Source organism: Azotobacter chroococcum, assembly GCF_004339665.1.
GTDB lineage: Bacteria > Pseudomonadota > Gammaproteobacteria > Pseudomonadales > Pseudomonadaceae > Azotobacter > Azotobacter chroococcum.
Genome location: NZ_SMMU01000024.1, coordinates 1 through 55,953 on the forward strand (window position 1 = coordinate 1; position 55,953 = coordinate 55,953).

A 55,953-nucleotide genomic window follows, 5' to 3' on the forward strand; every position below is an offset into this window, starting at 1 on the left:
ACACGTTATGAGAAGAAGGCCAGCCATTTCAAGGGAATGCTGGCCTTTGCGGCTGCTCTGCTATGGCTACGCTGATACGTCAACAGAACCTAGCAAGATCGTGAAGGTTCTCAACCGGCGTCCCCAGGCCTGCTGTGTTTCAGCCGTCGATGAAGCAGGCAATGGCGAGTCACAGGCTTACGGTCTGAAGGTATATACGTGTATGTATGTCTGTTTTTCGAAACTAACGGCTAGAGTTAACAAGGATTGGTGCTCGGGCATTCGGGGGCCAATCGGCAGTGACTGATGAACAAAACGTCAGGTTGATAAAGTTCGCAATCTTCTCAGCCGTTGAAGTTGTGCCTTCTACATTCTTCCGAAGCACGATGAGGCCATCATGGAAAGCTTGCAACCGCGTGACTATATCGCACGCATACGGCGTAAATTGCAGCAGGTGGGTCCCATGCATACCCTCCACCTGCTGCTGGTGAGAACCATCAACCGGCTGGCCCTGTTCAAGATCCTGCGCGGCATCCTGCTGCTCAAGGTCGATCCGGCGTTTCTCGACTGTCCGGCCGGTTACACGCCGGGCTTTCTCGACGAGAAGCAGCTGCGCCACTTCGCCCGCGATCCGCAGAATGAGCTCGACGACAGCTTTCTCAATGAAGCCCTGGCCAAGGGCGATCGCTGCTATGCGATTCTCGATGGCGAAAATCTGGCCGCCTACGGCTGGTACTCGCGCCAGCCGACCCGTATCAACCCGCCGGACATGCTGCTCGATTTCGATCCGGACTATGTCTACATGTACAAGGGGCTGACCAACCCCCTGTATCGCGGCCAGCGCTTGCACGCCATCGGCATGAACCGGGCGTTGCAGAGCTATATGGAGGAGGGCGTACGGGGGATCATCTCGTATGTCGAGTCGACCAACTTCGACTCGCTCAAGTCCTGCTTCCGCCTGGGCTACCAGGCGTTCGGCTCGATCTACCTGTTGCGCCTCTTCGGCCGCAGCCTGCGCCTGTACAGCCCGGCCTGCCGCCACTACCGGTTCGCCCTGCGCGAGGAGGCGCCGATGGGCGGCGAGGTCGGCGCCAGCAAGGCCTGAACGGGGTGCCCGGGCACCGGTGGGCAAGGCTTCGCCGCTGCCCACCCTGCGCAAAGCCGTCCGGATGGCTTCAGTCGGTCTTTTCCGCCAGCGCATCGCGCAGCAGCTCGGCCAGATGCCGCGGCCGCTGGTCGCCATGGGCGCGCATCTGGTGGCGGCAGGAGAAGCCGTTGGCCACCACCCGTGCTGCGGGTTTTTCCCGCAGGGCCGGCATCAGCGCCTGTTCGGCCATCTTTGCCGACATCTCGGCGTGTTCAGCCTCGATGCCGAAGGTGCCGGCCATGCCGCAGCAGCCGGATTCGATCAGGCTGAACTCGTGGTCGGGGATCAGCTTGAGCACCCGGCGCATGGACTTCATGGCGCCGACCGCCTTCTGGTGGCAGTGGCCGTGCACCAGGGTTTCGCTGCCGGCCAGGGCCTTGAGCGGCAGGTCGAGGCGCTTGGCGGTAGCTTCGCGGGCGAGGAATTCCTCGAACAGCAGGCAGTGCTTGGCCACCTGTTCCACGGCTGCGCCGAGGCCCAGCGCCTGGGCGTCGTCGCGCAGGCCGAGCACGCAGGAGGCTTCCAGGCCGACGACGGTGCGTCCGGCCTGCACGTGGGGCAGCAGCGCCTGGACCAGGCGGCGGGCCTCGGTGCGTGCCTCGTCGATCATGCCCTGGGCCAGGTAGGTGCGGCCGCAGCACAGGGCGCGCGCCGGCTCGCTGTCGCTGCCCTCCGACTCGGCGATCAGTACCCGGTAGCCGCCGGCCTCGAGCACGGCGAGCGCCGCCTCGGCGATGCCCGGCTCGAAGTGGCGGGTGAAGGTGTCGACCAGCAGCACCACCTCGGGCAGGCCCGCGGTGGGCGTGGCGTTGGCCGGCGCGGTGGCGAAGGGCTTGGCGGCCGGCTCCGGCAGGGCGCGGTTGGCGGCCAGGCCGAACAGGCGCTCGGACAGCCGTGCCAGCAGCGGGCTGGCGTTGCGCCAGTGCACCAGGGGTTTCAGCCAGGGCGCGCGGTGCAGCCAGCGCGGGGTGTGACCGAACAGCCGGCTGCGCCAGCCGAGGCCCTGGCGGGCGGCGCGCTGGGCGAGGTATTCGGCCTTGATCAGCGGCATGTCGACGTTGGCCTCGCACTCGCGCTTGCAGCCCTTGCAGGCCACGCAGAGGTCCATGGCCTCGGCCAGGGCCGGATCGGCCAGCGCCTGTTCGGCCAGCTCGCTGTTCAGCGCCGCCTTGAGCAGGCGCACCCGGCCGCCGGTGGAGAGGTGCTCGTTGCCGCTGACGCGGAAACTCGGGCACATCACCTGCTTGCCCTCGGCCTCGCACTGGCGGCTGTTGATGCACACCGCCACCGCCTTGGCGAAGTCGCCGCCGTGCCTGGGAATGTCGGCATAGGCGTCGCCCATGCCCGCGTCCTTGTAGGCGGACCAGTCGAGGAAGGTCTTCATCGGGCGCGCTCCCCCCGGCAAGTGGCAGGGAACGGGAGGCGAAGGGGCAAGCAAGAGCGGCGAATGATCATGGTTCGGGCGGCTACGGGCTGGATACGGATGGATGCCATGCTAAGCAAGTGCCGGTGCGGATGCCAGCACGGGCGTGCCGCAGCGGCCGGACGGGCGCGATTCAGCGCCGGGCGGGCAGGTAGTCCGGGCGGCCCAGGCCACGCGGGTCGCTGGCCGCCTCGACTGTGCCGCTGCGCTTGTCCCAGTGCAGCACCTGCTGGTTGCCATAGGGTTCGCGCACCTTCAACTGGTGGCCGCGGCGCTGCAATTCATGGATTTGCGCGGCGTCGAAGGCCTCCGGCTCGTGCTCGATGACATCCGGCAGGTACTGGTGGTGATAGCGTGGCACTGCCGGCCAGCGCCGGACCGGCTGGCCGTCGAGGTAGTCCAGCACGGCCAGCAGGACCATGCCGGGGATGCGGCTGCCGCCGGGGGTGCCGAAGGCGGCGAGGTCGTCGGCGCTTTCGATAAAGCTGGGGCTCATGCTCGACAGCGGGCGCTTGCCGGCGGCGACGGCGTTGGCCGGGCTGGCGGCGAGCCGGTAGGCGTTGCTGCCCTGCAGGTCGGCGGCGAAGTCGTCCATCTCGTCGTTGAGCAGCACCCCGGTGCCCGGCACGGCGAAGGCGGCGCCGAACGGCAGGTTGATCGACAGGGTGGCGGCCACCGCGTTGCCCTCGGCATCCAGCACGGCGAAGTGGCTGGTGTGCTCGCCCTCGCGCCAGGCCGGCGCCGGCTTCAGGCTGGCACTGGGGGTGGCCCGCTGCGGGTCGATGCCGGCGGCCAGTTCGCGCAGGTAGGCGGGGGCGAGCAGGCGCTCGACGGGGTTGGCGACGAAGTCCGGGTCGCCGAGCAGGCCGCGGTCGCGGAAGGCGCGGCGCGAGGCTTCCACCACATAGTGGGCGCGCTGCACGCGGTCGGTCGCCCGCCAGGGCAGCCGTTCGAGCATGCCGAGGCTCTGCGCCAGGGCGATGCCGCCGGCCGAGGGCGGCGGCGCGCCGATCAGCTCGCGGCCTTCGGCGAGGGCGAAGCGCAGCGGCTCGCGCTCGACCACCCGGTAGCGGGCCAGGTCCTCGGCGCTCCAGATGCCGCCGGCAGCGCGCACCCCGGTGACCAGGCGCTCGGCGACGGGGCCGGCATAGAAACCGTCATGGCCGCGTTCGGCGAGTCGTTCGAGGGTCTCGGCCAGCTCCGGCTGGCGCACGCGATGGCCTTCGGCGGGGATCTCGCCGTCGGCGAGGAACAGCCGGGCGCTCTCCGGGTCGTCGCGCAGGGCGCTCAGGCGGAACTCGGCGCGCTGCCGGTAGAGGCGGTCGACAGGAAAACCCCCGCGGGCCTGGCGGATCGCCGGCGCCAGGCTGTCTCTCAGGGGCAGGCGGCCGTGGCGGGTGGCCAGCTCGACCAGCGCCGCCGGCAGGCCGGGGATCGCCGCGGCTAGGGCGCCGTCGCGGGACAGCTCGGGCCGGGCGCGGCCGTCGCGCACGTAGAGCTCGGCATGGGCGGCGAGGGGCGCGCGCTCGCGGGCGTCGAGGAAGCGGTAGCGGGCCCGGGCGTCGCCCTGGTCCTCGCGCAGCAGGAAGAAGCCGCCGCCGCCGAGGCCGGAGCCGTAGGGCTCGATCACCGCCAGGCTGGCGGCGACCGCCACGGCGGCGTCGAAGGCGTTGCCGCCCTGTTCGAGAACCGACCGGCCGGCGGCACTGGCTTCGGGATGGGGCGTGGCGAGGGCGGCGCGGACAGGGGCCTGCGCCTCGGCGGTGGCCGCGAGGGCCAGCAGTGCCAGGCCGGCGAGGAGCCGGCCGAGGCGGAGGGGAAAGGCAGGCGTTCCGTCGCCGGGCACCGGTCAGGCCTTGCCGGTGATGATCAAGTACTTCTGCATCAGCTCGTCGCGGCTCTCGACGTGGTTCTCGTCCTTCGGGATGCAGTCCACCGGACAGACCTGCTGGCACTGGGGTTCGTCATAGTGGCCGACGCATTCGGTGCACAGGTTGGGGTCGATCACGTAGATCTCTTCCCCCTGGGAGATGGCGCCGTTCGGGCACTCGGGTTCGCAGACGTCGCAGTTGATGCAATCGTCGGTGATCTTCAGGGACATTCTGGACTCCTGCCGCGGACGGGCCGCGACACTGGGGACAACGACAGGGGGCGAATTGTGCCGTATCGGCGTGCGCAGTGCACGTCCCGCCGGGCAGCCGGCCAGGGCAATCGCGCTGCAACCCTGCCGCCCTGCAGGGCGGCGCCATGCTCAGGCTGCGCGGCGATCTCGCCTGGCCGGCGCCGGGAGCCTGCAGGGCGGCGCCGAACCTGATACGGCTGGGCGGTGCTGAACGGGCTTTGCCGTTGCGTTTATTCACATTGGCGGGACCTGGCAAGCCTCTTGATGAGGATCGCCATGCGACTTTTGGTCGCCTCCGCAATCGCTTGTTTTTATTGATTTTTTATTTTTGCTCGAAAAACGAGCAAGCGTCCTGCGCGACGCCACCCGTGGGCTTCGGGGACGTCTTTCCGGAAATCATCAACAAAGTTATCCACAGCGGGTGTGGGTAACCCGTTCGGCCAGCAGCAGGTGGTTGCGCGGGGTCAGCTGGGGGGCGCAGAAGCGGCCCAGGCGGACCTGGTAGCCCTGTTCCTCCAGGTACAGCGCGCGGTCGAGCAGCAGCCAGAGTTCCAGCGGGCGGCGGAACAGGGCGCGCGGCAGTTCGAGGTTGCGCACCTCGGCCAGGCGCTGCCAGCCGCGGGCTTCCAGGGCCTGCCAGTCGCGCGGGGCGGGGGCGGGAAGGTCCTTGAGGGCGGCGAGCTCGCGGCAGTAGTCGGCGAAGTCCTTCTGCAGCCAGGCGAGGGGCAGCGAGGGGGTCGGCAGGTAGGCGTCGACGCCGCGCAGTTCCCGCTGCAGCAGGTCGAAGGCCAGGCGGCGGGCCATCGACTGGTCGCGCTGGCGACGCACCCGGGCGCTGGCGGTGACGGTTTCGCTGAGCGGCAGGCGCAGGTCGTCGCGGGACAGCTGCAGCGGCGAGGCGCGGGCGGCGGCGGACAGCGGCCGGTAGTCCTCGCTGTCGATGCGGTTGTAGCAGCAGGGCGCCACCGCCAGTTGCCGGCAGCCGGCGGCGCTGGCCAGCTGCAGCAGGCGCACGTGCAGTTCGCCGCAGGCATGCAGCGCCAGCGGGGTGTGGCGGGCGTCGAGCTGGTCGGCGACGTCGGCGGCGAGCACGTCCTGCAGGCGGTGTTCGGCCGCCAGTTGCAGGCGGTCGCTGAGCGCCTGGCCGGCCGCGACCAGTTCGGCGTCGTATTCCAGGCAGGTCAGGGGCGTGCCGTCGTGGGCCAGGGCGCGGCCGAGGTGGCCCTTGCCGGCGCACCAGTCGAGCCAGTGGGCAGGCGGGGTAGCGAACTGCAGGCGGCTGGCGAAGTGGCGGATCTGCTGCCATTTGCGTCCCGGCACGTCGACCGCGAAGCGCTCCGGGGCTGCGTCCCGGGCCACGGCGGGCAGCGCGCCGGTCTCGCTCAGGACGAGCGAGGCGGCGGCCAGTGCGTCGAAGGGCGCGGGGGCGGCAAGGTGTTCGGGGTGGTTGTGGGCGGCCTCGGCGTCTTCCAGGGAACGTCGGCGCAGCCAGGCGGCCAGTTCGGCGTGCCGTGCTTCCCAGGGCAACTGCAGGAAGTTGAATGGCCGCGGCCGCCAGAGGTCTTGGTGGGCGAGCAGGAAGTCGTCGAGGGCGCGGAAGCGTTCGAGCAGTCGCGGGCCGCTGAGAGGTGGGGCGTCTGGCATGGTTCGTGAGTGATTCGGCCGGAGCGGGCGATTATAGCGGGGGGCTTTCAGGGGGCGGCACGGGCGGGTACAAATACCCAAGTACCTTCGTCGGGATGCCGGTGCGGGGTTCGGAGCGCCTGCTAGAATCCGGCCGGTTTCCTCGGCAAACGAGTAGGACGCGGAGTCATGCACTTTTTTGGCTCACGTGAGGTACCTTTTTGTCATTCGCAGACCCAAAACGGGGCGCAAAGTCCCCATGCGCTGACACAAAGATGTAGGTATGAGAGTTGCTAACATCTTTTCCATCTGTCATCGCTCTGGCCACGCAGGAGGCCCGCCTTGTCGATTCATGTCGCTTTGCACCACGTCACCCACTATCGCTACGACCGGCTGGTCACCGTGGGGCCGCAGATCGTCCGTCTGCGGCCGGCGCCCCATAGCCGCACCCGCGTCCTCTCGTATGCGCTGAAGGTGGCGCCGGGCGAGCATTTCATCAACTGGCAGCAGGACCCGCAGGGCAACTACCTGGCGCGTCTGGTGTTTCCGGAGAAGACCCGCGAACTGAAGGTCGAGGTCGATCTGGTCGCCGAGATGGCGGTGTTCAACCCCTTCGACTTCTTCCTCGAGCCCTACGCCGAGAGCATTCCCTTCGACTACACCGAGGGCGAGCAGCGCGAGCTGGCGCCCTATCGGGTGAAGCTGCCGGCGACGCCGCTGTTCGCCCGCTACCTGGCCGGCATCGACCTGACGCCGACCCGCAGCGTGGACTTCCTGGTCGCCTTGAACCAGCGCGTGGCGCGCGACGTGCGCTACCTGATCCGCATGGAGCCGGGGGTGCAGACGCCCGAGGAGACCCTCGAGAAGGCCTCCGGCTCCTGTCGCGACTCGGCCTGGCTGCTGGTGCAGCTGCTGCGCCACCTGGGCCTGGCGGCGCGCTTCGTCTCCGGCTACCTGATCCAGCTCAAGCCCGACGTGAAGTCGCTCGACGGCCCCAGCGGCACCGAGGTGGACTTCACCGACCTGCACGCCTGGTGCGAGGTGTACCTGCCGGGCGCCGGCTGGATCGGCCTCGACCCGACCTCCGGGCTGTTCGCCGGCGAGGGCCACATCCCGCTGGCGTGCAGCCCCGAGCCGTCCTCGGCGGCGCCGATCAGCGGCCTGGTCGACGAGTGCGAGTGCGAGTTCTCCCACGAGATGCGCGTCGAGCGCATCTGGGAAGCGCCGCGGGTCACCAAGCCCTACAGCGAGGAGCAGTGGCGGGCGGTCCTCGCGCTCGGCCGCCAGGTCGATGCCGACCTGGCGCGCGGCGACGTGCGCCTGACCATGGGCGGCGAGCCAACCTTCGTGGCCCTCGACTACCCGGACGATCCCGAGTGGAACACCGAGGCCATGGGGCCGAACAAGCGCCGTCTGGCCGCCGAGCTGTTCCACCGCCTGCGCCACCACTATGCGCCGCAGGGCCTGGCGCATTTCGGCCAGGGCAAGTGGTATCCGGGCGAGCAGCTGCCGCGCTGGTCGCTCAACTGCTTCTGGCGCAAGGACGGCGAGCCGGTCTGGCAGGACCCGGCGCTGTATGCCGACGAGAGCCGCCACTACGGGGCCGACGCGCAGCTGAGCGCGCGCTTCCTCGACACCCTCTGCGGCTTCCTCGGGGTGACCGGCGAGCACTTCTTCCCGGCCTACGAGGACTGGATGTACTACCTGTGGCGCGAGCGCCAGCTGCCGGAGAACGTCACCCCGGAAGACGCGCGGCTGGCCGATCCGCTGGAGCGCGAGCGCCTGCGTCGGGTCTTCGAGCAGGGGCTGAACCATGCGGTCGGGCACGTCCTGCCGCTGATGCGCAGCCTCGACGGCAGCCAGTGGCTGACCGGCTCCTGGTTCCTGCGCGACGAATACTGCCGGCTGATCCCCGGCGACTCGCCGCTGGGTTGGCGCCTGCCGCTGGACTCGCTGCCCTGGGCCCGCGACATGGACCAGCCCTACGTGCATGCGCCGGACCCCAACCAGCCGTTCCCGCCGCTGCCGAGCCGCCAGCGCATCCTCCAGCAGCTGCGCAGCGTGCCGGCCGGCCAGCCGGGCGTGGCGCGTGCCGGCGCGGCTCTCGGCGCTGCCGGGCACGGCGCGGTCGGCCCGGCTGAGGGCGTGCGCCAAGCGGCGCCGGCGCCCTTCGAGTCGGCCCAAGGCATCGTGCGCACCGCGCTCTGCGTCGAGCCGCGCGATGGTCGCCTGTACCTCTTCATGCCGCCGCTGGAGCGGCTGGAGGACTACCTGGAACTGGTCGCGGCGATCGAGACGACCGCCCGCGAACTGGACTGCCCGGTGCTGCTGGAAGGCTACGAGCCGCCGGCCGATCCGCGCATGCGGCATTTCCGCGTCACCCCGGACCCGGGCGTGATCGAGGTGAACATTCATCCGGCGGAGAACTGGGACGAGGTGGTCGAACGCACCGAGTTCCTCTACGAGGCGGCCCGCCAGACGCGGCTGTCCAGCGAGAAGTTCATGATCGACGGCCGCCACGTCGGCACCGGCGGCGGCAACCACTTCGTCCTCGGCGGCGCGACCCCGGCCGACTCGCCGTTCCTGCGCCGTCCCGACCTCCTGCGCAGCCTGATCAGCTACTGGCACAACCACCCGTCGCTGTCCTACCTGTTCTCCGGCCTGTTCATCGGCCCGACCTCGCAGGCGCCGAGGGTGGACGAGGCGCGCAACGACGCGCTCTACGAGCTGGAGATCGCCTTCCAGCAGATGCCCGAGCCGGGCGCCGCCTGCCCGCCGTGGCTGGTCGACCGCCTGCTGCGCAACCTGCTGGTGGACGTCAGCGGCAACACCCACCGCGCCGAGTTCTGCATCGACAAGCTGTACTCGCCGGACAGCGCCAGCGGGCGCCTCGGCCTGCTCGAGTTCCGCGGCTTCGAGATGCCGCCGCACGCCCAGATGAGCCTGGCCCAGCAGCTGCTGCTGCGCTCCTTGATCGCGCGCTTCTGGGACGAGCCGTACCAGCCGCAGCGCCTGGTGCGCTGGGGCACCGAGCTGCACGACCGCTTCCTGCTGCCGCACTTCGTCGCCCAGGACTTCCACGACGTGCTCTACGAGATGGACCGGTACGGCTATTCGCTGCGTCCGGAGTGGTTCGCCCCGCACTTCGAGTTCCGCTTCCCGAAACTCGGCGACTTCGCCGTGCAGGGCATGGCGCTGGAAGTGCGCCAGGCGCTGGAGCCCTGGCACGTGATGGGCGAGGAGGGCGCCACCGGCGGCACCGCGCGCTACGTCGACTCCTCCCTGGAGCGTCTGCAGGTGAGCGTCAGCGGCATGCCCCAGGACCGCTACGTGCTGACCTGCAACGGCCAGCCGGTGCCGCTGCGCCCGACCGGCACGGTTGGCGAGTTCGTCGGCGGCGTGCGCTATCGCGCTTGGCAGCCGGCCTCCAGCCTGCACCCGACCATCGGCGTGCATGCGCCGCTGGTGTTCGACCTGGTGGACACCTGGATGCAGCGTTCCCTGGGCGGTTGCCAGTACCATGTCAGCCATCCGGGCGGGCTCAGCTACGAGACCCTGCCGGTCAACGCCTACGAGGCGGAAAGCCGCCGTCTGTCGCGCTTCTTCCGTATCGGCCACACACCGGGCAAACTGGTGCCTGTCGCGCCGGTCGAAAACAGGGAGATGCCGATGACCCTGGACCTGCGCCGCCGCTGAGTGTCCTTTCGCCCCGGCGGAGCGGCCCGGAGGGACTGATCCGCACGGATCTCCTCCCCGGGCTGCCCCCGGGGAGGGGAGCGCAAGGCGCAATCTCCCTGATTTCGAGTCACCCATGTCCGATCTGTTTGCCGACCATCCGCGCGACGCCGCGACCTACCATGAACTCTTCGACGCCAGCGGCAAGGTCCGCCCGCACTGGCGGCCGATGTTCGATTTCCTGCGGCGTTTCACGCCGGCACAGCTGCGCCAGCGCCAGGCCCTGCTGACCCGGCAGATCCAGGAAAACGGGGTGACCTACAACGTCTATGCCGATCCCGACGGCGCCGACCGCCCCTGGGAGCTGGACCTGCTGCCCAACATCATTCCCGCCGAGGAGTGGCAGCAGCTCGCCGAGGGCGTGGCGCAGCGCGCGACCCTGCTGAACGCGGTGCTGGCCGATGTCTATGGCCCGCAGCGGCTGCTCGCCGAGGGGCTGCTGCCCACCGACCTGGTGTTCGGCCACAGCAACTTCCTCTGGCCCTGCCGGGGCATCGAGCCGCCGGGCGGCACCTGGCTGCACGTCTACGCGGTGGACCTGGCGCGGGCGCCGGACGGCCGCTGGTGGGTCACCGCCGACCGCACCCAGGCGCCCTCCGGCGCCGGCTACGCGCTGGAGAACCGCCAGTTCGTCTCGCGCGCCTTCCCCGACCTGTACCGCGACCTGCGCGTGCAGTACGTGGCCGGCTACTTCCACACCCTGCGCGAGACCCTGGCGCGCGAGGCGCCGAGCGACGGCGAGACGCCGCTGGTGGTGCTGCTGACCCCCGGGCGCTTCAACGAAACCTACTTCGAGCATCTCTACCTGGCCCGCCAGCTGGGTTATCCGCTGGTCGAGGGCAGCGACCTGACGGTGCGCGACGCCACCGTCTACCTGAAGACCCTGGGCGGCCTGAAGCGGGTCCATGCCCTGCTGCGCCGCCTCGACGACGATTACTGCGATCCGCTGGAGCTGCGTACCGACTCCGCCCTCGGCGTGCCCGGCCTGCTCGATGCGGTCCGCGAGGGCCGCGTGCTGGTGGCCAACGCCCTCGGCAGCGGCGTGCTGGAGTCGCCGGGGCTGCCGGGCTTTTTGCCGGCGATCAGCCGCAAGCTGTTCGGCGAGGAGCTGCTGCTGCCGTCGATCGCCAGCTGGTGGTGCGGCGAACCGCCGGTGCTGCAGGAGGTGCTGAAGAAGCTGCCGCAGCTGATGATCCGCTCGGCCTATCCGGCGCGCCACTTCGACCCGCTGTTCGGCCCCGACCTGGATGCGAAGCAGCGCGCGGCCCTGGCCGAGCGCCTGCGCCAGCGCCCCTACGCCTATGTCGGCCTGGAGCGTCCGCAGCTGTCGCGGGCGCCGATGTGGGAGGGCGAGCGCGGCAAGCTGGAGGCGCGGCCGATCGGCATGCGGGTGTTCGCCGTGGCCAGCGCCGACGGCTACCGGGTGATGCCCGGCGGCCTGACCCGGGTCGCCGGCCATGCCAACGCCGAGATGCTGTCGATGCAGCGTGGCGGGGCGAGCAAGGACACCTGGGTGCTCGGCGGGCGCCACGCGGCCAGCGAGCCCTGGCAGTGGGTGCGTCCGCTGGGCGTGGCCGACATCGTGCGCAGCGACCCCTACCTGCCGTCGCGGGTGGTCGAGAACCTCTACTGGTTCGGCCGCTACAGCGAGCGCTGCGAGGAGGGCGCGCGCCTGCTGCGCATCATGCTGGCCGGCTACGTCGACAACGGCAACGACCCGCAGGCCCAGCAGGCCGCGCTGGCGGTGGCCGAGGGCCTCGGCCTGCTGCCGGCGCCGTCCTGCGACTGCGACCTGGAAGGCCGGCTGCGTCGCGCCGTGCTGGGCAAGGACTGGCCGTCCAGCCTGCGCAACAACCTGCAGTACCTGCACATGGCCGCGGCCAGCGTGCGCGGCAAGCTGTCCCAGCAGAACTGGCAGGCCCTGCTGGAGCTGCAGCGCGCGGCGCACTGCCTGGAGAACGAGGAGGCCGACCTCGGCGAGCTGCTGGACTTCCTCGACAGCCAGCTGGTGTCCATGGCGGCCCTCTCCGGCTTCGTGCTCGACGACATGACCCGCGACCACGGCTGGCTGTTCCTGCTGATCGGCTGCCGCATCGAGCGCCTGCAGTTCCTCGCCGAGAGCATCGCCGGCTTCCTGCGTGGCCGCGCCGTGCACGACCAGTCGGCACTGACCTGGCTGCTCGAGCTGGGCAACAGCAGCATCACCTACCGCACTCGCTACCTGGCCACGGCGCAGCTGATCCCGGTGCTCGACCTGCTCCTGCTCGACGAGCAGAATCCCCATGCGGTGCTCTACCAGCTGCATGTGCTGCGCAGCTCGCTGCGCCGCCTCGGCGAGAGCTTCGAGATGGCGCCGGGGCCGGACCTGCAGGCCATGCACGACCGCCTGGCCGCCTTCGACCTCGGGCGGCTGGAATACAATCCCTTCGCCTATCCCGACAACCCCGCCGCGCCGAACGAACTGGCCGACCTGCTCTGCGAGGTCGCCGCGGAGACGGGACGGCTTTCCGACCACCTCGGCCTGCGCTTCTTCGTTCATGTCGACGCCAGCCAACGGACCCAGTCGCGATGACCTCTGCCCATTACCGCATCGTCCACGCCACCTGCTACCGCTATTCGGCGCCGGTGTCCCTGGCCAAGCAGCTGGCCCACCTGTGGCCGCGCGACTGCCCCTGGCAGCGCTGCCGCAGCCGCGAGCTGCACGTCGGCCCGCCGCCGACCTGGCGAATCGACGACCTCGATGCCTTCGGCAACCCGCTGACCCGGCTGGCCTTCGAGTGCCCCCACCATGAGCTGGAAGTGCGCGCCCGGCTGCAGGTGGAGGTGCTGCCGCGCCCGGCCTTCGATCTGGCCGACTCGCCGGCCTGGGAGCAGGTCTGCCTGGGCCTGGCCTACAGCGGCCGGCCACTGGACGCCGAGCAGCTGGAGGCGGCACGCTTTCGCTTCGACTCGCCCTACGTGCTCCTCGAGCAGAGCTTCGCCGCCTACGCCGACGACTGCTTCGTCGCCGGACGGCCGCTGCTGCTGGCGGTGCAGGCGCTGATGGAGAAGATCTTCCGCGAGTTCACCTTTGATGCCGCCGCCACCCAGGTGGCCACGCCGCTGGAGCAGGTGCTCGAGGAGCGTCGCGGGGTCTGCCAGGACTTCGCCCACCTGATGCTCGCCTGCCTGCGCTCCCGGGGCCTAGCGGCGCGCTACGTCAGCGGCTACCTGCTGACCCAGCCGCCGCCCGGCCAGCCCCGGCTGATCGGCGCCGACGCCTCCCACGCCTGGATCTCGGTCTACTGCCCGCGGCAGGGCTGGGTCGACTTCGATCCGACCAACAACATGCGTCCGGCCCTCGAGCACATCACCCTGGCCTGGGGTCGCGACTTCGCCGATGTCTCGCCGCTGCGCGGGGTGATCCTCGGCGGCGGCAGCCACGACCCGGAAGTGAGCGTCACCGTCATGCCCCTGGCCGAGGCCGAGCGGCACGCGCTTTAGCTTTTCCTTGCGGGCCGTCCGGCCCCCGAACAGGAGTTCGTCATGAAATCCCCGCTATCCTTGTGTATCACCGCCTGCCTGGCGGCCTTCGCGCTGCCGGCGCAGGCCCTGGAAATCCTCCCCGGCCTCTGGGAGTTCGAGTCCAAGGGCGTGGTGGCGGGCGGCATGCCGCTGCCCGACATGCAGGAAATCCGTGCGCAGATGCAGAAGCTGCCGCCCGAGCGGCGCCAGGCGATGGAGGACATGCTCACCCGGCAGGGCGTCGAGATGGGCGACAAGGGCGTGCGCGCCTGCCTGAGCGAGGAGCAGGTCAAGTCCCAGGCGCTGCCGTTCCAGGACGACCGCCCCGGCTGCAACCAGGAAGTGACCGAGCGCAGCGACCAGCTCTGGAAGTTCCGCTTCCACTGCCCGGACTCCCAGGGCGAGGGCGAGACCCGCTTCGCCAGCGACCGCGAATTCACCACCGTGGTGAACATCGTCACCGCCGGCAAGAGCGGCGTCACCCACATGGAATCCCATGCCCGCTGGGTAGGCAGCGACTGCGGCGGGCTCAAGCCCGGCCAGGGGGCTCGCTAGCCCCACCCCCGACAACCACGAGGAGGCAGGTGTAATGGATGCTCTGCCGACCACAACGACCGCCGCGGTCCTCGACCGCGACGGCCTGCAGGCCCTGATCGAGGCCCTCGCCGCCCGCGGCTTCCGGGTGCTCGGGCCGCTCGTGCGCGACGAGGCGATCGTCTACGACGAGATCGCCGGGGTGGCCGACCTGCCGGCCGGCTGGACCGATCGCCAGGGCCCCGGGCAGTACCGCCTGGAGCGGCGCGACGACCAGGCGCTGTTCGGCTTCGCCGCTGCGCCGCAATCCTGGAAGCGCTTCCTGCATCCGCCGGTCGAAACCCTCTGGCGGGTGCGGCAGGGAGAGGGCGGGCTGCTCTTCAGCACCGCCGCCGAGGCGACGCCCAGATACGCCTTTCTCGGCGTGCGCGCCTGCGACCTCCATGCCATCGCCATCCAGGACCGGGTGCTCTGCGAGGGCGACTATCGCGATGACGCCTACGCGCGCCGCCGGCGCGGCGCCTTCATCGTCGCGCTGAACTGCTCAGAGGCCGGCGACACCTGCTTCTGCGTGTCCATGGGCAGCGGGCCGAAGGCCGCGGGCGCCTTCGACCTGGCGCTGACCGAGCTGCTTGACGAGCGCCGCCACGAGTTCCTGGTCGAGGTCGGCAGCGCGGCGGGCGGCGAGGTACTGGCCAGCCTGCCGCAGCGAGCGGCGCTGGATGCCGACCGGGCGGCCGCCGCGGCGGTCGTCGAACGTACCGCCGGGCGCATGGGCCGTCAGCTGGACACCGCCGGCCTGCAGGCGCTGCTGCAGGACAACCCGGAGCATCCGCGCTGGGACGAGGTCGCCGAGCGCTGCCTGAGCTGCGCCAACTGCACCATGGTCTGCCCGACCTGTTTCTGCACCACGGTGGAGGATCACAGCGACCTGGCGGGCGGCTCCGCCGAGCGGGTACGCCTGTGGGATTCCTGCTTCACCCTGGACTTTTCCTATATCCACGGCGGCAGCGTGCGGCAGACCGACAAGGGCCGCTACCGCCAGTGGATGACCCACAAGCTGTCCACCTGGTTCGACCAGTTCGGCAGCTCCGGCTGCGTCGGCTGCGGGCGCTGCATCACCTGGTGCCCGGTGGGCATTGACATCACCGAGGAGGCGGCGGCCATCCGCGCCACGCCGCACGTCCAGGGAGGCTCCCATGGAGAGTCTTGAGGAGATTCTCGGCCGGCATCCCTTCTTCGCCGGCTTCGAGGCCGAGCACGGCCGGCTGGTCGCCGGCTGCGCGCGCAACGTGCGCTTCGCCGCCGGGCAGTACCTGTTCCGCGAGGGCGATCCGGCCGACGAGTTCTTCCTGATCCGCCACGGCCGGGTGGCCCTGGAGCTGGTCGAGCCGGGGCGGCCGCCGGTGGTCTTCGCCACCCTCGGCGAGGGCGAGATCGTCGGCGCCTCCTGGCTGCTGCCGCCGTACCGCTGGCGCCTCGCCGCCCGCGCCACGGAGCTGACCCGAGCAATCGGCATCGACGCCGCCTGCCTGCGCGGCAAGTGCGAGGCGGACCACCACTTGGGCTACGCGATGATGAAGCGTTTCCTGCCGATCCTGGTGGAGCGGCTGCAGGCTACCCGCCTGCAGCTGCTCGATGTCTATGGAAAGCGCTGAGATGACCGCGCCCGATCCTTTCCTGCCGCAGCCCTGGCGGGTCGAGCGGCGCCGCCGCGAGCTGATCGGCGCCGTGACCCTGGAGCTCGCCCCGCTGGCCGGTGCGCGGCCGGACTTCGCGCCCGGCCAGTTCAACATGCTCTACGTGTTCGGCGTCGGCGAGGTGGCCATCAGCCTGAGCGGCGATGCCGAGCGCGGCACGACCTTCGTGCACACGCTGCGCAACGTCGGCGCGGTCAGTGGCGCGCTGACCGCTCTGCAGGTCGGCGCGAGCGTCGGCGTGCGCGGGCCTTTCGGCCGTGGCTGGCCGCTGGCCGAGGCCGAGGGCGCGGACGTGCTGCTGGTCGCCGGCGGGCTGGGCCTCGCGCCGCTGCGCCCGGCGCTCTACGCGATCCTCGCCCGGCGCGAGCGCTACGGCCGGGTGGTGATCATGGTCGGCAGCCGCAGTCCCGAGGACATCCTCTACCGCCGCGAGCTGGAGCACTGGCGCCGGCGTCCCGACCTCGAGGTGCTGCTCACCGTCGACCATGCCGACGCCGACTGGCGCGGCCATGTCGGCGTGGTGCCGGCGCTGATCCCGCATGCCGGGCTGGACCCCGCGGAGACGCTGGCGCTGGTCTGCGGGCCGGAGGTGATGATGCGCTTCACCGCCAACGCCCTGCTCGCCGCCGGCATCCGGCCCGAGCGCATCCACCTGTCGATGGAGCGCAACATGAAGTGCGCCGTCGGCCAGTGCGGGCACTGCCAGTTCGGGCCGTTCTTCGTCTGCAAGGACGGGCCGGTGCTGCGCTACGACCGCATCGGCACCATCCTCGCCGTGCCGGAGATCTGAGATGGATTCACGCCCGCGCCTGGCGGTCTGGAAGTTCGCCTCCTGCGACGGCTGCCAGCTGTCGTTGCTCGACTGCGAGGACGAGCTGCTGTCGCTCGCCGAGGCCGTAGAGATCGCCTACTTCGCCGAGGCCTCCAGCGCCATGGAGGGCGGCCCCTACGACCTCTCGCTGGTGGAGGGCTCGATCACCACGGCCCACGACGCCGAACGCATCCGCGAGGTGCGCCGGCAGTCGAAGTTCCTCGTCACCATCGGCGCCTGCGCCACCGCCGGGGGCATCCAGGCGTTGCGCAACTTCGCCGACGTCAACGAGTACATTTCCGTCGTGTACGCCTCGCCGCAGTACATCGAGACCCTGGCCACCTCGACGCCGATCGCCGCCCACGTGCCGGTGGACTTCGAGCTGCGCGGCTGCCCGATCAACAAGGTGCAGCTGCTCGAGGTGATCTCGGCCTTCCTCGCCGGGCGCAAGCCATCGATCCCCACCTACAGCGTGTGCATCGAGTGCAAGCGGCGCGGCAACCTCTGCGTGATGGTGCAGGGCACGCCCTGCCTGGGGCCGGTGACCCAGGCCGGCTGCGGCGCGCTCTGTCCGGGCTGCCGGCGCGGCTGCTACGGCTGCTACGGGCCGATGGAGACCCCGGACACCGCCATGCTGGCGCGCCAGTGGAGTGCCATGGGCGTCGCGCCGCGGGACATCCGCCGCGCCTTCCACACCTTCAACGCCTGGGCGCCGGCGTTCCGCGAGGAGGGCGAGGCCCATGACGACTGACAGGACGACCAGGCGGATCACCGTCGACTACCTGGCCCGCGTCGAGGGCGAGGGCTCGCTCGACCTGCACATCGAGGGCGACCGGGTCACCGCGGCGCGGCTCGGCATCTTCGAGCCGCCGCGCTTCTTCGAGGCCTTCCTGCGCGGCCGCGGTTTCGCCGAGACGCCGGACATCGTCGCGCGGATCTGCGGCATCTGCCCGGTGGCCTACCAGATGAGCGCGGTGCACGCCTTGGAGAACGCCTTCGGCGTGCGCGTCGAAGGGCCGCTGCGGGCGCTGCGCCGGCTGCTCTACTGCGGCGAGTGGATCGAAAGCCATGCGCTGCATGTGGTCATGCTGCACGCCCCGGACTTTCTCGGCTATCCGGACGCGATCCGCATGGCCGCCGAGCACGGCGAGCGGGTGCGCGGCGCTCTGGCGCTGAAGAAGGCCGGCAATTCGATCATCCGCCTGCTCGGCGGGCGCGAGATCCACCCGGTCAACGTCCGCGTCGGCGGCTTCTACCGGGTGCCGAGCCGTGCCGAACTGATGCCGCTGGCCGAGCAGCTGGGCCGCGCCCGCGAGAGCGCCGTCGAGCTGGTGCGCTGGGTGGCGGGCTTCGCCTTCCCGCGGATCGAGCGCGACTACGAGTTCGTCGCCCTGCGCCATCCGCACGAGTATCCGCTCAACGAGGGCCGGCTGGTGTCCAGCCGCGGCCTGGACATCGACATCGCCGACTACGAGAGCGAGTTCGAGGAGTGCCAGGTGCCGCATTCGACGGCGCTGCATTCGCTGCTCAAGCGGCGCGGCGCCTACCTGGTCGGGCCGCTGGCGCGCTACGCGCTGAACTTCGACCGGCTGCCCGAGGGGATACAGGCTCTGGCCCGCGAGGTCGGCCTCGGCCCGGTGTGCCGCAATCCCTTCCAGAGCATCGTGGTGCGCGCCCTGGAAGTCCTCTACGCCTGCGAGGAGGCGCTCGCCATCATCGCCGCCTACCAGCCGCCGGCCGTCGCCGCCGTGCCGGTGGAGCCGCGCGCCGCCACCGGCTTCGGCTGCACCGAGGCGCCGCGCGGCACCCTCTGGCATCGCTACGAGGTGGCTGCCGACGGCGCCCTCGCGGACGCGCGCATCGTCCCGCCCACCTCCCAGAACCAGCCGAGCATCGAGGCGGACCTGGAGGCGGTCGCCACGCCGATCCTCGACCAGCCCGAGGCGTTCATCCGCCAGCGCTGCGAGCTCGCCATCCGCAACTACGACCCCTGCATCTCCTGCTCGACCCACTTCCTCCGGCTGGCATTGCACCGGACATGAAGCGGCTGCTGGTGCTCGCCCTCGGCAACCCGGATCGCGGCGACGACGGCCTCGGCCCGGCGGTCGCCGCCCGGCTGCGGGGCCGGCTGCCCGCCGGTGTCGCGCTGCGGCTGTGCGCCGGCGATGTGCTGGAGCTGATCGAGGAGTGGGCCGGCGTCGATGTCCTGCTCTGCGTGGATGCCTCGGCGGCGCAGGGCGAGCCGGGGCGCATCCGCCGCCTCGATCTGGCCGCGGACGGGCTGGTGCCGGAGCCGGCGCTGGCGTCCTCTCACGGCTTCGGCCTGGCCGAGGCGCTGGGGCTGGCTCGCGCCCTCGGGCTGGCACCACCGCGGATCGTCGTGCATGCCGTGGAGGGCTGCCACTTCGCTGCCGGGGCGCCGCTGAGCGCCGAGGTCGCCGCCGCCGTGGACGAGGTCGCCGAGCGCATGCTCGCCGAAGTCGCCGGCTTCCGACGGCCGGCAGGGGACGCTGCCGCGCCCTGAACCAGCCGTCTTTGTCCGCCTGGCGACAGGCCTTCTCCCACTTTTGTCGGGGCGGTCATGGCATTTGCCATGCCCATTCTTGACGAAGTTTTCACTGCGCGTGCGGCATAGTCCATGCCAGGTCGGGGCAAACCCGGCAACCGCATGCTGCAATCGAGGCACCTCATGGCAACGACGAAAACTGCACCCGCCGGGCGTAGCGCTATCGACTGGGCCGGACTGGGCTGGATGTTCCTGTTCTTCTGGTATTTCTCCGGCGTGACCCAGGCCCTGCTCTGGGCCTCGGGCACCACCGGCTCCACCGGTTCCCGCCAGGTCCTGCTGGCCAGCGCCCTGTGGCTGGTGCCGCTGCTGCTGTTCCCCGGCCGCACCCGGCTGCTCGCCGGAGCGATCGGCGCCGTGCTCTGGCTGTGTTCCCTGAGCGGCTTCGCCTACTTCCTAGTGTACGGCCAGGAGTTCTCGCAGAGCGTCATCTTCATCATGTTCGAATCGAACGTGAACGAGGCGACCGAGTACCTGGGCCATTACTTCGCCTGGTGGATCGTGCTGGCCCTGATCGCCTACGGCCTCGGCGGCTGGCTGCTGTGGCGCAAGGTGCGCCCGGTGTATCTGCCGCGCCGCGCCGCGCTGGTCGCCAGCCTGCTGCTGTTCACCGCCTCGGTCGGCTATCAGGGCGTGCGCCAGTTCTTCAAGCACGAGGAGCCCCTGGCCGCCCTGGAGGATTTCGAGAAGCGCATCGAGGCGGCCTCGCCCTGGCAACTGGTGGTCGGCTACCGTCAGTACCTCCGGCAACTGGCGAACATGGAGAGCCTGCTGGCCAGCCGCGAGCAGATCCCGCCGCTGAAGAATCTTGTCGACGCCCATGCCGGACAGCCCTCGACCCTGGTGCTGGTGATCGGCGAGTCGACCAACCGCCAGCGCCTGAGCCTCTACGGCTATCCGCGGCAGACCACCCCCAACCTCGACAGGCTGCGCGGCGAGCTGCAGGTGTTCGACAACGTGGTCACCCCGCGCCCCTACACCATCGAGGCGCTGCAGCAGGTGCTGACCTTCGCCGACCAGGAGAACCCGGATCTGTACCTGACCACGCCGTCGCTGGTCAGCGTGATGAAGCAGGCCGGCTACAAGACCTACTGGATCACCAACCAGCAGACCATCACCAAGCGCAACACCATGCTCACCACCTTCTCCAAGCAGGCGGACGAGCAGTTCTACCTGAACAACAACCGCGACCAGAACGCCCGCCAGTACGACGGCACCGTGCTCGAGCCGTTCGCCCGGGTGCTGGCCGACGACGCGCCGCGCAAGTTCGTGGTGGTGCACCTGCTGGGCACCCACATGCGCTACCAGTACCGCTACCCGGAGGAGTTCGAGCGCTTCACCGACCGCAGCGGCGTGCCGGACAGCGTCACCGACGACCAGTTGCCGACCTACAACAGCTACGACAACGCCGTGCTGTACAACGACCACGTGGTGTCCTCGCTGATCGAGCGCTTCCGCGCCACCGACCCCAACGGTTTCCTACTCTACCTGGCCGACCACGGCGAGGCGGTGTTCGACGCGCCCGATCCGCAGGTGCTGGGCCGCAACGAGGCCGCGCCGACCGGTCCGATGTACACCGTGCCCTTCATCCTGTGGAACTCGCCGAAGTGGCAGGCGCAGCAGGCGCGGGACTTCAGCGCCAGCCTGCACCGTCCCTACAGCAGCTCGCACTTCATCCACACCTGGGCGGACCTGGCCGGCCTGCGCTTCGACGCGTTCGACCCGAGCAAGAGCCTGGTGAGCGCCGCGTTCAGGAAGCGCCCCCTGCTGATCGGCGATCCGGAGCAGCCGAAGAACCTGATCGACTTCAGCCTGATCAAGCCGAAGAAGCCCGTCGATCCGAGCAGCGAGTTCGTCCAGCAGGAGCGCGAGGCCAAGGAGCGGCCGCTGTAGGTCTCGCGTCCGCCCGTCTCCGGCCGGAGGCGGGCGTCGTCCCCGGGGCTGTGGCCCCGATGGCTTGCGCTTTCCTTCCGTTCCAGCCGGGCTCGCCCGGCTTTTTCGTCTCTTGGCGGCGTGCTTTTTTCAGGGGCAGGCCATCCGGTTTCGCACCGACTGGCCTGTGCGTCGTCTGCAGGATGGCGGGGGCGATCGCGAGGAAAGGCGAGGCGGCCGGGGCCGCCTCGGAAGGCGGGGTTCAGACCAGCAGCAGCGCGCCGCTGGCGGCGATGAGCGCGCCGGCGCCGCGGGTCAGCAGGGGCAGGCGGCGCTGCACGGCCGCAGCGAGCAGGCCGCCGCCCAGGTGCAGGGCCAGGCTGGCGGCGAGGAAGCCGCCGGCGAAGGCGGCCAGGCTGCCGCTGGCTTCGGCGCCGTGGGCGTGGCCGTGGAACAGGGCGAAGACGCCGGCCAGGGCCAGCGAGACGGCAGCCGGCAGGCGCGCGGCGCAGGTGATCAGCAGGCCGAGCAGCAGCACCGAGAGGGCGATGCCGGTTTCCACCTGCGGCAGGCCGATGCCGTTGGCGCCGAGCAGGAAGCCGCCGAGCAGGGCGGCGAGGAAGGCCGCCGGCATGGCGAATTTCAGAGCGCGCGGCTGCAGCGCGGCCCAGATGCCGATGGCCAGCATCGCCAGCAGGTGGTCGGCGCCGCCGAAGGGGTGCAGCAGGCCGGCGATCAGGCCGTTGCCGTCATGCCCGGGATGGGCGAAGGCGGCGCCGGGCAGCAGGGGCAGGGCGAGCAGGGGCAGCAGGTGGCGTGTGTTCATGTCGGGGGTTCCTGAGGCGGGTTTCCCGGCGCGCAGCTCAATGCTGCCCGTCGGCGGGGCGTTTCGACCCCGCAAGGTTGGAATGGGAGTGGTGGTGAACGGCTCCTGGCGCATGGGGCGCCAAGTGGAAGTGGACATGGCTGTGCACCGTGCCGTCGGCATGGATGTGCTCATGCTCGTGCTCGAAGGCCTGTCCCGGCGCAGCATGGACATGGCCGCTGGATGGGGACGCGGTGCCGCAGTTGCAGTTCTCGCACATGCTCGTTTGCTCCTTATGCAGGTTCGCCGGATCGGGCCAGCCGCTCGATGGCTTCGGCAATCGAGGCGGCCTCCCGGGCCAGTTCGGGCGACAGGTCATACAGCGGCGCGCCGGAGCGGTCGGCGGCCATCGCCGCCGGGGTCATCTCCAGGCAGCCGGCCAGCGGCATGTTCACGGCGGCGCCCTCGAAGAACGCCCGGTCCTCCGCGCCGCCCGCCTTGTTGCCGACCAGCAGCAGTTTCTCGATGCCGATGTCGCGGGCCAGCACCTGCACCTGGCGGACGGTGCGCATACTGCGGTTGGTCGGCTCGGCCACCGCCAGCATCACGTCGACGGCCTCGGCGGTGCCGCGGCCGAGGTGCTCGACGCCGGCATAGAGATCGAGCAGGACCACCTCGTCGCGCTCCAGCAGCACGTGCCGCACCAGCTGCTTGAGCAGGGTGCTGGCCGGGCAGATGCAGCCCGAGCCGCCCTGTTGCACGGCGCCGAGCAGCAGCAGGCGGATGTTGCCGAGGCTCGCCGAGAAGCGCTCGGGAATGTCGGAGACCCGCGGATTGAGCTTGAACATCCCGCCGCTGCCGCCGCGCGGATCGCTGCCGGTGCGCTCGGCGATCAGCTCGGCCATTTCGGAGATCGGCAGCAGGTCGAGCAGCGCCGATTCGGAGAAGCCCAGCGCCGGCCCCAGGCAGGGCGAGGGATCGGCGTCGATGGCCAGGACCCGGCGGCCCTGTTTGGCGTAGTGGTGAGCGAGCAGGCCGGTCAGGGTCGTCTTGCCGACCCCGCCCTTGCCGCTGATGGCGATTTTCAGGCCCATTTGACTGCCCTCAGGGGTTCCAGGGTGTGGATGTAACCGAAGCCGGGATGCGCCAGATGCGTCCCGAAGCGCTCGACGGCGGTGCCTTTCTTCATCATCTCGTGCAGCACGCCGGTGCCGTTGATCTCGCCGATCAACTGGCCGCCGGCCACCCGGCCGTCCTTGAGCAGGACCTTGCGCAGCGCACCGGCACCGTCCTGCCAGCGCAGGCAGCTATCGCCCGCCTGCACGCCGAACGAGGCGACGGGCAGGTCGAAGACGCGCACCACGTTGACCGCTTCCAGCCCCGGATGGCGCCGGTCGATTCCCAGCATGTTCCATGCCGCGATCCGCCCGGTGGAGACCGCGTTCGGCCAGTTGGGCACCACCCGGTGCTTTTCCGGGGCGTCCGGGCGCTCGATGACGTCGCCGGCGGCGAACACGCCTTCGACGCTGGTGCGCATCCGCGCGTCGACCAGGATGCCCCGGTTGCCGGCGATGCCGCTGCCGTCGAGGATCGACAGGTCGGCGCGCACCCCGGCGGCGCAGATCACCAGCTCGCAGGGGATCTCGACGCCGCCGGCCAGCACGCCGCGCACGCCGTCTTCGCCTTCGAGGATGCGTTCGGCGCCGCAGCCGGTGCGCACCTGCACGCCGTGCTCGACCAGCCGCCGCTCGACGAGGGCGGCCATTTCGCTGTCCAGCATGGCCGGCAGCACGTGGCGCTGGGCTTCCAGCAGGGTCACCGCCAGCCCGTGGCGGACCAGCGCCTGCACCGCCTCCAGGCCGATGAAGCCGGAGCCGATGACCACCGCGCGCCGGGCGACCTCGAGGCGCTCGAGGATGCCCTCGGCATCGTCCAGGGTCTTCAGCTCGAACACCCCGCGGGTGCCGGCGAGGCCGGGCACCGGCGGGACGAAGGCCCGGGAGCCGGAGGCGATCAGCAGCCGGTCGTAGCCGACGGCCTCGCCCCCGGCCCAGACCTGCCGGGCCTGCGGGTCGATCCGCGTCACCGGGCGGCCGTAGCGGATGTCGATGGCGTTGCGGGCGTAGAAGTCCGGGTCGCGCAGGAACAGCCGCTCCTTCGGCACGCTGCCCTCCACGTATTCGGCCAGCGGGCAGGGCGAGTAGAAGGGCACGCTCTCCTTGGAGAGCATGACGATCCCGCAGCTGCGGTCCTGCTCGCGGAGGGTTTCGGCGGCGGCGATCGCCGCCGGTCCGTTGCCGATGATGACGATCTGCATGCCGCCTCCTGTCAGATTCCCAGCGCCGCGCGTTTTTCGGCGATGTGCGCGACCATCCAGTCGGCGGCGCCCTTGGGCTCCAGCTCCACCCGCACCACGGCGCCGATCAGCTCCTGCAGGTCCTCGGTGAGCAGCTTGGTGACCATCGGGCCGCCGAGGATGCGCGGCGCCGGGGCGATATGGCAGGACACGCCGAGCGCCAGGAAGGAGCCGCCGATGGACACGGCCTTCTCCTGCACCAGCTCCGGCGCCGAACCCACCGCGGGCAGCTGGCCGACCTTGACGCCGAGGCGCTCGGCCAGCGCCACCATCAGGTCGACGATGCGCGAGTTGTCGACGCAGGCGCCCATGTGCCAGACCGGCGGCAGCGGGCCGTCGAGGCCGGCGGCCTTGCCCAGTACCTCGAGCACCGCCTTGAGGCCGTCGCCGCAGTAGCGGTACGTCGCCTCGCTGGTCATCAGGCCGTCCTGGGCGCAGATGTGCGCGGTGCAGCCGGTGGTCAGCACCAGCACGTTCTGGCGCAGCAGGTGCTTGACCATCTCCTCGGTCATGGCGTTGTCGCGGAACTTGATGCTCGAGCAGCCGACCACCCCGACGAAGCCGAAGATGTTGCCGTTGGCGACGTTGTCGAGCACCGGCTTGAGCGGGTCCTCGGCATCCAGCTTGGACAGCAGGTCGATGATCGCCTCGACCGACAGGCCGGCCACCGCCGTGCTCTTGTGCTGGGGAATGTCGACCGGCTTGCCGCGCCGGCGGCGGAAGGCGTCGATGGCCGCCTGGACGATCTGCCGGGCGCTCTCGTCGGCGTGGTGCGGCTCGAACGGGATGTGCCGGGCGTCGGGGATGCGCACCATGGCGTCGGTGGTGATGAAGGCGGTGTCGAAGCACTTGGCGACCTGCGCCAGCTGCGGCCAGATGCACTGGATGTCGACCACCATGGCGTCGACCGCGCCGGTGGCGAGGATCAGCTCGGTCTGCGAGTTGTGCGCGGCCAGCTTGACGCCGTGGCGCATGCTCAGCTCGTTGCCGGTGCAGCACACGCCGACCACGTTGATCCGCTCGGCGCCGGCGGCGAGGGCCTCGCCCTCCAGCTTCTCGGCCCACTCGAGGATCTTCTCCGAGAGCACCGGGTTGTGGCCGTGGGCGGCGAGGTTGACGCTGTTCTCCTCCAGCACGCCGACGGCGGCCTCGGTCACCGCGATCTCCGGCACGCCGAAGAGGATGTCCTGCAGGTCGACGCACAGGGTCAGGCCGGTCCAGCCGTCGATCAGGCTCATCTTCAGCACCCGCAGCATCAGCGAGACCGGGTCGGCGTCGTTGCCCATCGAGGTGGCGTGCATCGCCGTCTCGATCTCGTTGTGCGGGTTGGAGTACATCAGCCCCAGATCGCTCCACAGCGCCTGCTCCGCGGCCGGCGCGCGCTTGCTGAGCCAGTTGTTCGGCAGCTCGTCCTGGCGGCCGAAGTCCTCCAGGGCGATGTTCACCAGATCGCGGCAGATGTCGTTGACCTCACGGCCTTCGGTCGGCACGCCGAAGGTCCTGGCCAGCGCCATCACCTTGGATACGCCCTTGATCTGATAAGGCGCTTTGCCGTTCAGGGCGTCGCGCAGGGTCAGCAGCACATGGCGGGCATGACCGACGTGGGAGGCGGTGCCACCCACGGTGTCGCGCAGCAGGTTGCGGGCGACCATGGCGTCGGGGCTCAGGCCGCACACGCCGGTCTTCGGGCCGTTGCCGAAGGGGTCGATGCGGCACGGGCCCATGTAGCAGATGCGGCAGCAGGTGCCCAGTTCGCCGAAGCCGCACTGCGGGCTCATCACCTCCAGGCGGTCGCGGGCGGTGGCGAAGCCTTTGTCGTGGGCGACCTTGAGCAGGGCAGTCTCGATGACGGGAAGAATGGTGTTGTCCATGTCAATGGGTTCTCTTCAAGGATCGCAGGATGTCCATGCCGTTGGGGGTTGCGCTCTCGCCGCCGCAGACGGCCGCGTGCGCCGTGGCCTGGCGGCGCTGGGCGGCGAACTCCTCGGGGGTCAGGTAGAGCAGGGTGTCGGTCGGGCAGGCCGCCACGCAGGCCGGCGCCTCGCCCCTGGCGGTGCGCTCGGGGCAGCCGTCGCACTTCACGGCCTTCTTGCCGGCCGGATCGGCGGTCACCCCGCCGAAGGGGCAGACGACCACGCACATCCAGCAGCCGATGCACTTGTCGTGGTCGGAAAACACCTTGTCGGTGCCGCCGTCGCGCTGCATCGCGCCGGTCGGGCAGGCGGTCATGCAGGCGGCGTCGCTGCAGTGCTGGCAGCGCGACGGATAGCTGTAGGCGCCGACGCCTTCCACGCTGATCCGCCGCTGCGGGGGCGGCGTCTCCAGGATCGCGCCGGCCAGGGTTTTCGACTGGGAATGTTCGACCGCGCAGGCGATTTCGCACGACTTGCAGGCGACGCAACGCTCGGCCACGGTGAAGATGGTTCTGGACATACGCCTCTCTCCAGTTCCGGGAGGCGCGCAGGTCGGGCCTTCGCGGCAGCGAAGACGTACGAACGTGGCCTCCCGTCGTATCGGCGGGCTTCCCGCAGACAAGGTGGTTTCGGGAACGGTAGCGAGGCGGTCCGGGGTTGTCTGTCGGCTGGCCGACACCGGGCGGGGATCGTTGGCGCACTGGCCGGGCGGGGTTGCGGATAGACGAGGGGGCGGAGAGGTCGCGGCGCGCCGCTCCATGGCGTGGGCCGGTCGTGTGTCCGGCAGGCGCGGACAGGTCTTCGGCTGAACGCCGATCGGTTGTTTGCCAGCAGGGCTGTAGGAGCAGATTTATCTGCGATCCTTGGCAAAACCAGAAGCATCGCGAATAAATTCGCTCCTACCGAAGCGCTATCGACCTCACTTCCCGGGCTATCCCCCCATGGGAAAGTGCAAGACCTTGAAAGGGAAGGGCTTCGGGCGCCCGGCCGGCCGCTCAGTCGTCCTGATGGTCCTTGAGCACCTGGCCGTTGGCGGCGTCCAGGTGCACGTCCCACTTCACGCCCTGGGCGTCGCGCAGTTCGACCTGGTAGATGTAGCGGCCGTATTCCTCTTCCAGTTCGGTTTCATGGATGGTCGAGCCCGGATGCTTGGCCTGCGCCGCGGCATTGAGCGTCTCGAACGGCTGGATGGTGCCGGCCTTGAGCAACTGCATGGCCTTGTCCGGACCGAGGTCATCGGCCTGGGCCAGGGTGGCGGTGGCGGCGAGCAGGGCGATGGCGAACAGGGCGGTGAGGGTTTTCATCTCGGCTCTCCTGGGAGTCGTCGGCTTTCGATGGCTTCACTCTAGGCAGGCTCGCTTAAACCAAGCTGAATCGGCCGCTGCGCCGGTTCGACGGGGAGCTATTGCCGGCGGGAGGACGATGACCGACCATAGGGCCGCCCATCGATCCCTATCCCATCCCGGAGGTCGTGTCCGCGTGGGTCGTCACAGAAATGCCGTCGCCAGGCCTGCGGGCCGTCGTGCCTGCGACTGACCGCGCCGCCGCCACGGCCCGCGAATCGCCCCCCGTTCCCGCCCCTGTCCGGCCGTGCGCCGGGCGGCTGGCGCCTGCACCCCGAGTCGAGAGGTTTCCCCGATGAAAGCGTCCCCCTCCATTGCCCTGATCGCCCTGCTGGGGCTGGCGAGCGTCCCGGCCTTCGCCTTCGACCTGAACGCCGCCGCCCAGGCGGTTTCCGCCCTCAAGGGCGGACAATCCGACGAGCCCGCCGGTAACGACAGGACCTCGCAGGTGCTCGGGCTGGTCCAGGCCCTGAGCGCGCTGCCGATCACCCCGCTGCAGATGCTGGGCGGCACCGGCGCCCTGCTGGGACTGGCGCAGAGCCAGCTCAAGGGCAGCGACTACGCGCAGCTGGCCGAGTCGGTCCCCGGCATCGAGCGCCTCACCGGCAACAACGCGCTGGACCAGCTCGGCGCCCTCGGCGGCCTGGGCGCGCTGGGCGGTGGCCTCGGCGGACTCGGCGGCGGCCTGGGCGGCCTGCTCGGCAAGTCCGCCGAGCCGACTGCCGAACAGTCCGAGCAACTGGAGGAAACCGGCGAGCTGCTGGGCAACGTGCAGAACATGCAGGACGTCGACCAGGCCTTCTCCGCCCTGGGCATGGACGCCAGCCTGGCCGGCCAGTTCGCGCCCATCCTGCTGCAGTTCCTCGGCAACCAGGGCGTCGCCGGTCCGCTGATGCAGAACCTGGCCGGCGTCTGGGGCGTGAACGGCTCCGGTTTCGCGCCCGGCACCGGGGCCGGCGCTGGCAGCGCAACCGGTACGGGTGTCGGCAGCGGCAGCGTCCCGGCCGACACTGCCGGCTCGGGCAGCGCCGACGGCTCCTGATCCGCCGGGGCAGGTGTCCTTGGCCGAGCGGGAAGGGCGCCTGCGTATCCGTTTCTGAAGCCCCGCCTGCCCGGCGCCAACCACCGGCAAAGGCGGGCTGGCAGCCGCCCGAAGCCGGTTTCGGGCCGCCAGGCGATGGGCCGTGCCGGGCCATTTCGAATCCATCGAGATGCCGGCTGTCTGGTCGCGCAGAAAGCGCTTGGCAGGCCTGTTGTAGTGCAGGCAGGCGAGCTCTAGAATCTGCCTCGTCTGGCTGTCTCCTCCCATACTCACAATAAATTTCCCCGCCGCGCACTCGGTCGCCGCGTCCTGGCCTCAAGCCGTGGGCGGGCGCTTTGGCGCGTCCGCATTCAGGGTGTGGGTGCGTGTCCCTATTTTGCGAACAGGCGCCTGGTGTGGATTTCCCATGCTCGGCGGACGGCCCCTGTCGCCTCCCTTTTGAAGGTGCACGTCGTTAAATGAACACACCCCCGAATGCCCCGGCCGGCAGTTGGCTGAGCGTGCTTGCGCTGGCCCTGGCAGGCTTCATTTTCAACACGACCGAATTCGTTCCCGTCGCCCTGCTGAGCGCCATCGGCGGCAGTTTCGAGCTGTCTACCGACAAGGTCGGCCTGATGCTGACGATCTACGCCTGGGTGGTCACCCTCGCGTCGCTGCCGATGATGCTGCTGACGCGCAACATCGATCGGCGCAAGCTGCTGCTGTTCGTGTTCGTCCTGTTCGTCGCCAGCCATGTCCTGTCGGCGCTGGCTTCCAGCTTCGCCGTCCTGTTGCTGAGCCGGATCGGCGTCGCCCTGGCGCACGCCGTGTTCTGGGCGATCACCGCCTCCCTGGTCATACGTGTGGCGCCGCCGGGCAGGCAGACGCAGGCCCTCGGCCTGCTGGCGACCGGTACTTCCCTGGCCATGGTGCTGGGCATTCCGCTGGGCCGCGTGGTGGGCGAGATGCTCGGCTGGCGCACGACCTTCGCGGCGATCGGCGTGATCGCCACGCTGGTCCTGGTCTGTCTGGCCAGAACGCTGCCATCGCTGCCCAGCCAGAACTCGGGTTCGCTGCGCAGCCTGCCGGTGCTGTTCAAGCGTCCGGCGCTGGTGGCCTGTTACGCGCTGACCGCCCTGGCGATCACCGCGCATTTCACCGCCTACAGCTATATCGAGCCGTTCGCCGAGGCCGTCGGGCAACTGACCGGCGAGGCGACGACGATCCTGCTGCTGCTCTTCGGCGGCGCCGGCATCATCGGCTCCCTGGTGTTCGGCTGTTGCTACAACCGGACCCCGAACGGCCTGCTGGTCGCCGCGCTCGCGGCCATGGCGCTGTGCATGCTGCTGCTGGCGCCGCTGGCCGGGGACGCCTGGACGCTCGGCACGCTGAGCCTGGCCTGGGGGATCGCCATCATGTGCTTCGGGATGGTGCAGCAGTCCAGGGTCATGGCCCTGGCCCCGGACGCCACCGACGTGGCGATGGCCCTGCATTCGGGCATCTACAACATCGGCATCGGCGGCGGCGCCCTGCTGGGCGGCGCGGTGAGCAGCCAGATGGGGCTGGCGAACGTCGGCACCGTGGGCGGAGTGCTGGCGCTGGGCGGGCTGCTGTTGTGCGGCGCGGCGATCTATCGCTTCGGCAAACCGCTGCCCTCCAGACCTGTGCCGTTGGATGGCAGGGCATGCGAGGTTTGAGAGCCAGGTAGGGCAGGCTGAGTCCGGTGCTTGCAATCCCGCAGGTCGTGACCCGGCCTGCGGGATTGCATGACGATGCCATCCGCGGGGCCTCCTTCAGAAGCCCATCGACGTCTGCAGATACAGCGTGCGCGGCTGGCCGAGGTTCTTGCCCTTGTTGTTGTCGTCGTAGGAGCGGGTGAAGTACTCGGTGTCGAACAGGTTCTTCACCCCCAGCGCCACCTTGAGGTCGGAAGCCTGGGGGCCGAAGTCGTAGGCCGCGCGGGCGTTCCAGATGACGTGGCCGGGAATCCGTCCGGTGCTGCCGTCGAGGCTCTCCTCGACGGTGTTTTCGTTGTTGGCGTACTGGCTGGACTGGAAGGTGCTGTCCAGATCCAGGCGCAGCCCGTTGCGGGAATAGCCCAGGCCGAAGGTGCCCTTGTGCTTGGAGGAGAAGGGCACGCGGTTGCCCTGGTTGGGGCCGGATTCGCGGATGGTCGCGTCGACGTAGGCATAGGTGGTGTAGACGTCGAAGTTGGCGAGCGCCGGATGCAGGTCCGACAGCTTGTAGGCCACGCTGCCCTCGAAGCCACTGTGGCGGGTTTTCCCGCGGGCGATGATGTTGTCGTTGGTCTGGTTGCTGTCGTACTGGTTGTCGAAGTCGATCAGGAAGGCGCCCAGTTCGGCCTTCAGCGCCCCGTCGTCGTAGCGGGCGCCGACCTCCCAGGTACGGGCCTTTTCCGGTTCGATCTCGTTGACCTGGGCACGGTTGGGCATCTGGCTGTACTGGATCGAGCCGAAGGACTCCTCGGTGTTGAAGTACAGGTTGAGGCTGTCGGTCAGGCGATACATCACATTCAGCGCCGGCAGAGAGGTGTTGTAGTCCGCATCGTATTTCTCCCCGGTGAGCTTGTTGGTCTGCTCCGAGCGGATGCGTTCCAGGCGCAGGCCGGGGGTGATGGTCCAGCGGCCGATGTCGATGCGGTCGTCGATGAAGAAGGCGTTGGCGTGGGTGTAGCCGCGGGTGTCGCGGTCGTTGCGGCTGCCGGTGTCGGGCAGGCCGTTGCCCTGCGCCTCCCGGTAGCGCATCTCGTGGGAGGCCTCGCTGATGAAGCGGTGGCCGATGCCGACTTCGTGCCAGCTCTCGCCCAGGGCGAAGCCCTGGGTGAAGCGGGTTTCGAGGCCGCGCACCCAGTAGTAGCGCGGCGACAGGGAAACGAAGCTGCCTTGGTCCAGGTAGCCGCTGCGCAGGGTCCGGGTGAAGAAACCGTTTACCGAGAACTTGCGGGCGTCCCCCGTGTAGTCGTAGCCCAGCCCCACCAGGGTGCGTCGGCCCCAGAACTCGTCGAGCGGACGGGTGGACTGGTAGGGATCGTCGTCGAAATCGGCCTTGCTCAGGCCGCCGGGCATCTGCGCCTCGCCGTCGTAGTACTGGACGATGCCGTGCAGGCTGTGGGCGTCGTTCGGCTGGTAGCGCGCCTTGAGGATCATGTCGTCGATGCGGGTGTCGCTGTGCTCCCGGTAGTCGCTGCCGCGCACCCCGGAGTAGAGCAGCACGCCGCCCAGCCCGTTGTCGCCGGTGCCGCCGAGCAGCAGGTTGCCGGTCCGCTTCCAAGCGTCCTGGCTGGAGGAGGGGCTGACCTCGGTCTGGATGCCGCCCTTGAGGCTGAAGTCCTCGGGGATCGCGCGGGTCACGAAGTTGACGATGCCGCCCACGTTCTGCGGCCCGTAGCGGACCGCGCCGCCGCCGCGCACCACGTCCACCGCATCCATGTTGCCCATGGAGACGGTCGCCAGCGACAGCTGCGGCTGGCCGTAGGGCGCGAAGGGCACCGGGATGCCGTCCATCAGCACGGTGGAACGGGTCGCCAGGCGTGGGTTGAGGCCGCGGATACCGAAGTTCAGCGCCATGTCGTGGCTGCCGGTGCCGTTATTCTCCGGTGCGTTGACCCCCGGAATGCGGTTGAGCACCTCCCGCGTGCTGCTGGCGCCGAAGCGTTCGAACTGTTCGCGGCGGATCACGTCGCGCGCACCCGGATGGTTGAAGACGTCCTCTTCGTCGCCCTCGCCGAGCCAGTCGCCGACCACCGTGTCGGTGTTCAGCTCGAGGGAGCCCGTGCCGGCGGCGGGGGGGGCCGCCGCCTGCAGGCTGAAGCCTTCACCTTGCGCGACCGCCTGCAGGCCGCTGCCGGCGAGCAGCCGCTCGAGGCCCTCGCGCGGCTCGTATTCGCCCTGCAGGCCGGGGCTCTGACGGCCCTCGGTCAGCTCCGGGGTGAAGGCGATCAGCAGCCCGGCCTGCTGGCCGAACCGGTTCAGTGCCTCGGCCAGCGGGCCGGCCGGAATGGCGAAGGACTGGCGGGCCGTGATGGTCTGCGCGTCGGTGGCGGACCGGGCCTGGGCAGGCAGGGCGGCGCAGGCGATGGCACTGCCCAGAAGCAGGGTGGGACCAAGGGGCGAGGAGCGGAAGCGGGAAACGGAGGTCATACAGCGTTCCTGAATGCAAATGAAAGCGAGTCTCTATTCCCCCTGTCACGCGAAACGACGAAACGGCTCAGCCTGAATGAGAATTTTTCCTGAAGGTGGCCATCGCTTATGTCCGTGGCGCGATGGAGTCCGATCTGGCGCAGGGCAGCCCCCGCTCCCGCGACGGCTTGCTGCATGCACCACATCCCTGTGGATTGCATGAGGAGAGAAGTTCGATCAGTCCGAATGAACCACAGGCAACGCAGCACTGCGCCAAATCGGCCCCGTCCCTGTCGATTGCAGCCCTTGGCAAGGGAGCGACCATTGCCAAGGGCTGCGTCCTGCCCGGGCCGATTTCCGGCGGCAACGCGATCGTGGAAACAAGCGATGACAGGCCCTAGCCGTGGCGGGGCTGGACGCTGATCCAATAGCGGGTGCGCTGGTGGATTCTGACCGGCAGGGCGATTTCGAGCATCGCCAGGATGGCGCGACTGTCTCTCAGGGGATAGGTGCCGGACAGGCGCAGATCGGCGACGCGCGGATCGCAGCCGAGCCAGCCGCTGTGGTAGCGGCCGAGTTCGTCGAGAAAGTCCGCCAGGCGCATGTTGCTGGCTACCAGCATGCCGTTGCGCCAGGCAGCGACGGCGGCTTCGAAGGGCTGCGGTGTGCCGAGCCTGTGGCTCTCAAAGCGGATCTGCTGGCCGGCTGTGAGCGTCGCCTGCAACTCCGGGCGCGCGGCGCAGCGCACCTGCACCGAGCCTTCCAGCACGCCGAGCCGGCAGTGGTCGGCGTACTGGCGCAGGTTGAAGCGGGCCTGTTCGATCAGCAGCGAACCCTGGGCGGTGGCGACGCGGAACGGCGATGCGCCGGAAGCGACCTCGAGCTGGATCTCGCCGCGCAGCAGCTCGAGCCTGCGCGAGCTGGCTTCCAGACGCAGGTCGACCGCGCTGTCGGTGTTCAGGCTCAGCCGGCTGCCGTCGGCCAGGGTGATGTCGCGGCGTTCCCCAACGCCCGTGCGGTAGTCGGCCAGCCAGGGCTGCGCCTGGCGGCCGGCCAGCCATACGACAGGCGCGGCGACGGCGACCAGGCCGAGCATCCCCAGTACCTGGCGGCGGCTGTGTGCCGGCGCGCCTTCCACGGCGGCCCGCGCCGCCGCGGGCGGCAGGCCGCGCAGGCGCCGGTTGACGCTCTCGATGCGCTGCCAGGCGCGCTCGTGCTCGGGGTCGGCTGCGCGCCAGCGCTGCCAGTCGCGGCGCAATTGCTCGTCGGCGCCCTCCTGCAGCTCGACCAGCCAGCGCACCGCCTCCTCGGCGACCCGTTCGGAAACCGGCGGCTTCATTCGTGCAGCTCGGCGAAGTAGCAGCGCTGCGCCGCCTTGGCGAGGTAGCGCTTGACCGTGGCGAGGGAGATGCCCAGGCGCTCGGCGATCTCGGCATAGGGCAGACCGTCGAGCTGGGCGTAGAGGAACGCCTGGCGGACCGGCAGCGGCAGGTCTTCCAGCAGCCGCGCCAGCTCCAGCAGGGTCTCCATGGCGATGGCGCGGACCTCCTCGCTGGGCTGCTCCGCGGCAGGCAGCGCCGCCAGGGCTTCGAGGTAGGCGCGCTCGACGTCCTGGCGACGGTAGTGGTTGAACAGCAGCCGCTTGGCGATGGTGGTCAGGAAGGCCCGCGGCTGCTCGAGGCGCAGCAGGTCGCGGGAGCCCATGACCTGCACGAAGGCGTCCTGGGTCAGGTCGTCGGCGCTGTGCGGGCAGCCCAGCCGGCGCCTGAGCCAGCCGTTGAGCCAGAGGCGATGATCCAGATAGAGGCTGTGCAGCAGGTTGTGACGATCGAGGTTGCCTGTGTTCACGGCGAGAGCCCGGCTTTCGGTACTAATGATAATAATTATTATTATGTGGAAAGCGTACCGGCTCGTCATCTCCCTCCCGATCAGTTGCACCGCTTGCCCGGCACCGATGCGATCCCTTCAGATCTCGCCCTGCTGCATGGCCTTCTGTGGAAAGCGCCAGTTCTCGAACGCCTTGGGAAACAGCATGCCAGCGTCGCCGCGCGGGCCGCTGAACACCTGGCGCAGGCGCGGCGCGCCCAGCTTGCCGCTGGGGTCCAGCTCCTCCACCTTGTCCAGCGCCTCCAGGGATTCGGCCTCGCGGCCCAGGCGGGCCAGGTTGTAGGCGTAGGCGGTGAGCGACTGCAGCCAGAGACGGGTGAAGGCGTGCCAGTGGACGAAGTCGGCCATGTCCGCGCGGACCTCGCGCCAGTCCGCCGGCAGGCCGAGGCGCCGGGACAGCCACTCGATGCAGGCCAGCGCCCAGTGCGCGGCTTCCAGCGAGCGCCGCCGGTAGAAATAGAAGCGGTAGGCGACGATGCGCACGCCCAGGGTGTCCGGCGCCTGGTCGATGATTTCCCGGACCAGTGTCTCGGCTTTTTCCGCCTCGTTCCAGTGGGCGAAGATTTCCTTCAGCCTGGCGCGGGTGTCCGGCGGCAGGTGATGGCTGAAGTGATAGGGCTCAAGACGGTAGATGCGGGCGCTGGCGGGCTGTGACGAAGCGGACTCGGACATGGCGGTTGCTCCTGGACGGGGGGATGGGGCGCCCCTCGCAAGATCGGAGCCAGCGCTGCGGCTCTTCGCCCCTGCCGCTCGCTGCGTGGCCGGGGCCGGCATCCGGCGGGCCTTCGCTGCCGCGCCCGGCGGGCTCCTTCCCGCGTGCCTCCGGCCTCGGGCTGTTCCGGCCGGTGCGCAATCGGCCGGTATTTGGTTCGCATCCGTACGTTCTGCCCCGCTCGGGGGCCGATCGAGGGGGCGCGGCGCCTGGAACGGAGCTTGCTGTGTCTTCTGCGGATGCCGCCCTGGCGGCGCGACCACTCTCCGGAGATGCTGTTAGCCAGTCGATTATGAAAGCCCTCAGATGCGGATTGCTGCCCGGCGAGTCCCGGGCGGTGGTGGAACGACTCAACGAACCCCTGCGCGTCAGCCTGGAGCGCCGCCTGGGACTGCCGGTGAAGCTGCTGGTCGGCAGTACCTACGTGGCCACCGGCGAGGCCCTGCGCCGGGGACAACTGGATCTGGCCTACCTCGGCCCGGTGACCTACATCCTGCAGAGTCGCCACGCCGGCCTGGAGCCTTTCGCCCGGCCCACCCACGGCGGCAGCCGGGGGCCGACTTTCCAGGCGGCGATCCTCGTGCCCGCCGACAGCCCGGTGAAAAGCCTCGAACAACTGCGCGGCGCGGAGATCGCCATGGGCGACCTGGCTTCCACTTCCGGCGCCTGGGTGCCCCGGCACATGCTGTTGCGGGCGGGGCTGGCCGCTGACCGAGACTATGTGCGCCGCACCCTCGGCGCCCACGACCAGGTGGCCGCAGCGGTGGCCGCCGGCCAGTCGGCGGCCGGCGGACTGTCCCTCCAGGTCCTTCGCCGCCTGCTCGCCGAGAGGCGCCTGGAACGGCGGGCCGTGCGCATCCTCGCCGAGTCGCCGCCGATTCCCGAATACCTGTGGACCTTCCGCGAAGGGTTGCCGGTGGAGTTGCGCGAGGCCATACGCCGGGCCTTCTTCGAGCTGCGCGAGCCGGCCGCCCTCAGCGCCTACGCGGCGGAATCCTTCATTCCCGCGGTGGACGCCGATGTCGACAGGGTCCGCCACTGGATGGAGGAAATCCTCGAGGCCCGGCTGCAACCCGGCGGGCTGAAGGCCGCCGGCGAGCAGCCGGTTCAGCCCCTTCCCCGGTTGACGCTGCCCTGGCGGCGCGCCAGCGGAGCATCTGGAGAACGTCAATGAAGTCGCATTCCGTGGACGCGCTTTCCGGTCGGGAGCTGCCGGTGCAGGACAAGCCCTGCGAATGGGACATGGGCGAATGCCGCACCGATCTGCTGCCGCTGCTCGGCGAGCTGGGGCGCATCGCCAGCGAGGGCGGCGACCTGGCCGGCATCCTGCGGGTGCTGCTGGAGCTGATGCAGCGCCATCTGAAGGTGACGCGCGGCATGGTGACCCTGCGCGATCCGGAGTCGGGGCGGATCTTCGTCCAGCAGGGCTGCGGCCTGAGCGAGGAGGAGGAGGCCTCGGGCAGCCTCGCCCATGGCGAGGACATCGTCGCCCAGGTGGTGGACAGCGGCCGGGCGGTGCTGCTGCCCGGCGAGGCGGGCAGCCAGTCCTTCCTCTGCGTGCCGATCCGCCGCGACCGCAAGGTGCTCGGCGCCATCGTCGCCGAGCGCCACTACGCCAACCGGCAGATGCTCGAACTGGACGCGGAGATCCTCGCCATCCTCGCCGCCACCACCGCCCAGGCGGTGGAGCTGCACCTGCAGGAGCACGTGCGCAAGGTCGCTCTGGAGGACGAGAACCGCCGCCTGCGCTCGGCTCTGCAGAGCCGCTTCAGGCCCAGCAACATCATCGGCAGCTCGCGGCCGCTGCAGGAGGTCTACGCGCTGATCGAGAAGGTCACCCGCTCGCGGACTACGGTGCTGATCCTCGGCGAGAACGGCGTGGGCAAGGAGCTGGTGGCCAGCGCCATCCACTACAACAGCAGCAATGCCGAGGGCCCCTTCGTCAAATTCAACTGCGCCGCCCTGCCGGAGAGCGTCATCGAGAGCGAGCTGTTCGGCCACGAGCGCGGCGCCTTCACCGGGGCGGCGAACCAGCGGCGCGGGCGTTTCGAGGCGGCGGACGGCGGCACCATCTTCCTCGACGAGGTGGGCGAGCTGTCCCTGGCCATGCAGGCCAAGCTGCTGCGGGTACTGCAGGAAAAGAGCTTCGAGCGGGTCGGCGGCAACCTCACCCACCAGGTCGAGCTGCGCATCCTCGCCGCCACCAACCGCGACCTGCGGGCGATGGTGGAGCAGGGCCGCTTCCGCGAGGATCTCTACTACCGGCTCAACGTCTTCCCCATCACCGTGCCGCCGCTGCGCGAGCGCGGCAGCGACATCGCCACCCTGGCGGAGCATTTCGTCGCGCGCTTCTCCGCCGAGATGGGCGTCGCGGTGGAGCGCATCGCCGCGCCGGCGATGAGCATGCTGATGTGCTACCACTGGCCGGGCAACGTGCGCGAACTGGAGAACGTCATCGAGCGGGCGGTGATCCTCTGCGAGGGCGGCGTCATCGAGGCCCACCACCTGCCGCCTTCCCTGCAGATCCCGGCGGTTTCCGAGAGTCCTGCCGCCGGCGGCATTCTCGACGTACGTCTGGGGCAGGCGGAATACGAGCTGATCGTCGAGGCCCTCAAGCTGCACAAGGGCAACATGACCGAGGCCGCCGCCCACCTGGGCCTGACCCGGCGCATCCTCGGCCTGCGCATGGCCCGGCACAACCTGAACTACAAGGAGTTTCGCTGAGGCTGCGAGGCGGCGCCGAGGGGAGCCGGCCGTCCTCCTTGCGGAGCATGCCTCTACCGCTGGGCATTTTCCCTGAACTATTCGCGCCGGACGTCCCTCTACCGCACTGATCCAGGGGCGGGTCGATCCCTCAACGTGCGGAGTGCGAGCATGCAGGATGTCGGGAAGCTGGTGGCGTTTCTCCAGGAGCGCAAGCTGAAGCTGAGCACGGCCGAGTCCTGCACCTGCGGCCTCATGGCCTCGCTGCTGGCGAACGAGCCCGGCTGCGGCCAGGTGCTGGACTGCGGCTTCATCGTCTATTCGCCGCAGTCCAAGCACCGCCTGCTGGGCGTCGACTTCGCGACCATGGAGCGGTTCGGGCTGACCAGCGAGGAAGTCGCCACGGAAATGGCGATCGGCGCGCTCAAGGCCAGCCGTGCCGATCTGGCGGTGGCCAATACCGGCGTGGCCGACGACTCCGAGGAGGACCCGGGCGGCACCCAGTGCTATGCCTATGCCCTGATGCAGGGCGAGCGCCTGGCCGTGGTCAGCGAGACAGTGCAATTCGACGGCGACCGGGTCGCGATCCGCAAGCAGGCGGCCCGCCATGGCCTGAGCCAGATTCCGGAAAAGCTCGAAGAGCTGCTGAAAAAACTCCGCTAGAGCAGTTTCACCCTATTCAGATTCGCCTTTTGGGGGCGATCAGGATAACGACATGCGTGGATGGCCGCTCCGTAGGTCGGGTTAGCGTAGCGTAACCCGACAGCCTGCCCGGCATTGCCTGTCGCGTCGGGTTACGCCCTACGGGCTAACCCGACCTACAGTTGCAGCAGTGATCCGGTATCTAGCCCACTTCCGGCTCAGGGCGCCGGCGTGACCCGCCACACCACATTCCCCACATCGTCGGCCACCAGCAGCGCGCCCGCCTTGTCGACCGTCACGCCGACCGGCCGGCCGTAGGCCTCGTCCTTCGCCTCGTCGACGAATCCGGTGAGGATGTCTTCCGGCGGCCCGGCGGGGCGGCCCTGGTCGTCGAAGGGCACGAAGATCACCTTGTAGCCGCTGCGCGGCTTGCGGTTCCAGGAGCCGTGCTGGCCGACGAAGGCGCCGTTGCGGTAGCGCGGCGGCAGCAGTCCGCCCTGGTAGAAGGTCAGGCCCAGGGAGGCGGTGTGCGGGCCGAGGGCGTAATCCGGCACCAGGGCCTTGGCCACCAGATCCGGACGCGGCGGTTTGACGCGCTCGTCGACGTGCTGGCCGTAGTAGCTGTAGGGCCAGCCGTAGAAGCCGCCGTCCTTCACCGAGGTCATGTAGTCCGGCACCAGGTCGCTGCCGATCTCGTCGCGCTCGTTGACCGCCACCCAGAGCGCGCCGCTTTGCGGCTGCCAGGCCAGGCCGTTGGGGTTGCGCAGGCCGGAGGCGAACAGGCGGGTGGCGCCGCTGGCCGGATCGACCTCGAGCACGGCGGCGCGGTTCTCCTCGACCGCCATGCCGTGCTCGGCGACGTTGCTGTTGGAGCCCACGGTGACGTAGAGCCTGCGGCCGTCGCGGCTGGCGATCAGGTCCTTGGTCCAGTGATGGTTCAGCGTCCCGGCCGGCAGGTCGGCTACCTTCACGCCGGGGACGTCGATCCTGGTTTCGCCTTCCCGGTAGGGGAAGCGGACGACGGCGTCGGTATTGGCGACATAGAGCTGGTCACCGACCAGCGCCATGCCGAACGGCGAGTTGAGGTTCTCCAGCAGCGTCGTGCGGATTTCCGCGACTCCGTCACCGTCCCCGTCGCGCAGCAGGCTGATGCGGTTGGCGCTGGGCACGCCGGCACCGGCGCGGGCCATCGCCCTCTTCATCACCCAGCCGCGAACGCCCCCGTTGTCGTCGGGCTTGGCCGGCGCGTTGGTCTCGGCGACCAGCACGTCGCCGTTGGGCAGCGTCAGCAGCGTGCGCGGATGGTCCAGACCGCTGGCGAAGGCCTTCACCTGCAGGCCCGCGGCGGCGGTGGGCTGCTTGCCTGGCGGCCAGCCGACCGCCGTGGCGATGTTCACCGTGGGGATCAGGCTCGGGTTCGGCGCGGGCAGTTGCGGTTGCGGGCCATAGCCCGTGTCGACCGGCAGCCTGGCGGTGTCGCCGCAGCCGCCGAGGAGAAGCAGGAGAGGAGTACCGATGAGCAGGCGAGCGAGGCGCAGCATGGTCTGTCTCCGCATGGGGCATTGCAGGTTTGACTCGCGGAGCGCGCAAAGTGCGCCTGCTCCGTTCACTTCGACCTTCCTGCCTGGTGGGCAGGCCGGTGCCCGGTGCTCTCCTACGGCAGGATCACCAGGCGGTTGGGCAGCTCGTTGCGTTCATGGGTGGCGGGCAGCTGTTCCTTGAGCAGCGCACCGCAGGCCTCGATGCAGGCGAGAAAGCCCTGCAGCGTCTCGCCGCGCTTCACCTGGGCGGTGAAGGTTTCGACGACCGCCTGCCAGTTCGAGTCGTCCAGGCGGCTGGCAATCCCCCGGTCCACCAGGATCTCCACATAGCGCTCGGCTTCGGCGACGAAGATCAGCATGCCGCTTTCCGCCTCGGTGTGATGCAGGCCGAGTTCGATGAACTGCCGCCGCGCCAGGTTGCTGGCGCGCCAGTGGCGCACCGGGCGCGGGACCAGCCGGGTGGTGAGGGCGGGCAGGCGGAACAGCAGGCTGCACAGGATGAAGGTCGCCCACTGCACCAGCAGCAGCTGTCCGGCTCCGAGCCAGTTGCCGACGAGGTTCAGCGCGCCGGGCAGCAGCAGGGCGAGCAGCCCGGCCCAGAGCAGGGAGATGTAGGTGTAGTCGTCGGCCCGGGCCGCCAGCACCGTCACCAGCTCGGCGTCCGTTTCCCGCTCGATCCGTTCGATCGCCGCGGCGACCTGCCGCTGTTCGCTTTCGGTCAACAATGTCATCGATTAGCGTCCCTACCAGCCACCGGAGGCGCCGCCGCCGCCAAAGCCGCCGCCGCGCCCGCCAAAACCGCCACCCCCGCCGCCTCCGCCATGGCGCAGGCCGCCGAGCAGGGCGCCGGCCAACAGGGCGCTGCGGCCGCGCCCGCCGCGAACCAGCAGCAGGATGATCGCCAACAGCACGATCAGCAGGAGCGACGACGGCTCGTCCGACTCCTGCGTGTCGGGGATCAGGCCCTGTTCGCCCTGCAGGGGCTTGCCGCCCAGTACCCAGAGCATCGCCGTGACGCCCTCGCTGATGCCGCGGGCAAAGTCGCCCTGCCGGAAGGCCGGAACGATGATGTTGTGGATGATCAGCGCGGACTGGGCGTCGGTCAGGCGTCCCTCCAAGCCATAGCCGACCTCGATGCGGACCCGCCGCTCGTCGCGCGCGACGATCAGCAGCGCGCCGTTGTCCCTGCCCTTCTGGCCGATGCCCCAGCGGCGGCCCAGCTCGACGCCGAACTCTTCGATGTTGCTCCCCGCCAGATCCGGCACGGTGACCACCACCAACTGGTCGCCGCTGGCCTGCTCATGGGCCGCCAGGATCTGCGTCAGGCGCGCCTCGGTCGCGGCATCGAGCAGTTCGGCACGATCCACCACCCGTCCAGTCAAGGCAAGGAAGCCGGCCTCCTGGGCCTGGGCGACCAGGACCCAGGCGCAGAGCAGCAGGCCCTGAAGGAGCCTGGGTGCCAGTGTCATTGGAACTTCACTTGCGGTACCTGTTCTGCACCCTGGCTCGTGGCCTCGAAGCTTTCGCGGACCGGCAGGTCGCGGTAGAGCAGGCTGTGCCAGATGCGTCCGGGGAAGGTGCGGATCTCGGTGTTGTAGCGCTCCACCGCGGCGATGAAGTCGCGGCGCGCCACCGCGATGCGGTTTTCGGTGCCTTCCAGCTGGGACTGCAGGGCGAGGAAATTCTGGTTGGCCTTCAGCTCGGGATAGCGCTCCGACACCACCATCAGCCGGCTCAGCGCACCGCTCAACTGGTCCTGCGCCTGCTGGTACTGCTGCAGCTTCTGCGGATCATCCAGCGTGTCGGCATCCACCTGGATGGAGGTGGCCTTGGCCCGCGCCTCGATCACCGCGGTCAGGGTCTCCCGCTCGTGCTGGGCGTAGGCCCTGACCGTTTCCACCAGATTGGGGATCAGGTCGGCGCGCCGCTGGTACTGGTTCTCCACCTGCCCCCAGGTCGCCTTCACTTGCTCGTCGTAGGTGGGAATGTCGTTGATGCCGCAGCCTGCCAGGAGCCACGACACGATCAGGAGCGTGGCCAGCCGCCATTGAAGCCAGGAGCCTTGTCTGGAGTGGGTCATCCGCGTGTTCCGCCTTGCCGATTGACTGGGTGCCTGCCGGTTGCGCCGGTCGGTCATTAGCAGTCTAGAGACTCTCGGGGGGCGTGTTTGAAAAGGAGTGGGGATATCGGCGCGCAGGTTGCGCTGGTTATGAGGCACTGATGGACGGCGGAGTTACGGCGGAGTTACGGCGGAGGCGGGCCAATTGATCTGATAATGGGTGCTGCGCCCGCCTGATCTTGCCCAGCCTCAGTGGTTGCTATCAACGTATGCAAGTGCAAGATGCTTACCCCTTGCGCCCGTGCGTTTGCCCGGGCGCAGGGCTTCACGTCTTCAGGTCAGGCTGAGCCAAATCAAGCGGGCGAAGTCAGTTCTCATGGATCAGGTGGTGTTGCAATTGGTAGGCGATCCAGCCGGCCATCGCGCCTAGCCCGGTGGCTCCGCCAAGCAGCGCGAGACTTTCTAGAGAAGGCTCGAGATGCGCGGCAAAGAAGGTGATCACGCCCAGGAAATAGCCCAGGATGTTGTTTAGCCAGGGCAGTGCGCGCAGCGACACGACGATCATTGTGACGATGAAGACCGCAATCGGCAGCGCGAACACTCCCAGACTGGGTGCCAGCACACCGAGCGTCAACGCCGAGCCGATGCCTAAGGCGTGCCCCAGCCAGACACAGGCCAGGTTGATCGCACCATCGCGACTGCTTGGCCCACGACTGAAGAAGGCGACAAAGCCGACGAACATCGCCCATACGGGCAGAGTCAGCGCTGCGCTCGCCCCCGCCGCCAGCGCGGCAGTCAGGGCCGCAACGGTAGTGAAGGCGACGAACCTGAGCGCTGATGGTTTGCGGTGTGCCAAGGCTTCTGCTTGCTGGCTCATGGTTATTGCTCCTTTTCAATCTGGAGCTCAGGCGAGGCCGCCGTTGGGACGATGCCACAAGCCTCGACCTTGACCAGCACCTTAATAGGACGAAGTGTAGGAACCGGCATCTCTTCGATCACCATGGGTTTACCACATTCATACATACGAGCAGCACGCATCATTTTTGTTGTCATTGTTATCTCCCACTCTATTGTTTTTGTTTTTTCAACCACTTACCCAACCAGCTACCTTGTTAGCGAGTAACCGTAACAATAAGCTGTGCTGTGCCAGCCGTGTGGATGGCAACAGTCTTAACGCAACCCATTCCTGCCTTGCACGTCGCCGACAGTCACTCCTCCGAGCCAGATGTAAATATGACTACCGGTCGCCATGGTCAGGCCAAAAGCAATTTCATTACAGCGTGGGCCACGCCTATATGGCCATTTCGGCAACCCCATTGTTAGGGGGCCAAGGAATCAGTTGCCGAGGTGCTTGCTCCCAGCATGAAGAAAATCGCCTTGGCCAGCCGTTGGGACTTATTGCGCCACGCATGGCGCGTACCGTTTTGAATTACCACATCGCCGGCCCGCAGCAAGCGCTGCTCGCCATTGTCCAATTCCAGATACAGTTCACCTTCAAGCAACACGGCATAGTCGACAGTCGGCGTGCGGTGCATACCTGGGTGTTCGACTTCGAAGCGTTCAATCAGCCCAGGCAGTGCCGCTGTCATTTCTTCGAAGGCACGCTTCGGGTCCAACGGCGAAGCCATTACACTGTCCGGAGGAAAGCTCACAGCCAGTAATGATGTATTCCCTGCACTTGGTATCAGCGAGCCTTGCAAGAGAGTCAGGTCTTTGGCAGCAGAGACGGGCAGCATCGGCGAACCTTCGGTACACCACACCTGGGCTATGCCGTGACCGGGTATATCGGTGAAGTCCTTGGCTCGCGGCGCCATCCCGTCGGAAACAAACACAGCATTGCCGAGCGCATCATGGCCCGTCACCACTCTTCGTATCTGCATCAGAGATCTCCTCATGATCAGCAAGCGTTCGAAACCTGTCGCAAGGCATGGGTGGGCGAAGTGCAGAAGCACTCAGCCCACCATTGTCCTCACGGGCAGATAACGTAATTGCTGAACCCACCAAGGCGATTTTCGATCCCAGATATGGCCTCGTTGATCTGATCCAGCGGGAAGGTGTTGTGTTCGAAGAACGACAGATCAAGTACGCCCGACTCGACCATATCGGCCATTTGCTGCCCTTGGCCGGTGGTGAACCAGACTGAGCCGCTGACCGAGATGTCGTTGTCCATCATCCAGTGCATATCCAGCGGCACTTTGTCGGCGACAGCACCAACGTTGACCAGGTGACCACTGCGATGCAGGCAGCGCATTGAGTCAACCAGGCTATCGGCAGGGGCGCCAGGACCCAGCGCATCGATCACCACATCCAGACCGCCGCCCTGGGTGACATTGTTCACCCACTCAGAGGTTGGGCAGCTGCCCAACTTGTGAATCTCGATACGGCCGGGCGCAGCCAAGTCCTTCACCCGTTGGAACAGAGCTTCATTGCGTGCCGTGCCGAGAATCTTGCGCACCCCCATGGCCAATGCCAGGGCCAAAGCCCCAAGGCCGAGGGTACCGCTGATGCCATTGATCAGGATGGTGCTGCTGGGGCCAACATTGGCCTTGAGCAGCGCACGATAAGCGGTACCCAGGTAGCCTAGGCGCGCAGCCGTCTCGAAGCTCATGCAGTCCGGCAGTTTGACCAGGCTGTACTGCGGCGCTGGCATGTACTCGCACAGGCCACCGTACGGGTAGTCCTCAAACATACGTGGGCTTCGCGGAGTGAAGCCGAAGTAACCATTGAAGGTATAGGCCGTACAGCCAGTGGTGTTGCCTGACCGACAGGCACGGCAGGAGCCGCAGTGGCGAGCCGGATTGACGTAGACCCGATCACCCGGCTTGAAGTCATACACTTGCTCGCCAATCGCTTCGATAACACCCGCCGGATCCAGGCCGAAAATAGCCGGCAGCTTCGGTAGTGGCAACTCTGGGAACCAGTTGACCCAGTTGGTCAGGATATTGTGTAGGTTGGGGACGATGCCACAAGCCTTGACCTTGACCAGCACCTCAGTAGGACGAAGTGTGGGAACCGGGATCTCCTCAATCACCATGGGTTTGCCACACTCATACATACGAGCAGCACGCATCATTTTTGTTGCCATTGCTATCTCCCACACTATCGTTTTTGTTCTTTCAACCACTCACCCAATCAGCACCTCGGTAGCGAGGTTGGCGAGTAACCGTAATAAGCTGTTTTGCGCCAACCGTGTGGATGGCAGCAGTCTTAACGCAAGCCATCCTCGCCTTGCACGTCGCTGACAGCCAGTCCTCCGAGCCGGGCGTGGATACGACCACCGGTCGCCATGGCCAGGCCAAAAACAATTTCGTTACGGCGTGGACCATCCCACACGGTCATTTCGGCAACCCCGAAATGGCTGCGCACATAAGCGGCTTGGATATGCCCCAAGGGAATCATCACCCGACACCCCGGACCGGCAATGGTTTTCGCGGCCGGCACAATGGCCTTTGGATTACCCAAAGCCTCACGCATTGCCCAGCCACCTGCCTCATGCCAGACGGCACCGTGCTCGAGCTCACCGTCCTCTCCGACAATGGCGCCCTTGCCGTATGCCTGAACCTTGTCCGCGCCACCCAGCGCAGTGATCAATCGGTTGGATAGATCCCTACCCAAAGCCCTTAACTCCTCCATGAAGGGCAACAAATCCTCGACATATTTTCCGGCGTAGGGGTTTTCCACGATCGCCAGGGCAACTGCGACCTTCAATGGCTTGGCTGCGACTGGCCCCCCCTCGTGAAGCACCTCTTCGACATCCAGTTTGAGCTTTCGAATTCTCACCAATGACATTTTTCGTCTCCTGCTGATCCCACTTCGTCAGTTCTTGCTACTAGGCTTCCACAGTATGCATTTTATGGGGTATAGTGCAACAAGATAGTTTTTATGCACAAAAAGGAGACAACAGGATGAAGCTGATTTCGTATCGCAAGAACAGCCAGGCTCGCTTCGGCGCAGTCATCGGGGAAAAGGTCGTCGACCTGAGCAAACAGTTCCCTTCCACCCCCAACCTGGCCAGCCTGCTGGCCGATACCAGCCTGCTTGAGCAGGCAAAAGCCTATGCCAGCAGCGCCACTGCCGACTGCGCGCTCAGCGACGTGCAACTGGATCCGGTGATTCCTGCGCCCGGCAAAATCATCTGCGTGGGCATTAATTACGTTGCGCACGCCGAGGAGGCTGGACGCAAGGTCGGTCAGTACCCGGTGATTTTCCAGCGCTTCGCGGAAACGCTGCTGGCTCACAATGCCCCGCTGCTGCGCCCAGTGGTGTCCAAGGAGTTCGATTTTGAGGCCGAGCTGGCCGTGGTGATAGGCAAGGGTGGCGCTCATATCGCCCCTGAAAATGCTATGGAACATGTCGCGGGCTATACCTGTTTCAACGACGCCAGCGTTCGCGACTGGCAGTTCCACACCCATCAATACGGCATGGGCAAAACGTTCCGCAGCACTGGCTCTCTAGGGCCATGGTTGGTGACCGCCGACGAAATTGCCGACTACCGGGAACTGAAAGTACGCGGCATTCTCAACGGCGAGCAGATGCAAGAGGGCGCTCTCTCGGAGCTGGCGTTCGATATACCGCACCTGATTTCCTATGTTTCCAAGGCTCTAACCTGGAATCCAGGTGACATCCTGGCAACCGGTACCCCCAGCGGTATTGGTTTCAAACGCAATCCGCCAATCTTCCTCAAACCGGGTGATGTCTTCGAAGTAACCATCTCGCAGATCGGCACCCTGTCCAATCCGGTAATCGACGAAGCCTGAGTTTTCCTCGGGCAACCATAAAAACGGGAGTTCAATCCGCATGGCCACCCTGCCTAGAATCAACTTCACCCATACCGGCATACACTGCACTGACCTGGAGAACATGCTCGAGTTCTACTGCCAGAAGCTCGGCTTTATTGTCAGCGACAAAGGTGTTGCCTCAACCGGCCACCGTCTGTTCTTCATGACACAGAACCCGGAAGTTCATCACCAAGTGGTGCTATTCGACGGTAAGCCGACTGATCTGCCATACAATCCGATCAACCAGTTGTCCTTCCTTCTGGATTCACTCAAGGACCTCAAGAGCTATTACCAATTCGCCAAGGAAAACGGCATCCGGGATATCGAGCAAATCGACCATGGCAATGCTTGGTCCATATATTTCAGGGATCCTGAGGGTAATCCGATCGAGATGTATGTGGACTCGCCTTTCTACAGCAGCCAGCCCTGCCGCGAACCGCTGAATCTCGAGCAGAGTGATGAGCAGATCATCGCTCAGACGGAAGCCATGTGCCGTAGCCGCCCTGGCTTCCAGACCCGTGCCGAATGGATGCAGTCGATCCGCAAGCAGATCGACGAGCAACGCGTTCGCTGGTAACCCATCTTGTGCGGCCTGACATGTTCAGGCCGCCAGACATGCAGGTATGTGACGCCCTATGTACAAGAATTTAATAGCAGGGGAGTGGCGCGAAGGAACAGGCACTCGCGTGAACCTGAGCCCCTCGGACACCGCAGATCAAGTCGGTCTGTATACCCAGGCCAGCGCGCAGGATACCCTGGCTGCCATCGAGTCTGCGGAGCAGGCACAACCAATATGGGCGGCCAGAAGTCTCCAGCAGCGAGCGGATGCGCTCGACTTCATTGGCAGTGAAATCCTCGCCCGACGTGAAGAACTCGGCATATTACTGGCCCGTGAGGAAGGCAAGGTGCTGGTCGAAGCCATCGCCGAAGTCACTCGCGCAGGGCAAGTCTTCAAGTTTTTCGCCGGTGAGGTGCTGCGCATTCAAGGCGAACACATGGCCTCGGTGCGCCCTGGGATCGAGATCGATATTCTGCGTCAACCGGTCGGGGTCGTCGCCATCATAACCCCTTGGAACTTCCCTATTGCGATTCCAGCCTGGAAGATTGCTCCGGCCTTGGCCTATGGCAACAGCGTGGTTTTCAAGCCGGCCGACCTGGTTCCCGGTTCCGCCTGGGCGTTGAGTGAAATCATCAGTCGTGCCGGGCTACCGGACGGCACCTTCAATCTTCTGATGGGCCGCGGCGGGGTCGTTGGCCAGGCCATGGTCGAATCACCACGGGTCAAAGCCATCAGCTTCACCGGCTCGGCGGAGACCGGACGCAACCTGCTGCAAACTGCCAGCGCCCGCTTCGCCAAGTTGCAGTTGGAAATGGGCGGCAAGAATCCTCTGGTGATCATGAATGACGCGGACTTGGCGCAGGCCATCGAGTGCGCGGTTCAAGGCTCCTACTTCTCCACGGGACAACGATGCACTGCGTCGTCACGCTTCATCGTCGAGAAAGGCATCTACCGGCGATTTGTCGAAGGCGTTCAGGAGCGATTGGAGAGCCTGCGCGTCGGCCACGCACTACATGCCGACAGCCAGATCGGCCCAGTGGCAGACCAGGCGCAATATGAGCAGAATCTGAATTACGTCAGCATCGGGCAAGCGGAGGGGGCCGTACTGGCCACCGGTGGTCAGCCTTTGAAGCGCGATACCCACGGATACTTCATGAGCCCTGCGCTGTTCATCGATACCGCAGCGGATATGCGTATCGCCCAGGAGGAAATCTTCGGCCCCATCGCCTGCGCGATACCAGCCGATAACTACGAACATGCCCTGCAGCTCGCCAACGGTACGCCTTTCGGCTTATCTGCCGGCATCTGCACGACTTCGCTGAAATACGCCACGCATTTCAAGCAACACGTGCAAAGCGGAATGGTGATGGTGAACACGCCCACTGCAGGGGTGGATTATCACGTTCCTTTTGGAGGGACTAAAGGTTCCAGTTACGGACCCCGGGAACAAGGCCGCTACGCCGCCGAATTTTTTACCACAGTTAAGACCGCATATACGCACGTGTGAGCCATACCACAACTCACATACATCGCGGTTGGGCATCTCCGGGGCGATCCAGCACCTGGTGGGGATGAAGGGCACGAAGGTGATCGTGGCGCTCAACAAGGCTCTCGAGGCACCGATATTCCAGGTGGCCGACTACAGCCTGGTGGTGGATCTGTTCGAGGCTGTTCCAGAATTGGAAAAAGGTCTGTAAGTATCATCTAGAACCTGTTATTGAGCCTTGGAAAAATTTTTAAATATCAATATGTCATGATGATTTTCTGAGCATGAAAATATCGAAAAAATCTTTGCTTATCGAGTAGATACAGCTTGGTTGATAACAGGCTCTTGAATCAGGGCTTTCAAGGTATTCTCTTGTAGCCCATTGATTTTTATTTTCCTGCACATGAGCTTTATGCATTGAGGCCAGGCAGAACTACTTGATTGAACTAACGCCCTGAAGTACCGGGCACTGTTAATCAAGAGCGGCGTCATAATGTTTTACCCATGCGGAGGTATACTGATATGCAGTTGAAGTCCGTTCTCGAGCTGAAAGAAGTAGATGGCATGCTGGCTGCCGCGGAAGAAGAAGCCATTCACAATGGTTGGGCGGTTTCCATCGCAGTCGTTGATGATGGCGGGCACCTAGTCGCGTTCCGACGCCTGCCCGGAGCTTCCAAGTCCTCAGCCCAGATCGCTATCGACAAGGCGCGCTGCTCAGCTCTTACCCACCGTCCCACGAGTTTCTTTGCCGAGATGATGGCAGCCGGACATGCAGGTGCTGCGTCTCTTGCAGGAGTAATTCCGATGGGAGGCGGCCTACCTGTCCTGTTTGAAGGCCAAGTCGTTGGCGGCATTGCCGTAAGCGGTGTGAAGTCCGAGTTCGATGTGCAGATCGCCAAGGCAGGCCTGGCTTTCATTGTGCGCGACGAAAATCATTAACACGCTTTTGAGTCATTAGCCGAGGAGTGGATCATACCCCAACAGCCTGACTACTCGTGCCATCGCACGAATGAATAAGCTCAATTATTACAACAATAAAAAAACAGAAGAGGTTTTTTCATGAAGATGCAGCATATCCGTCAGGCAAGCCCGGAATGTTCCTCTCGCACCATCAGTTACATTGATGCTGCTATCGTCCTGTATTCAGCATCGGCCAATACCGATACTCCAGAAAAGCTGTGCGAACGCAAGCGCAAGCTGCTCGATGCGTTTGTGTACGGTGTCATTGGTATTGATTCAGCGCGCCTGTCAGACAATTTTCCCAAGTCTACGGTGAAAGCTTGTTCTTCGATGCAAATAGCATCGTCAATGCTCAGTCGATGGTCGACCTGGTCAAGCCGCTATCGGTGCCGGGCTCACGGCTCAAGGAAATCCTGCTGCCCGCGGAGCAGATATCGGGCAACTGGTAACTGTCTAATCATCGTCAGCTTGACTGCCAGGCACTCAAGCAAAATATTCTTGGATTCTCTGTTGCTCTGAACCAAGTCTCCTGTATTTCAGTGGCTTGCACAGACAAAGTATGAGAAAAAATTGAATTATTTTCTTTTTGTCCTTGGAAAATGATTATTCTGATTTCTCATATATGCTCTCTATATAACAAAAACAAAATCCAGGTAGTCATGAAAATAAAATCTGTATTATCTATGTTGGTCGGAGCTATGATTTTTAGCTCAACTGCATTTTCGGAAGAGAATCTCCCTCAAGCCCGATACAATCCCCCATCACCGTCAGATGTGCCGGAGAAAGTGCAGAAGAAGGAAGGCAAATCGCCACTACTCTGGCAGGATAACAGTGTGACTTATTTATGGGGCAAAGACGATCAAGTCACTACGCATATCCGACAGAACTTAACCTTCGAGCACTTCAGCCTCTGGACATGGGGGGACCTTTGGGCCTTCTGGGATAACTACTGGTTCAACGGCGGCTCGACCCAAAACGGTAACCATTGGTATTACGGCGAGATAACGCCTCGTTTCAGCTTCGGCAAGTTGACAGGCAAAGATCTGTCGTTCGGGCCCGTCAAGGATGTACTTCTGGCCGTCTCCTACCAGTACGGCCAGGGTGATGTGGAAGCGTTTCGGGTCGGCCCAGGCTTTGATTTTGATATCCCGGGTTTCAATTTTGCCCAGTTGAATATTCTCTACATCAAACCGGAGGGCAATCGGCATGCATCCGGTTCCTGGATGCTCAACCCGGTATGGTCGATCACCTTTCCGGTGGGCCGTTCGGATATTCTCTTCGACGGCTTCATGGATTGGACCATAAACAACAGGAGCGACAGTAGCGATCCGAGTCGGAACTATCATGCCAATCTCCATTTCAATCCGCAGATAAAATATGACCTTGGTAAATTAATGAAGATTGGGGAAAAACATTTGTATGTCGGCGTCGAATATAACTACTGGTCAAATAAGTATGGCATAAAGGATTCATCACACTTCGATACCAACCAAAGCAGCACTAGTCTACTAATCAAATATCACTTCTGAGCCATGGGCAGCCGAGGGAGCTCTGCAAAAATACATGCCCATCCGCTCCCCCGGCATTGGGAGGCCAGTATCGGCAAGATGTGATTGCCGGCCACTTACACTGCTCCTGGCTACATGCGACCATGACTACCCATTGAGCTCCGGGAGGCGTCCATATAAGTAAGGCCTACCTTAACTCTTATCAGGATAGACTCTATGGATCGCATCTATCACGTGCTCTAATGTTCCGGTGATATGCTCATTGAGCAGAGTTATCGTCTTTTCAGAATTTCGAGCCAAGGCCATGTCCATCAACTGCTTATGCTCACCGCTTTTACGACGTATTGTGGTGCGATGGAGCGCTGAGAAGCGACGATAACGATCAGCGCGATCAAAAAGTGGATCGATTACCTTTAACAGTAGTCTTGAGGAGCAGGCAGAAAACAGAGCAAAGTGAAATGCCTTATGTCGCTCGGCCCACTCATCGTCCAGCACGACTGACACGCTACCCAACCTCTTCTCAACCAGCTCCAGGCGATGGAACGCTCCCAGTACATTGGCCTCCCACGTATCATCACCATGTTTGATTGCATCGGCTAGGGCTTCGCTTTCCAACAAGCAGCGTAGGTGGGTAAGCTCACGAAAATCATCCACGGATAAACTTGCCACTCGGAAGCCTTTGTTTTCACTGGCCTCGACGATCCCTTCTTGGGCCAGACGATTGAGCGCCTCTCTAATTGGTGAACTGCTCAATCCATAAGACTTGGAGAGTTCTGCCACCTTGAGCTTTTCACCAGGCGCCAGTTCACAGCAAATAATCGACTTCTTCATCTGCTGCAGCGCCACATCGATTAGAGAACCATTTTGAGTGCTAAGCATAGACTTATACTTACCCTGATTTTGTAAGCATAATTTTATGCGCAAAACTCAATTTATGCAATTTCAAGTGCCGGCAAAAATTAATCCGATATTTCTCGCCATAACCCGACAGCACCCGGTGCACATGGCTGCAGAATGGCTGGAAGCTTTGGTAGGCGCTCAGGGGCAACCATTCGTACTTGATCCTCCGCCAGAGCATCTCGGTCGGGTCGAGCTCTGGCGAGTAGGGAGGCAGGAAGATCGCATGGATTCGTTGTGCCCTCCCTTCCAGCCGCTTGCGCTGAGACAAGGCGGAGCGGTCAATGCTGGACGGGGTGGCGGTGTCCCGTTTGATAGGAGCCAGTCCAGCTGCCTTTCCCGGGAAAATGCGATGAGCCTTGATTATTCATGACATGGTGAGATTGGCCACCAGGCAATAACGCCGTGCTTCTTCCACCAGCCAGTCGTGGAAGGCGCATAGTGCCGCCGACTTAACTTTGCGCTCAGGAATGATCAGATAATAGGCCTTGTCGTTCGCATTCAGATAGGTGTGCTGCATCGGCACAATCAGGCGCTCTTCGTCCAACTCGCGCTGGATTAACATGGGTGGGATCAATGCTACGCCCATGCCATGCATGGCAGCCTGGGCCAGCATAGAGAACAGCTCGTAGCGCGGCCCGCTCATGTCGCCTTCGACCTGCAGGCCGAGTGAGCCGAACCACTGGCGCCAGGCATAGGGGCGGGTGCTCTGCTGTAGCAGTGGCAGGGTGGCGATCTGCTGTGCGTCGAGTTGGCGCAGCGGTGCAATCAGCTCTGGGCTGCACACCGGCACCGAAATCTCGCGCATCAGGAAATAGGACTCAGTCCCTGGCCAGCCGGCATCTCCGCAGTGCAGCGCGACATCGAAATCGGTGTCGGCGAACAGGAAGGGACGGGTGCGCGTGGTCAGATTCACCGTAACTTCCGGGTGCAGTCGCTGGAACTCCTTCAGTCGCGGCAGCAACCACTGGGTAGCGAAGGTTGGCACCACCGCCAGCTCAATGCTGGTGCTGCCCTGTTGCCCCATGACAGCCAGTGTTTCGCGCTCCACTGCATCCAACTGGGTGGCAATGCGCCGGCTGTAGGACAGCCCGTCCTCGGTCAGCCTGACGCCACGGCGGGTGCGGCGGAATAGTTCGATGCCCAGAAAGGTCTCTAGGCTGGCAATCTGCCTACATATTGCGCTCTGAGTCAGCGCCAACTCCTCAGCGGCCTTGGTGAAGCTCTGATGGCGCGCCGCTGCCTCGAAGGCGATTAGCGCGGCGGTGCTGGGAATCTTGCGACGCATGTGTCACATCCTCACACATCAGCGAGTAAAGCATCTCGGAGTGATCAATCAGCACAATAGCGTGCGAAATAGTCGTTTGCTACCAACACTTGCCGATAACTACGATCAGCCCATTCAAGCCTTCGCCAACAACAGCATCTCGAGGATGGTATTTATGGCTGGTAAAGTCAGTTTCCAATGGGAAGATCCACTGCTGCTCGACCAGCAGCTGACCGACGAAGAACGTATGGTGCAGGCCAGCGCGCAGAAGTTCTCTGCCGGCCAACTGGCGCCGCGGGTGCTGGAGGCCTTTCGCCATGAGCACACCGATCCGGCGATTTTCCGCGAGATGGGCGAAACCGGCCTGCTCGGCGCGACCATTCCCGCCGAATACGGCGGTAGCGGCCTCAACTATGTGTGCTACGGCCTGATTGCCCGCGAGGTCGAGCGCATCGACTCCGGTTACCGCTCGATGTTGAGCGTGCAGTCGTCGCTGGTGATGGTGCCGATCAACGAATTCGGCAATGAAGCCACCAAGCAGAAATACCTGCCGAAGCTGGCCAGCGGTGAGTTGATCGGCTGCTTCGGCCTGACCGAGCCGGACCACGGCTCCGACCCGGGCTCGATGATCACCCGGGCGAAGAAGGTCGAGGGCGGTTATCGCCTGACCGGCAGCAAGATGTGGATCACCAACTCGCCCATCGCCGATGTGTTTGTGGTCTGGGCCAAGGACGACGCCGGCGATATCCGCGGCTTTGTGCTGGAGAAGGGCTGGGAAGGCCTGAGCGCCCCGGCGATCCATGGCAAGGTCGGCTTGCGCGCCTCGATCACCGGCGAGATCGTCATGGATAACGTGTTCGTGCCGGAAGAGAACGCCTTCCCTGAAGTAAGAGGTCTCAAGGGACCCTTTACCTGTCTGAACTCGGCCCGCTACGGCATCGCCTGGGGTGCTCTGGGCGCCGCCGAGGCCTGTTGGCACACCGCCCGCCAATATGTTCTGGACCGTCATCAGTTTGGCCGCCCGCTGGCCGCCAATCAGTTGATCCAGAAGAAGCTGGCCGACATGCAGACCGAGATCTGCCTGGCCCTGCAGGGCTGCCTGCGTCTGGGGCGGATGAAGGACGAAGGCACCGCAGCGGTGGAGATCACCTCAATCATGAAGCGCAACAGCTGCGGCAAGTCGCTGGAGATCGCCCGTCTGGCCCGCGACATGCTGGGCGGCAACGGCATCAGCGACGAGTTCGGTATAGCGCGGCATTTGGTCAATCTGGAAGTGGTTAATACCTACGAGGGAACTCATGACATTCATGCACTGATCTTGGGTCGCGCTCAGACCGGGCTTCAGTCGTTTTCCTAAAAGCAGCCAAACGCCGTAGCTTGCAGGACAAAATTTTTAGAGTCTGTTATTAACTAAGTTTAAATAATTAATGGATAAGAATCTTACCAACTCTTGCGGTCAGCAGAATTGAATATATCCATTGATGTTTAAAAGTTCTGATAGCGATTAACTATAGGTTCTGGAAATTTCGTCCTGCATAGTCGATTTATCCTGCTCAACTACGGAGAACCCGTGATGTCTGGAGCTCTATCGCATATCCGCGTGCTTGATCTGTCCCGCGTACTGGCCGGCCCCTGGGCCGGGCAGATTCTCGCTGATCTCGGCGCCGAGGTGCTCAAGGTCGAGCGTCCCGGCACGGGCGACGACACCCGCCACTGGGGCCCGCCGTTTCTACGCGGCGCCAATGGCGAGAACACTTCGGAAGCAGCCTACTATCTGTGCGCCAACCGCAACAAGAAGTCGTTGACCGTTGACTTCACCCAGGCTGAAGGCCAGCGCATCATTCGCGATCTGGCGGCTCAATCCGACATTCTGCTGGAGAACTTCAAGGTCGGCGGCCTGGCCGCCTACGGCCTGGACTATGCCAGCCTGCGCGAGATTAATCCGCGGTTGATCTACTGCTCAATTACCGGCTTCGGTCAGGACGGTCCCTACGCCCAGCGTCCTGGCTATGACTTCATGATCCAGGGCCTTGGCGGGCTAATGAGCCTGACTGGGCGCAGTGCAGGCGAGGAAGGTGCCGGGCCTATCAAAGTCGGTGTGGCCCTGGTCGACATTCTCACTGGCCTGTACGCTGCCACCTCCGTACTCGCTGCGTTGGCCCACCGCGACCAGTCCGGTCTTGGCCAGTATATCGACCTGGCGCTGCTCGACGTACAGGTGGCTTGTCTAGCCAACCAGGCGCAGAACTACCTGACCAGCGGCGTGGCTCCTTGCCGTATTGGCAACGCCCATCCGAACATAGTGCCGTACCAGGACTTTCCCAGTGCCGACGGCGACTTCATCCTCACCGTTGGCAATGA

At 66.2% G+C, this 55,953-nt stretch carries 52 protein-coding genes and 1 pseudogene (1 of these 53 only partly in view); 27 read left to right on the forward strand and 26 right to left on the reverse strand.

The annotated features are described in order from the left end of the window. The first annotated feature begins 442 nt into the window (after nucleotides 1–442). Complete coding sequence (locus tag EV691_RS16850) at nucleotides 443–1,084, forward strand: GNAT family N-acetyltransferase (protein ID WP_233093913.1); 642 nt, start codon at nucleotides 443–445, stop codon at nucleotides 1,082–1,084. Nucleotides 1,085–1,154: 70 nt separating this feature from the next. Here the strand turns inward: EV691_RS16850 and EV691_RS16855 are convergent, their stop codons facing one another. The 3 genes from EV691_RS16855 to EV691_RS16865 form a co-directional block, all read right to left on the reverse strand. Further along, a complete protein-coding gene (locus tag EV691_RS16855) occupies nucleotides 1,155–2,510 on the reverse strand; it encodes a (Fe-S)-binding protein (protein ID WP_131298539.1) in 1,356 nt (451 codons plus the stop codon). Nucleotides 2,511–2,682: 172 nt separating this feature from the next. Beyond that, the gene (gene ggt / locus EV691_RS16860) at nucleotides 2,683–4,395 is read right to left on the reverse strand and encodes a gamma-glutamyltransferase (RefSeq protein WP_131298540.1); all 1,713 of its coding nucleotides are present in this window, start codon (nucleotides 4,393–4,395) and stop codon (nucleotides 2,683–2,685) included. A gap of 3 nt (nucleotides 4,396–4,398) precedes the next feature. Then, on the reverse strand, nucleotides 4,399–4,650 hold the full coding sequence (locus tag EV691_RS16865) for a YfhL family 4Fe-4S dicluster ferredoxin (protein WP_039801425.1): 252 nt from the start codon (nucleotides 4,648–4,650) through the stop codon (nucleotides 4,399–4,401). A 146-nt stretch (nucleotides 4,651–4,796) separates the two neighbouring features. On the opposite strand from EV691_RS16865, the gene EV691_RS16870 reads away from it, so the two are divergent. Beyond that, nucleotides 4,797–5,102, forward strand: coding sequence for a hypothetical protein (locus tag EV691_RS16870; protein ID WP_131298541.1), 306 nt, complete (start codon nucleotides 4,797–4,799; stop codon nucleotides 5,100–5,102). Here the strand turns inward: EV691_RS16870 and EV691_RS16875 are convergent. Continuing rightward, on the reverse strand, nucleotides 5,080–6,315 hold the full coding sequence (locus tag EV691_RS16875; RefSeq protein WP_131298542.1) for a methyltransferase: 1,236 nt from the start codon (nucleotides 6,313–6,315) through the stop codon (nucleotides 5,080–5,082). The genes EV691_RS16870 and EV691_RS16875 overlap by 23 nt on opposite strands. Before the next feature lie 321 nt (nucleotides 6,316–6,636). Between EV691_RS16875 and EV691_RS16885 the strand changes: the two genes are divergently transcribed. From EV691_RS16885 to cptA, 11 genes are all read left to right on the forward strand, one after another. After that, the gene (locus tag EV691_RS16885; RefSeq protein ID WP_131298543.1) at nucleotides 6,637–9,990 is read left to right on the forward strand and encodes a transglutaminase family protein; all 3,354 of its coding nucleotides are present in this window, start codon (nucleotides 6,637–6,639) and stop codon (nucleotides 9,988–9,990) included. 115 nt (nucleotides 9,991–10,105) lie between these two features. Then, complete coding sequence (locus tag EV691_RS16890; RefSeq protein ID WP_131298544.1) at nucleotides 10,106–12,601, forward strand: circularly permuted type 2 ATP-grasp protein; 2,496 nt, start codon at nucleotides 10,106–10,108, stop codon at nucleotides 12,599–12,601. Continuing rightward, nucleotides 12,598–13,512 (forward strand): transglutaminase family protein, encoded by a 915-nt coding sequence (locus EV691_RS16895; RefSeq protein ID WP_131298545.1) that lies wholly within the window; start codon nucleotides 12,598–12,600, stop codon nucleotides 13,510–13,512. Before EV691_RS16890 ends, EV691_RS16895 begins: the two co-directional genes overlap by 4 nt. Before the next feature lie 42 nt (nucleotides 13,513–13,554). Beyond that, nucleotides 13,555–14,088, forward strand: a complete 534-nt coding sequence (locus EV691_RS16900; protein WP_131298546.1) for a DUF3617 domain-containing protein — start codon at nucleotides 13,555–13,557, stop codon at nucleotides 14,086–14,088. Nucleotides 14,089–14,122: 34 nt separating this feature from the next. Further along, a complete protein-coding gene (locus tag EV691_RS16905) occupies nucleotides 14,123–15,280 on the forward strand; it encodes a 4Fe-4S dicluster domain-containing protein (protein ID WP_131298547.1) in 1,158 nt (385 codons plus the stop codon). Beyond that, complete coding sequence (locus EV691_RS16910; RefSeq protein WP_131298548.1) at nucleotides 15,267–15,725, forward strand: cyclic nucleotide-binding domain-containing protein; 459 nt, start codon at nucleotides 15,267–15,269, stop codon at nucleotides 15,723–15,725. The genes EV691_RS16905 and EV691_RS16910 overlap by 14 nt, the downstream gene beginning before the upstream one ends. Nucleotide 15,726: 1 nt before the next feature. Beyond that, the gene (locus EV691_RS16915) at nucleotides 15,727–16,557 is read left to right on the forward strand and encodes an FAD/NAD(P)-binding protein (protein ID WP_131298549.1); all 831 of its coding nucleotides are present in this window, start codon (nucleotides 15,727–15,729) and stop codon (nucleotides 16,555–16,557) included. A gap of 1 nt (nucleotide 16,558) precedes the next feature. After that, nucleotides 16,559–17,329: an NADH-quinone oxidoreductase subunit B family protein gene (locus EV691_RS16920; RefSeq protein ID WP_131298550.1), complete on the forward strand. Its 771-nt coding sequence runs from the start codon at nucleotides 16,559–16,561 to the stop codon at nucleotides 17,327–17,329. Beyond that, entirely contained in the window at nucleotides 17,319–18,620 is a 1,302-nt protein-coding gene (locus EV691_RS16925; RefSeq protein WP_165496542.1) for a Ni/Fe hydrogenase subunit alpha, read from the forward strand. The genes EV691_RS16920 and EV691_RS16925 overlap by 11 nt, the downstream gene beginning before the upstream one ends. Beyond that, entirely contained in the window at nucleotides 18,617–19,102 is a 486-nt protein-coding gene (locus EV691_RS16930) for a hydrogenase maturation protease (protein WP_131298551.1), read from the forward strand. The genes EV691_RS16925 and EV691_RS16930 overlap by 4 nt, the downstream gene beginning before the upstream one ends. A gap of 165 nt (nucleotides 19,103–19,267) precedes the next feature. Continuing rightward, on the forward strand, nucleotides 19,268–21,037 hold the full coding sequence (cptA, locus tag EV691_RS16935) for a phosphoethanolamine transferase CptA (protein WP_131298552.1): 1,770 nt from the start codon (nucleotides 19,268–19,270) through the stop codon (nucleotides 21,035–21,037). A 241-nt stretch (nucleotides 21,038–21,278) separates the two neighbouring features. Here cptA and EV691_RS16940 read toward each other — a convergent pair whose 3' ends face one another. From EV691_RS16940 to EV691_RS16970, 6 genes are all read right to left on the reverse strand, one after another. After that, on the reverse strand, nucleotides 21,279–21,842 hold the full coding sequence (locus tag EV691_RS16940; RefSeq protein WP_131298553.1) for a HupE/UreJ family protein: 564 nt from the start codon (nucleotides 21,840–21,842) through the stop codon (nucleotides 21,279–21,281). A gap of 272 nt (nucleotides 21,843–22,114) precedes the next feature. Further along, nucleotides 22,115–22,915, reverse strand: a complete 801-nt coding sequence (locus tag EV691_RS16950) for an ATP-binding protein (RefSeq protein WP_131298555.1) — start codon at nucleotides 22,913–22,915, stop codon at nucleotides 22,115–22,117. Further along, nucleotides 22,906–24,138: an NAD(P)/FAD-dependent oxidoreductase gene (locus tag EV691_RS16955; protein WP_131298556.1), complete on the reverse strand. Its 1,233-nt coding sequence runs from the start codon at nucleotides 24,136–24,138 to the stop codon at nucleotides 22,906–22,908. The genes EV691_RS16950 and EV691_RS16955 overlap by 10 nt, the downstream gene beginning before the upstream one ends. A gap of 11 nt (nucleotides 24,139–24,149) precedes the next feature. Beyond that, nucleotides 24,150–26,048, reverse strand: a complete 1,899-nt coding sequence (gene cooS / locus EV691_RS16960; protein ID WP_131298557.1) for an anaerobic carbon-monoxide dehydrogenase catalytic subunit — start codon at nucleotides 26,046–26,048, stop codon at nucleotides 24,150–24,152. A gap of 1 nt (nucleotide 26,049) precedes the next feature. Then, nucleotides 26,050–26,610: a 4Fe-4S dicluster domain-containing protein gene (locus tag EV691_RS16965; RefSeq protein ID WP_131298558.1), complete on the reverse strand. Its 561-nt coding sequence runs from the start codon at nucleotides 26,608–26,610 to the stop codon at nucleotides 26,050–26,052. Between the two features lie 475 nt (nucleotides 26,611–27,085). Next, nucleotides 27,086–27,394 (reverse strand): PepSY domain-containing protein, encoded by a 309-nt coding sequence (locus EV691_RS16970; protein ID WP_131298559.1) that lies wholly within the window; start codon nucleotides 27,392–27,394, stop codon nucleotides 27,086–27,088. Between the two features lie 334 nt (nucleotides 27,395–27,728). On the opposite strand from EV691_RS16970, the gene EV691_RS16975 reads away from it, so the two are divergent. Together EV691_RS16975 and EV691_RS16980 are read left to right on the forward strand one after the other, a co-directional pair. Next, on the forward strand, nucleotides 27,729–28,475 hold the full coding sequence (locus tag EV691_RS16975) for a DUF2780 domain-containing protein (protein WP_131298560.1): 747 nt from the start codon (nucleotides 27,729–27,731) through the stop codon (nucleotides 28,473–28,475). A gap of 458 nt (nucleotides 28,476–28,933) precedes the next feature. Beyond that, nucleotides 28,934–30,151, forward strand: coding sequence for a sugar transporter (locus EV691_RS16980; RefSeq protein ID WP_131298561.1), 1,218 nt, complete (start codon nucleotides 28,934–28,936; stop codon nucleotides 30,149–30,151). Between the two features lie 96 nt (nucleotides 30,152–30,247). Here the strand turns inward: EV691_RS16980 and fecA are convergent, their stop codons facing one another. The 4 genes from fecA to EV691_RS17000 all read right to left on the reverse strand — a co-directional run bounded on the left by fecA (nucleotide 30,248) and on the right by EV691_RS17000 (nucleotide 35,152). Next, nucleotides 30,248–32,614 carry a TonB-dependent Fe(3+) dicitrate receptor FecA gene (gene fecA, locus EV691_RS16985; protein ID WP_131298562.1) on the reverse strand — a complete coding sequence of 789 codons (2,367 nt, stop codon included), beginning with the start codon at nucleotides 32,612–32,614 and terminating at the stop codon, nucleotides 30,248–30,250. Nucleotides 32,615–32,990: 376 nt separating this feature from the next. Beyond that, on the reverse strand, nucleotides 32,991–33,932 hold the full coding sequence (locus EV691_RS16990; RefSeq protein ID WP_131298563.1) for a FecR domain-containing protein: 942 nt from the start codon (nucleotides 33,930–33,932) through the stop codon (nucleotides 32,991–32,993). After that, nucleotides 33,929–34,411, reverse strand: coding sequence for a sigma-70 family RNA polymerase sigma factor (locus EV691_RS16995; protein ID WP_131298585.1), 483 nt, complete (start codon nucleotides 34,409–34,411; stop codon nucleotides 33,929–33,931). The genes EV691_RS16990 and EV691_RS16995 overlap by 4 nt, the downstream gene beginning before the upstream one ends. A gap of 147 nt (nucleotides 34,412–34,558) precedes the next feature. Beyond that, nucleotides 34,559–35,152 carry a hypothetical protein gene (locus EV691_RS17000; protein ID WP_131298564.1) on the reverse strand — a complete coding sequence of 198 codons (594 nt, stop codon included), beginning with the start codon at nucleotides 35,150–35,152 and terminating at the stop codon, nucleotides 34,559–34,561. A 266-nt stretch (nucleotides 35,153–35,418) separates the two neighbouring features. Here EV691_RS17000 and phnD point away from each other — a divergent pair, with 266 nt between their 5' ends. The 3 genes from phnD (at nucleotide 35,419) to EV691_RS17015 (ending at nucleotide 38,558) form a co-directional block, all read left to right on the forward strand. After that, a complete protein-coding gene (phnD, locus tag EV691_RS17005; RefSeq protein ID WP_377802336.1) occupies nucleotides 35,419–36,366 on the forward strand; it encodes a phosphate/phosphite/phosphonate ABC transporter substrate-binding protein in 948 nt (315 codons plus the stop codon). Further along, the gene (gene vnfA3 / locus EV691_RS17010; protein ID WP_131298566.1) at nucleotides 36,363–37,916 is read left to right on the forward strand and encodes a vanadium-dependent nitrogenase transcriptional regulator VnfA3; all 1,554 of its coding nucleotides are present in this window, start codon (nucleotides 36,363–36,365) and stop codon (nucleotides 37,914–37,916) included. Before phnD ends, vnfA3 begins: the two co-directional genes overlap by 4 nt. Nucleotides 37,917–38,066: 150 nt before the next feature. Further along, nucleotides 38,067–38,558, forward strand: a complete 492-nt coding sequence (locus EV691_RS17015; RefSeq protein WP_131298567.1) for a CinA family protein — start codon at nucleotides 38,067–38,069, stop codon at nucleotides 38,556–38,558. Nucleotides 38,559–38,755: 197 nt separating this feature from the next. Here the strand turns inward: EV691_RS17015 and EV691_RS17020 are convergent, their stop codons facing one another. From EV691_RS17020 to EV691_RS17060, 9 genes are all read right to left on the reverse strand, one after another. Beyond that, complete coding sequence (locus EV691_RS17020; RefSeq protein WP_131298568.1) at nucleotides 38,756–40,078, reverse strand: PQQ-dependent sugar dehydrogenase; 1,323 nt, start codon at nucleotides 40,076–40,078, stop codon at nucleotides 38,756–38,758. A 113-nt stretch (nucleotides 40,079–40,191) separates the two neighbouring features. After that, nucleotides 40,192–40,809: a TPM domain-containing protein gene (locus EV691_RS17025; RefSeq protein ID WP_131298569.1), complete on the reverse strand. Its 618-nt coding sequence runs from the start codon at nucleotides 40,807–40,809 to the stop codon at nucleotides 40,192–40,194. 12 nt (nucleotides 40,810–40,821) lie between these two features. Then, a complete protein-coding gene (locus EV691_RS17030; protein WP_131298570.1) occupies nucleotides 40,822–41,547 on the reverse strand; it encodes a TPM domain-containing protein in 726 nt (241 codons plus the stop codon). Continuing rightward, entirely contained in the window at nucleotides 41,544–42,158 is a 615-nt protein-coding gene (locus tag EV691_RS17035) for a LemA family protein (protein ID WP_131298571.1), read from the reverse strand. The genes EV691_RS17030 and EV691_RS17035 overlap by 4 nt, the downstream gene beginning before the upstream one ends. A 346-nt stretch (nucleotides 42,159–42,504) precedes the next feature. After that, nucleotides 42,505–43,014: a DUF1097 domain-containing protein gene (locus tag EV691_RS17040; RefSeq protein ID WP_131298572.1), complete on the reverse strand. Its 510-nt coding sequence runs from the start codon at nucleotides 43,012–43,014 to the stop codon at nucleotides 42,505–42,507. Nucleotides 43,015–43,016: 2 nt separating this feature from the next. Continuing rightward, a complete protein-coding gene (locus EV691_RS23930; protein WP_242672537.1) occupies nucleotides 43,017–43,229 on the reverse strand; it encodes a hypothetical protein in 213 nt (70 codons plus the stop codon). A gap of 227 nt (nucleotides 43,230–43,456) precedes the next feature. Next, nucleotides 43,457–44,017, reverse strand: coding sequence for a cupin domain-containing protein (locus tag EV691_RS17050; RefSeq protein WP_131298573.1), 561 nt, complete (start codon nucleotides 44,015–44,017; stop codon nucleotides 43,457–43,459). Between the two features lie 89 nt (nucleotides 44,018–44,106). Beyond that, nucleotides 44,107–45,222 (reverse strand): alcohol dehydrogenase catalytic domain-containing protein, encoded by a 1,116-nt coding sequence (locus EV691_RS17055; RefSeq protein WP_131298574.1) that lies wholly within the window; start codon nucleotides 45,220–45,222, stop codon nucleotides 44,107–44,109. Nucleotides 45,223–45,344: 122 nt separating this feature from the next. Then, entirely contained in the window at nucleotides 45,345–45,926 is a 582-nt protein-coding gene (locus tag EV691_RS17060) for an amino acid synthesis family protein (protein ID WP_131298575.1), read from the reverse strand. Between the two features lie 116 nt (nucleotides 45,927–46,042). Here EV691_RS17060 and EV691_RS17065 point away from each other — a divergent pair, with 116 nt between their 5' ends. The 7 genes and pseudogenes from EV691_RS17065 (at nucleotide 46,043) to EV691_RS17095 (ending at nucleotide 51,449) form a co-directional block, all read left to right on the forward strand. Continuing rightward, the gene (locus EV691_RS17065; protein WP_131298576.1) at nucleotides 46,043–46,894 is read left to right on the forward strand and encodes a fumarylacetoacetate hydrolase family protein; all 852 of its coding nucleotides are present in this window, start codon (nucleotides 46,043–46,045) and stop codon (nucleotides 46,892–46,894) included. Nucleotides 46,895–46,934: 40 nt separating this feature from the next. Beyond that, on the forward strand, nucleotides 46,935–47,492 hold the full coding sequence (locus tag EV691_RS17070) for a VOC family protein (protein WP_131298577.1): 558 nt from the start codon (nucleotides 46,935–46,937) through the stop codon (nucleotides 47,490–47,492). Between the two features lie 58 nt (nucleotides 47,493–47,550). Then, a complete protein-coding gene (locus tag EV691_RS17075; protein ID WP_131298578.1) occupies nucleotides 47,551–48,981 on the forward strand; it encodes an aldehyde dehydrogenase family protein in 1,431 nt (476 codons plus the stop codon). 28 nt (nucleotides 48,982–49,009) lie between these two features. Further along, nucleotides 49,010–49,171 (forward strand): annotated as a pseudogene (locus tag EV691_RS17080) (electron transfer flavoprotein subunit alpha/FixB family protein); the annotation flags it as partial. 311 nt (nucleotides 49,172–49,482) lie between these two features. Next, complete coding sequence (locus tag EV691_RS17085) at nucleotides 49,483–49,899, forward strand: GlcG/HbpS family heme-binding protein (protein WP_131298579.1); 417 nt, start codon at nucleotides 49,483–49,485, stop codon at nucleotides 49,897–49,899. 120 nt (nucleotides 49,900–50,019) lie between these two features. Further along, nucleotides 50,020–50,439, forward strand: coding sequence for a hypothetical protein (locus tag EV691_RS24285; protein WP_423220371.1), 420 nt, complete (start codon nucleotides 50,020–50,022; stop codon nucleotides 50,437–50,439). A gap of 140 nt (nucleotides 50,440–50,579) precedes the next feature. Then, a complete protein-coding gene (locus EV691_RS17095) occupies nucleotides 50,580–51,449 on the forward strand; it encodes an outer membrane protein OmpK (RefSeq protein ID WP_242672538.1) in 870 nt (289 codons plus the stop codon). Nucleotides 51,450–51,620: 171 nt separating this feature from the next. Here the strand turns inward: EV691_RS17095 and EV691_RS17100 are convergent, their stop codons facing one another. The 3 genes from EV691_RS17100 to EV691_RS17110 all read right to left on the reverse strand — a co-directional run bounded on the left by EV691_RS17100 (nucleotide 51,621) and on the right by EV691_RS17110 (nucleotide 53,613). Then, on the reverse strand, nucleotides 51,621–52,307 hold the full coding sequence (locus EV691_RS17100) for a GntR family transcriptional regulator (protein WP_131298581.1): 687 nt from the start codon (nucleotides 52,305–52,307) through the stop codon (nucleotides 51,621–51,623). A 10-nt stretch (nucleotides 52,308–52,317) separates the two neighbouring features. Further along, complete coding sequence (locus EV691_RS24290) at nucleotides 52,318–52,596, reverse strand: transposase (RefSeq protein WP_165496543.1); 279 nt, start codon at nucleotides 52,594–52,596, stop codon at nucleotides 52,318–52,320. A gap of 96 nt (nucleotides 52,597–52,692) precedes the next feature. Further along, nucleotides 52,693–53,613 carry a LysR substrate-binding domain-containing protein gene (locus EV691_RS17110; protein ID WP_131298582.1) on the reverse strand — a complete coding sequence of 307 codons (921 nt, stop codon included), beginning with the start codon at nucleotides 53,611–53,613 and terminating at the stop codon, nucleotides 52,693–52,695. A gap of 154 nt (nucleotides 53,614–53,767) precedes the next feature. On the opposite strand from EV691_RS17110, the gene EV691_RS17115 reads away from it, so the two are divergent. Beyond that, nucleotides 53,768–54,949, forward strand: coding sequence for an acyl-CoA dehydrogenase (locus tag EV691_RS17115; protein WP_131298588.1), 1,182 nt, complete (start codon nucleotides 53,768–53,770; stop codon nucleotides 54,947–54,949). Nucleotides 54,950–55,165: 216 nt separating this feature from the next. Further along, on the forward strand, nucleotides 55,166–55,953 hold the 5' portion of the coding sequence (locus EV691_RS17120) for a CaiB/BaiF CoA transferase family protein (protein ID WP_131298583.1). Its footprint extends 436 nt past the window's final position; the window shows 788 of its 1,224 coding nt (coding positions 1–788); the start codon lies at nucleotides 55,166–55,168; its stop codon lies off the right edge, out of view.

Bases quoted from the DNA above. Each gene is read 5' to 3' on its own strand.
- EV691_RS16850 (WP_233093913.1), top strand. From the start codon at position 443: ATGCATACCCTCCACCTGCTGCTGGTGAGAACCATCAACCGGCTGGCC.
- EV691_RS16855 (WP_131298539.1), bottom strand. From the start codon at position 2,510: ATGAAGACCTTCCTCGACTGGTCCGCCTACAAGGACGCGGGCATGGGC.
- EV691_RS16865 (WP_039801425.1), bottom strand. From the start codon at position 4,650: ATGTCCCTGAAGATCACCGACGATTGCATCAACTGCGACGTCTGCGAA.
- EV691_RS16870 (WP_131298541.1), top strand. From the start codon at position 4,797: ATGCTCAGGCTGCGCGGCGATCTCGCCTGGCCGGCGCCGGGAGCCTGC.
- EV691_RS16875 (WP_131298542.1), bottom strand. From the start codon at position 6,315: ATGCCAGACGCCCCACCTCTCAGCGGCCCGCGACTGCTCGAACGCTTC.
- EV691_RS16890 (WP_131298544.1), top strand. From the start codon at position 10,106: ATGTCCGATCTGTTTGCCGACCATCCGCGCGACGCCGCGACCTACCAT.
- EV691_RS16895 (WP_131298545.1), top strand. From the start codon at position 12,598: ATGACCTCTGCCCATTACCGCATCGTCCACGCCACCTGCTACCGCTAT.
- EV691_RS16900 (WP_131298546.1), top strand. From the start codon at position 13,555: ATGAAATCCCCGCTATCCTTGTGTATCACCGCCTGCCTGGCGGCCTTC.
- EV691_RS16905 (WP_131298547.1), top strand. From the start codon at position 14,123: ATGGATGCTCTGCCGACCACAACGACCGCCGCGGTCCTCGACCGCGAC.
- EV691_RS16910 (WP_131298548.1), top strand. From the start codon at position 15,267: ATGGAGAGTCTTGAGGAGATTCTCGGCCGGCATCCCTTCTTCGCCGGC.
- EV691_RS16915 (WP_131298549.1), top strand. From the start codon at position 15,727: ATGACCGCGCCCGATCCTTTCCTGCCGCAGCCCTGGCGGGTCGAGCGG.
- EV691_RS16920 (WP_131298550.1), top strand. From the start codon at position 16,559: ATGGATTCACGCCCGCGCCTGGCGGTCTGGAAGTTCGCCTCCTGCGAC.
- EV691_RS16925 (WP_165496542.1), top strand. From the start codon at position 17,319: ATGACGACTGACAGGACGACCAGGCGGATCACCGTCGACTACCTGGCC.
- EV691_RS16930 (WP_131298551.1), top strand. From the start codon at position 18,617: ATGAAGCGGCTGCTGGTGCTCGCCCTCGGCAACCCGGATCGCGGCGAC.
- cptA (WP_131298552.1), top strand. From the start codon at position 19,268: ATGGCAACGACGAAAACTGCACCCGCCGGGCGTAGCGCTATCGACTGG.
- EV691_RS16940 (WP_131298553.1), bottom strand. From the start codon at position 21,842: ATGAACACACGCCACCTGCTGCCCCTGCTCGCCCTGCCCCTGCTGCCC.
- EV691_RS16950 (WP_131298555.1), bottom strand. From the start codon at position 22,915: ATGGGCCTGAAAATCGCCATCAGCGGCAAGGGCGGGGTCGGCAAGACG.
- EV691_RS16955 (WP_131298556.1), bottom strand. From the start codon at position 24,138: ATGCAGATCGTCATCATCGGCAACGGACCGGCGGCGATCGCCGCCGCC.
- cooS (WP_131298557.1), bottom strand. From the start codon at position 26,048: ATGGACAACACCATTCTTCCCGTCATCGAGACTGCCCTGCTCAAGGTC.
- EV691_RS16965 (WP_131298558.1), bottom strand. From the start codon at position 26,610: ATGTCCAGAACCATCTTCACCGTGGCCGAGCGTTGCGTCGCCTGCAAG.
- EV691_RS16970 (WP_131298559.1), bottom strand. From the start codon at position 27,394: ATGAAAACCCTCACCGCCCTGTTCGCCATCGCCCTGCTCGCCGCCACC.
- EV691_RS16975 (WP_131298560.1), top strand. From the start codon at position 27,729: ATGAAAGCGTCCCCCTCCATTGCCCTGATCGCCCTGCTGGGGCTGGCG.
- EV691_RS16980 (WP_131298561.1), top strand. From the start codon at position 28,934: ATGAACACACCCCCGAATGCCCCGGCCGGCAGTTGGCTGAGCGTGCTT.
- fecA (WP_131298562.1), bottom strand. From the start codon at position 32,614: ATGACCTCCGTTTCCCGCTTCCGCTCCTCGCCCCTTGGTCCCACCCTG.
- EV691_RS16990 (WP_131298563.1), bottom strand. From the start codon at position 33,932: ATGAAGCCGCCGGTTTCCGAACGGGTCGCCGAGGAGGCGGTGCGCTGG.
- EV691_RS17000 (WP_131298564.1), bottom strand. From the start codon at position 35,152: ATGTCCGAGTCCGCTTCGTCACAGCCCGCCAGCGCCCGCATCTACCGT.
- vnfA3 (WP_131298566.1), top strand. From the start codon at position 36,363: ATGAAGTCGCATTCCGTGGACGCGCTTTCCGGTCGGGAGCTGCCGGTG.
- EV691_RS17015 (WP_131298567.1), top strand. From the start codon at position 38,067: ATGCAGGATGTCGGGAAGCTGGTGGCGTTTCTCCAGGAGCGCAAGCTG.
- EV691_RS17020 (WP_131298568.1), bottom strand. From the start codon at position 40,078: ATGCTGCGCCTCGCTCGCCTGCTCATCGGTACTCCTCTCCTGCTTCTC.
- EV691_RS17025 (WP_131298569.1), bottom strand. From the start codon at position 40,809: ATGACATTGTTGACCGAAAGCGAACAGCGGCAGGTCGCCGCGGCGATC.
- EV691_RS17030 (WP_131298570.1), bottom strand. From the start codon at position 41,547: ATGACACTGGCACCCAGGCTCCTTCAGGGCCTGCTGCTCTGCGCCTGG.
- EV691_RS17035 (WP_131298571.1), bottom strand. From the start codon at position 42,158: ATGACCCACTCCAGACAAGGCTCCTGGCTTCAATGGCGGCTGGCCACG.
- EV691_RS17040 (WP_131298572.1), bottom strand. From the start codon at position 43,014: ATGAGCCAGCAAGCAGAAGCCTTGGCACACCGCAAACCATCAGCGCTC.
- EV691_RS17050 (WP_131298573.1), bottom strand. From the start codon at position 44,017: ATGCAGATACGAAGAGTGGTGACGGGCCATGATGCGCTCGGCAATGCT.
- EV691_RS17055 (WP_131298574.1), bottom strand. From the start codon at position 45,222: ATGGCAACAAAAATGATGCGTGCTGCTCGTATGTATGAGTGTGGCAAA.
- EV691_RS17060 (WP_131298575.1), bottom strand. From the start codon at position 45,926: ATGTCATTGGTGAGAATTCGAAAGCTCAAACTGGATGTCGAAGAGGTG.
- EV691_RS17065 (WP_131298576.1), top strand. From the start codon at position 46,043: ATGAAGCTGATTTCGTATCGCAAGAACAGCCAGGCTCGCTTCGGCGCA.
- EV691_RS17070 (WP_131298577.1), top strand. From the start codon at position 46,935: ATGGCCACCCTGCCTAGAATCAACTTCACCCATACCGGCATACACTGC.
- EV691_RS17075 (WP_131298578.1), top strand. From the start codon at position 47,551: ATGTACAAGAATTTAATAGCAGGGGAGTGGCGCGAAGGAACAGGCACT.
- EV691_RS17085 (WP_131298579.1), top strand. From the start codon at position 49,483: ATGCAGTTGAAGTCCGTTCTCGAGCTGAAAGAAGTAGATGGCATGCTG.
- EV691_RS24285 (WP_423220371.1), top strand. From the start codon at position 50,020: ATGAAGATGCAGCATATCCGTCAGGCAAGCCCGGAATGTTCCTCTCGC.
- EV691_RS17095 (WP_242672538.1), top strand. From the start codon at position 50,580: ATGAAAATAAAATCTGTATTATCTATGTTGGTCGGAGCTATGATTTTT.
- EV691_RS17100 (WP_131298581.1), bottom strand. From the start codon at position 52,307: ATGCTTAGCACTCAAAATGGTTCTCTAATCGATGTGGCGCTGCAGCAG.
- EV691_RS17110 (WP_131298582.1), bottom strand. From the start codon at position 53,613: ATGCGTCGCAAGATTCCCAGCACCGCCGCGCTAATCGCCTTCGAGGCA.
- EV691_RS17115 (WP_131298588.1), top strand. From the start codon at position 53,768: ATGGCTGGTAAAGTCAGTTTCCAATGGGAAGATCCACTGCTGCTCGAC.